At 39.9% G+C, this 57,671-nt stretch carries 49 protein-coding genes and 2 pseudogenes (2 of these 51 cut by a window edge); 48 read left to right on the forward strand and 3 right to left on the reverse strand.

Going from position 1 to position 57,671, the window contains the following annotated elements:
* From QM917_RS01905 to QM917_RS01945, 9 genes are all read left to right on the forward strand, one after another.
* A protein-coding gene (locus tag QM917_RS01905) for a DUF1149 family protein (protein WP_153224934.1) crosses the window boundary here: on the forward strand, window positions 1–121 show its end. The gene continues 254 nt to the left of window position 1, outside the view; only the last 121 of its 375 coding nucleotides appear in the window; its start codon lies off the left edge, out of view; the stop codon is at window positions 119–121.
* 3 nt (window positions 122–124) lie between these two features.
* Entirely contained in the window at window positions 125–973 is an 849-nt protein-coding gene (locus QM917_RS01910; RefSeq protein ID WP_414284548.1) for a DegV family protein, read from the forward strand.
* Window positions 974–1,254: 281 nt separating this feature from the next.
* The gene (dapB, locus tag QM917_RS01915) at window positions 1,255–2,022 is read left to right on the forward strand and encodes a 4-hydroxy-tetrahydrodipicolinate reductase (protein ID WP_414284550.1); all 768 of its coding nucleotides are present in this window, start codon (window positions 1,255–1,257) and stop codon (window positions 2,020–2,022) included.
* On the forward strand, window positions 2,019–3,218 hold the full coding sequence (locus QM917_RS01920) for a CCA tRNA nucleotidyltransferase (protein ID WP_414284552.1): 1,200 nt from the start codon (window positions 2,019–2,021) through the stop codon (window positions 3,216–3,218). Before dapB ends, QM917_RS01920 begins: the two co-directional genes overlap by 4 nt.
* The gene (locus tag QM917_RS01925; RefSeq protein ID WP_414284553.1) at window positions 3,215–5,083 is read left to right on the forward strand and encodes an ABC-F family ATP-binding cassette domain-containing protein; all 1,869 of its coding nucleotides are present in this window, start codon (window positions 3,215–3,217) and stop codon (window positions 5,081–5,083) included. The genes QM917_RS01920 and QM917_RS01925 overlap by 4 nt, the downstream gene beginning before the upstream one ends.
* Window positions 5,083–5,676, forward strand: coding sequence for a hypothetical protein (locus QM917_RS01930; protein ID WP_414284555.1), 594 nt, complete (start codon window positions 5,083–5,085; stop codon window positions 5,674–5,676). The genes QM917_RS01925 and QM917_RS01930 overlap by 1 nt, the downstream gene beginning before the upstream one ends.
* A gap of 141 nt (window positions 5,677–5,817) precedes the next feature.
* A complete protein-coding gene (locus QM917_RS01935; RefSeq protein WP_004252220.1) occupies window positions 5,818–6,330 on the forward strand; it encodes an adenine phosphoribosyltransferase in 513 nt (170 codons plus the stop codon).
* A gap of 194 nt (window positions 6,331–6,524) precedes the next feature.
* Window positions 6,525–7,469 carry a homoserine O-acetyltransferase MetA gene (gene metA / locus QM917_RS01940; RefSeq protein WP_004252222.1) on the forward strand — a complete coding sequence of 315 codons (945 nt, stop codon included), beginning with the start codon at window positions 6,525–6,527 and terminating at the stop codon, window positions 7,467–7,469.
* 8 nt (window positions 7,470–7,477) lie between these two features.
* Complete coding sequence (locus QM917_RS01945) at window positions 7,478–8,152, forward strand: DnaD domain-containing protein (protein ID WP_414284557.1); 675 nt, start codon at window positions 7,478–7,480, stop codon at window positions 8,150–8,152.
* 195 nt (window positions 8,153–8,347) lie between these two features.
* On the opposite strand, the gene QM917_RS01950 is transcribed toward QM917_RS01945, so the two are convergent.
* A complete protein-coding gene (locus QM917_RS01950; RefSeq protein WP_414284559.1) occupies window positions 8,348–9,799 on the reverse strand; it encodes an alpha-amylase in 1,452 nt (483 codons plus the stop codon).
* A gap of 258 nt (window positions 9,800–10,057) precedes the next feature.
* Here QM917_RS01950 and QM917_RS01955 point away from each other — a divergent pair, with 258 nt between their 5' ends.
* The 20 genes from QM917_RS01955 (at window position 10,058) to QM917_RS02050 (ending at window position 32,604) form a co-directional block, all read left to right on the forward strand.
* On the forward strand, window positions 10,058–11,221 hold the full coding sequence (locus tag QM917_RS01955; protein ID WP_414284561.1) for a class I SAM-dependent rRNA methyltransferase: 1,164 nt from the start codon (window positions 10,058–10,060) through the stop codon (window positions 11,219–11,221).
* Entirely contained in the window at window positions 11,218–11,895 is a 678-nt protein-coding gene (aroD, locus tag QM917_RS01960) for a type I 3-dehydroquinate dehydratase (RefSeq protein WP_414284563.1), read from the forward strand. Before QM917_RS01955 ends, aroD begins: the two co-directional genes overlap by 4 nt.
* Complete coding sequence (locus QM917_RS01965; RefSeq protein ID WP_414284564.1) at window positions 11,885–12,739, forward strand: shikimate dehydrogenase; 855 nt, start codon at window positions 11,885–11,887, stop codon at window positions 12,737–12,739. Before aroD ends, QM917_RS01965 begins: the two co-directional genes overlap by 11 nt.
* A gap of 18 nt (window positions 12,740–12,757) precedes the next feature.
* Window positions 12,758–13,825, forward strand: a complete 1,068-nt coding sequence (aroB, locus tag QM917_RS01970; protein WP_414284566.1) for a 3-dehydroquinate synthase — start codon at window positions 12,758–12,760, stop codon at window positions 13,823–13,825.
* Between the two features lie 9 nt (window positions 13,826–13,834).
* On the forward strand, window positions 13,835–15,001 hold the full coding sequence (aroC, locus tag QM917_RS01975) for a chorismate synthase (RefSeq protein ID WP_414284568.1): 1,167 nt from the start codon (window positions 13,835–13,837) through the stop codon (window positions 14,999–15,001).
* Window positions 15,002–15,010: 9 nt separating this feature from the next.
* Complete coding sequence (locus tag QM917_RS01980; RefSeq protein WP_414284570.1) at window positions 15,011–16,114, forward strand: prephenate dehydrogenase; 1,104 nt, start codon at window positions 15,011–15,013, stop codon at window positions 16,112–16,114.
* 11 nt (window positions 16,115–16,125) lie between these two features.
* Window positions 16,126–16,464 (forward strand): YlbF/YmcA family competence regulator, encoded by a 339-nt coding sequence (locus tag QM917_RS01985; RefSeq protein WP_414284572.1) that lies wholly within the window; start codon window positions 16,126–16,128, stop codon window positions 16,462–16,464.
* Window positions 16,465–16,553: 89 nt separating this feature from the next.
* Window positions 16,554–17,837: a 3-phosphoshikimate 1-carboxyvinyltransferase gene (gene aroA, locus QM917_RS01990; protein WP_414284573.1), complete on the forward strand. Its 1,284-nt coding sequence runs from the start codon at window positions 16,554–16,556 to the stop codon at window positions 17,835–17,837.
* A complete protein-coding gene (locus QM917_RS01995) occupies window positions 17,830–18,306 on the forward strand; it encodes a shikimate kinase (protein ID WP_414284574.1) in 477 nt (158 codons plus the stop codon). Before aroA ends, QM917_RS01995 begins: the two co-directional genes overlap by 8 nt.
* On the forward strand, window positions 18,303–19,151 hold the full coding sequence (gene pheA, locus QM917_RS02000; RefSeq protein WP_414284576.1) for a prephenate dehydratase: 849 nt from the start codon (window positions 18,303–18,305) through the stop codon (window positions 19,149–19,151). The genes QM917_RS01995 and pheA overlap by 4 nt, the downstream gene beginning before the upstream one ends.
* Window positions 19,148–20,467 carry an LCP family protein gene (locus tag QM917_RS02005; RefSeq protein WP_414284578.1) on the forward strand — a complete coding sequence of 440 codons (1,320 nt, stop codon included), beginning with the start codon at window positions 19,148–19,150 and terminating at the stop codon, window positions 20,465–20,467. Before pheA ends, QM917_RS02005 begins: the two co-directional genes overlap by 4 nt.
* A 143-nt stretch (window positions 20,468–20,610) precedes the next feature.
* A complete protein-coding gene (locus tag QM917_RS02010; RefSeq protein ID WP_414284580.1) occupies window positions 20,611–21,447 on the forward strand; it encodes a LicD family protein in 837 nt (278 codons plus the stop codon).
* A complete protein-coding gene (locus QM917_RS02015) occupies window positions 21,444–22,415 on the forward strand; it encodes a glycosyltransferase family 2 protein (protein ID WP_414284581.1) in 972 nt (323 codons plus the stop codon). Before QM917_RS02010 ends, QM917_RS02015 begins: the two co-directional genes overlap by 4 nt.
* A gap of 21 nt (window positions 22,416–22,436) precedes the next feature.
* Entirely contained in the window at window positions 22,437–24,593 is a 2,157-nt protein-coding gene (locus QM917_RS02020; RefSeq protein ID WP_281334669.1) for a LicD family protein, read from the forward strand.
* 43 nt (window positions 24,594–24,636) lie between these two features.
* The gene (locus tag QM917_RS02025; RefSeq protein WP_414284584.1) at window positions 24,637–25,449 is read left to right on the forward strand and encodes a LicD family protein; all 813 of its coding nucleotides are present in this window, start codon (window positions 24,637–24,639) and stop codon (window positions 25,447–25,449) included.
* A gap of 39 nt (window positions 25,450–25,488) precedes the next feature.
* On the forward strand, window positions 25,489–28,203 hold the full coding sequence (locus QM917_RS02030) for an MBL fold metallo-hydrolase (protein ID WP_414284586.1): 2,715 nt from the start codon (window positions 25,489–25,491) through the stop codon (window positions 28,201–28,203).
* A gap of 284 nt (window positions 28,204–28,487) precedes the next feature.
* Window positions 28,488–29,583, forward strand: a protein-coding gene (prfB, locus tag QM917_RS02035) for a peptide chain release factor 2 (protein WP_148131633.1) whose coding sequence is annotated in 2 segments (ribosomal slippage) — window positions 28,488–28,559 and window positions 28,561–29,583 — 1,095 coding nt in all. Because the reading frame shifts where the segments join, the coding sequence is not laid out codon by codon here.
* A gap of 15 nt (window positions 29,584–29,598) precedes the next feature.
* Window positions 29,599–30,291 carry a cell division ATP-binding protein FtsE gene (ftsE, locus tag QM917_RS02040; protein WP_049548597.1) on the forward strand — a complete coding sequence of 231 codons (693 nt, stop codon included), beginning with the start codon at window positions 29,599–29,601 and terminating at the stop codon, window positions 30,289–30,291.
* Window positions 30,284–31,210: a permease-like cell division protein FtsX gene (gene ftsX, locus QM917_RS02045; protein WP_049504537.1), complete on the forward strand. Its 927-nt coding sequence runs from the start codon at window positions 30,284–30,286 to the stop codon at window positions 31,208–31,210. The genes ftsE and ftsX overlap by 8 nt, the downstream gene beginning before the upstream one ends.
* A gap of 239 nt (window positions 31,211–31,449) precedes the next feature.
* A complete protein-coding gene (locus QM917_RS02050) occupies window positions 31,450–32,604 on the forward strand; it encodes an MFS transporter (RefSeq protein WP_075232085.1) in 1,155 nt (384 codons plus the stop codon).
* Between the two features lie 286 nt (window positions 32,605–32,890).
* Here QM917_RS02050 and QM917_RS02055 read toward each other — a convergent pair whose 3' ends face one another.
* The gene (locus QM917_RS02055) at window positions 32,891–33,511 is read right to left on the reverse strand and encodes a TVP38/TMEM64 family protein (protein WP_281334666.1); all 621 of its coding nucleotides are present in this window, start codon (window positions 33,509–33,511) and stop codon (window positions 32,891–32,893) included.
* Between the two features lie 212 nt (window positions 33,512–33,723).
* On the opposite strand from QM917_RS02055, the gene QM917_RS02060 reads away from it, so the two are divergent.
* The 19 genes and pseudogenes from QM917_RS02060 (at window position 33,724) to QM917_RS02150 (ending at window position 56,238) form a co-directional block, all read left to right on the forward strand.
* Entirely contained in the window at window positions 33,724–36,786 is a 3,063-nt protein-coding gene (locus tag QM917_RS02060; RefSeq protein ID WP_414284589.1) for a type I restriction endonuclease subunit R, read from the forward strand.
* Window positions 36,786–38,390 (forward strand): HsdM family class I SAM-dependent methyltransferase, encoded by a 1,605-nt coding sequence (locus QM917_RS02065; RefSeq protein WP_414284591.1) that lies wholly within the window; start codon window positions 36,786–36,788, stop codon window positions 38,388–38,390. Before QM917_RS02060 ends, QM917_RS02065 begins: the two co-directional genes overlap by 1 nt.
* Window positions 38,383–39,624 carry a restriction endonuclease subunit S gene (locus QM917_RS02070; RefSeq protein WP_414284593.1) on the forward strand — a complete coding sequence of 414 codons (1,242 nt, stop codon included), beginning with the start codon at window positions 38,383–38,385 and terminating at the stop codon, window positions 39,622–39,624. Before QM917_RS02065 ends, QM917_RS02070 begins: the two co-directional genes overlap by 8 nt.
* Entirely contained in the window at window positions 39,579–40,346 is a 768-nt protein-coding gene (locus QM917_RS02075; RefSeq protein ID WP_414284594.1) for a hypothetical protein, read from the forward strand. The genes QM917_RS02070 and QM917_RS02075 overlap by 46 nt, the downstream gene beginning before the upstream one ends.
* Window positions 40,346–42,631 (forward strand): DEAD/DEAH box helicase, encoded by a 2,286-nt coding sequence (locus QM917_RS02080; protein WP_414284596.1) that lies wholly within the window; start codon window positions 40,346–40,348, stop codon window positions 42,629–42,631. The genes QM917_RS02075 and QM917_RS02080 overlap by 1 nt, the downstream gene beginning before the upstream one ends.
* A 58-nt stretch (window positions 42,632–42,689) precedes the next feature.
* A pseudogene (locus tag QM917_RS02085) lies at window positions 42,690–42,872 on the forward strand (addiction module toxin RelE); the annotation flags it as partial.
* Window positions 42,865–43,134 (forward strand): annotated as a pseudogene (locus tag QM917_RS02090) (HigA family addiction module antitoxin); the annotation flags it as partial. The pseudogenes QM917_RS02085 and QM917_RS02090, both read left to right, overlap by 8 nt.
* A gap of 22 nt (window positions 43,135–43,156) precedes the next feature.
* Window positions 43,157–43,561, forward strand: coding sequence for a YbgA family protein (locus tag QM917_RS02095; protein WP_414284646.1), 405 nt, complete (start codon window positions 43,157–43,159; stop codon window positions 43,559–43,561).
* Entirely contained in the window at window positions 43,545–43,910 is a 366-nt protein-coding gene (locus QM917_RS02100) for a TIGR02328 family protein (protein ID WP_414284598.1), read from the forward strand. The genes QM917_RS02095 and QM917_RS02100 overlap by 17 nt, the downstream gene beginning before the upstream one ends.
* 185 nt (window positions 43,911–44,095) lie before the next feature.
* Complete coding sequence (locus tag QM917_RS02105) at window positions 44,096–44,389, forward strand: helix-turn-helix domain-containing protein (RefSeq protein WP_185776784.1); 294 nt, start codon at window positions 44,096–44,098, stop codon at window positions 44,387–44,389.
* 351 nt (window positions 44,390–44,740) lie between these two features.
* A complete protein-coding gene (gene metE, locus QM917_RS02110) occupies window positions 44,741–46,990 on the forward strand; it encodes a 5-methyltetrahydropteroyltriglutamate--homocysteine S-methyltransferase (protein ID WP_414284600.1) in 2,250 nt (749 codons plus the stop codon).
* Window positions 46,991–47,054: 64 nt separating this feature from the next.
* A complete protein-coding gene (metF, locus tag QM917_RS02115) occupies window positions 47,055–47,921 on the forward strand; it encodes a methylenetetrahydrofolate reductase [NAD(P)H] (RefSeq protein WP_414284602.1) in 867 nt (288 codons plus the stop codon).
* A gap of 556 nt (window positions 47,922–48,477) precedes the next feature.
* Entirely contained in the window at window positions 48,478–50,700 is a 2,223-nt protein-coding gene (gene pnp, locus QM917_RS02120; RefSeq protein WP_414284606.1) for a polyribonucleotide nucleotidyltransferase, read from the forward strand.
* A 15-nt stretch (window positions 50,701–50,715) separates the two neighbouring features.
* The gene (gene cysE / locus QM917_RS02125) at window positions 50,716–51,333 is read left to right on the forward strand and encodes a serine O-acetyltransferase (RefSeq protein ID WP_414284608.1); all 618 of its coding nucleotides are present in this window, start codon (window positions 50,716–50,718) and stop codon (window positions 51,331–51,333) included.
* A 79-nt stretch (window positions 51,334–51,412) separates the two neighbouring features.
* The gene (locus QM917_RS02130; RefSeq protein ID WP_414284609.1) at window positions 51,413–52,174 is read left to right on the forward strand and encodes a nucleoside phosphorylase; all 762 of its coding nucleotides are present in this window, start codon (window positions 51,413–51,415) and stop codon (window positions 52,172–52,174) included.
* A gap of 225 nt (window positions 52,175–52,399) precedes the next feature.
* The gene (gene cysS / locus QM917_RS02135) at window positions 52,400–53,743 is read left to right on the forward strand and encodes a cysteine--tRNA ligase (RefSeq protein ID WP_281334703.1); all 1,344 of its coding nucleotides are present in this window, start codon (window positions 52,400–52,402) and stop codon (window positions 53,741–53,743) included.
* Window positions 53,736–54,122, forward strand: a complete 387-nt coding sequence (locus QM917_RS02140; protein ID WP_045763483.1) for a Mini-ribonuclease 3 — start codon at window positions 53,736–53,738, stop codon at window positions 54,120–54,122. The genes cysS and QM917_RS02140 overlap by 8 nt, the downstream gene beginning before the upstream one ends.
* Window positions 54,123–54,124: 2 nt before the next feature.
* Complete coding sequence (locus QM917_RS02145; protein ID WP_414284611.1) at window positions 54,125–54,994, forward strand: helix-turn-helix domain-containing protein; 870 nt, start codon at window positions 54,125–54,127, stop codon at window positions 54,992–54,994.
* Between the two features lie 113 nt (window positions 54,995–55,107).
* The gene (locus tag QM917_RS02150; RefSeq protein ID WP_248035955.1) at window positions 55,108–56,238 is read left to right on the forward strand and encodes an ABC transporter ATP-binding protein; all 1,131 of its coding nucleotides are present in this window, start codon (window positions 55,108–55,110) and stop codon (window positions 56,236–56,238) included.
* 100 nt (window positions 56,239–56,338) lie between these two features.
* Here the strand turns inward: QM917_RS02150 and QM917_RS02155 are convergent, their stop codons facing one another.
* A protein-coding gene (locus QM917_RS02155) for a bifunctional 2',3'-cyclic-nucleotide 2'-phosphodiesterase/3'-nucleotidase (protein ID WP_153225440.1) crosses the window boundary here: on the reverse strand, window positions 56,339–57,671 show its 3' portion. 1,049 nt of this gene lie beyond the right edge of the window; the window shows 1,333 of its 2,382 coding nt (coding positions 1,050–2,382); its start codon lies off the right edge, out of view; its stop codon occupies window positions 56,339–56,341.

Genomic DNA, 57,671 nt, shown 5'->3' on the forward strand with positions numbered 1-57,671 from the left:
TGATTTCAGCCAAGAAGAGGTTGAGACACTAGCTCGTCCATGTTTGGATATGCTTAATCGTTTGACTTATGAAGTAACAGAAATTGCCCTTGATATACCGGGAATTAATTTGGAGTTTTAAGAAATGAAATTAGCGGTCATAACAGACTCATCTGCTTTTCTACAAGCGGAAACCTTGCGGAAAGAAGATTTATTTGTGCTAGACATTCCTGTGAATATCGATGGACAGGAGTATGTTGAAGGTGTAAATCTAACCGCTCAAGAATTTTATGAAAAAATGGCTTCAGCAAGCGAATTGCCAAAAACGAGCCAACCAAGTATTGCCAAGTTGGATGAAATTTTATCATCTTTAAAAGATAAAGGCTACACACATGCCTTGGGCCTTTTCTTATCTTCTGGAATTTCAGGATTTTACCAAAATATCCAGTATATGAAGGATGAATATGAAGGGTTAACCATTGCCTTTCCTGATACCCGTATTACAAGCGCTCCTCTAGGCTATATGGTTGAGAGTGTCTTTAGATGGGCAGAGCAAGGCGAAGAGTTTACTACCATTTTAGAGCAGTTGGAAAATCAAATCCAGAAAACTTCAGCCTTTATCATGGTGGATGATCTTGACCATTTAGTTAAGGGGGGACGACTCTCTAATGGTGCAGCCATTTTGGGGAATCTCCTTAGTATCAAGCCAATCCTATATTTCAATGACCAAGGTGTGATAGAAGTATATGAAAAGGTTCGTACAGAGAAAAAGGCTACAAAACGCTTAGTTGAAATTGTTAAAGAAGCAACAGCTAATGGGAATTACCAGATTACTGTCATTCACGGGAATGCTCCTCAAAAAGCAGCAGATTTGCGCCAGCTTTTGGTCGATGGTGGAGTGGCTACAGATGTTTCAATTGCAACCTTCGGTAGTGTTATTGGGACTCACCTGGGAGAAGGAAGTATTGCTCTGGGCTATACACCCATAATCTAGACTATTTTTCATGGACAGCTAAGGTCCTTTGTATCTTAGAATTGAACACGCCTGGAACCCTGTGTGAAAAAGATAGTTCTTCCAAGGAGTAGATACTCCTTGATCAGAACTCCTATTTTCACTTTGTGTTCTTACAGGCTTTGTATCTTAAAAATTGAACACGGACTACCTGCCTCTTGAAAAAAGATGCCTGTCTTGCCTTTCGTGGAAAGTCAGTGCCATTCCTTATTTTTCATGGGCAACTAAGGTCCTTTGTATCTTAAACAGGAGTAGAGATTGAGATGAGTATTCGAGTAATTATTGCTGGTTTTAAGGGGAGAATGGGACAATCTGCTTGTCAGATGGTTTTGTCTGATCCTGAACTTGAACTGGTAGCAGTTTTAGATCCTTTTGAGTCTGCATCTGACTGGCAGGGAATTCCAGTATTCAATGATAAGAATGACTTGGCAGGTTTTGAGGCAGATGTTTGGGTGGACTTTACAACACCATCAGTTGCCTATGAGAATACCCGTTTTGCGCTTGAAAATGGCTTTGCTCCAGTTGTTGGAACAACAGGTTTCACTAGTCAAGAGATTGAAGAACTAAAAGAATTTTCTCGTTCTAAAAACTTGGGTGGCTTAATTGCTCCTAACTTTGCCTTGGGTGCTGTCTTGCTCATGCAATTTGCGGCACAAGCTGCAAAATACTTCCCAAATGTAGAGATTATTGAGCTTCACCATGACAAGAAAAAAGATGCTCCTAGCGGAACAGCTATCAAAACAGCGGAATTGATGGCAGAAGTTCGTGAGTCTATCCAACAAGGTGCTAGCGATGAGGAAGAACTCATTGCAGGTGCACGTGGAGCTAATTTTGATGGCATGCGAATCCATTCGGTTCGTTTGCCAGGTTTGGTAGCTCATCAGGAAGTCATCTTTGGCAATCAAGGAGAAGGATTGACCCTACGTCATGACTCCTATGATCGCAGCTCCTTCATGACAGGGGTGAATTTGGGAATCAAAGAAGTTGTCAAGCGTCATGAGCTTGTCTATGGATTAGAACACTTATTATGAGATTAACACAAATGCCTTCTGAATTTCAGAAGGCTTTACCAGTATTAGAAAAAATTAAAGAGGCAGGCTTTGAAGCCTATTTTGTTGGAGGCTCTGTTCGAGATGCCCTCCTCAATCGTCCCATCCATGATGTGGATATTGCGACGTCATCTTATCCAGAGGAGACCAAGCAGATTTTTCCACGGACAGCTGACATTGGCATTGAGCACGGAACAGTTTTGGTTTTAGACGGAGATGAAGAGTACGAAGTGACCACTTTTAGAACTGAAGATGTCTATGTAGACTACCGTAGACCAAGTTCAGTTTCTTTTGTTCGTTCGTTAGAAGAGGACCTCAAACGCCGAGATTTCACAGTCAATGCCTTTGCCTTGGATGAGATGGGAAAAATCATTGATTTGTTCGATGGTTTGAGAGATCTAGATAATCAAGTTTTACGAGCAGTTGGTGTAGCTAGTGAGCGTTTCAACGAAGATGCTTTGCGGATTATGCGTGGTTTCCGTTTTCAGGCCAGTCTTGGCTTTGAGCTTGAGCAAGAAACCTTTGAAGCTATGAAAGATCTGACACCACTCTTAGAGAAGATTTCTGTGGAACGTACTTTTGTTGAATTTGATAAACTTCTACTAGCTCCTCATTGGCGAGCAGGTCTGTCTTCTATGATTGCAAGTAAAGCTTATGATTATCTTCCGGATATGGCTGGTAGTCAGGAGAACCTCCAATCTTTATTTGACTTAGATGCTGATTTTACCTTTGAATCTTCTGAACAAGCCTGGGCTGCACTTTTATGGGTTTTAGAAGTGGAGGATGCTCAACAATTTTTGAAGGCTTGGAAAACTTCGCGTCAATTCGCTAAGCAAGTTCAAGATTTACTTACGATCTTAGAACTTCGTGAAGAAGGGAAACTAAGCAAGCGCGATTGTTACCGTTTTGATCTAGATTTGCTTTTACAGGCTGAAAATCTTCGTCAGGCTCAAGGAAAAGAAGTCAATCCACAGGCTATCGAAGAGACTTATCACAGCTTAACCATCCATGATAAAAAAGAAATTCAAATCAATGGTGGGATTCTCATCAAGGAATACGGCTATCAGCCAGGACCAGAAATGGGAGAAATTTTAGCAGAGATTGAGTATGCCATTGTCGATGGTGACTTGGAGAATGACCGTCAAGCCATCCATGCCTACTTGAGGGAGAAAAAATGAGTGATTTTATTGTTGAAAAACTAAGTAAATCCGTTGGAGACAAGACTGTCTTTAAGGATATTTCCTTTATCATCCATGACTTGGATAGAATCGGTCTGATCGGTGTCAACGGAACTGGGAAAACAACCCTTTTAGATGTGCTTTCAGGAGTTTCTGGTTTTGATGGTGACGTAAGCCCTTTTTCGGCAAAAAATGATTACAAAATTGGTTATCTGACCCAGGACCCAGATTTTGATGATAGCAAGACTGTCTTGGATACTGTTCTATCGAGCGATTTGAAAGAAATACAGTTGATCCGTGAGTATGAATTGCTCATGCTCAACTACAGTGAAGATAAGCAAGCCAGTTTGGAGCGGGTTATGGCGGAGATGGATTCTCTCCAGGCTTGGGAAATCGAAAGTCAGGTCAAGACTGTTCTCAGTAAACTGGGGATTCAAGACCTATCAACTCCTGTTGGAGCTTTGTCGGGTGGTCTCCGTAGACGGGTTCAATTGGCGCAAGTGCTTTTAGGAAACCATGATCTCTTGTTACTAGATGAGCCGACCAACCATCTGGACATTGCGACCATTGAGTGGCTGACCCTCTTTTTGAAAAATTCCAAGAAAACGGTTTTCTTTATCACCCACGATCGTTATTTCCTAGATGCGCTTTCGACGAGAATTTTCGAGTTGGACCGTGCTGGTTTGACCGAATATCAAGGAAATTACCAAGACTATGTTCGCCTCAAGGCTGAACAGGATGAGCGCGATGCAGCTCTTCTCCACAAAAAAGAGCAACTTTATAAGCAGGAATTGGCCTGGATGCGCAGACAACCACAGGCTCGTGCAACCAAGCAACAAGCACGTATCAATCGTTTCCATGATCTGAAAAAAGAAGTCTCAGGAACTACAGCTGAGACAGACTTGAGCATGAATTTTGAAACCAGCCGTATCGGTAAAAAGGTGATCGAGTTTAAGGATGTTTCCTTTGCCTATGATGACAAACCGATTTTGCAACATTTTAACCTTTTGGTTCAAGCCAAAGACCGTATCGGAATCGTTGGGGACAACGGTGTTGGGAAGTCAACCCTTCTTAACCTCATTGCAGGAAGTCTTGAACCAACTGATGGACAAGTTATCATCGGCGAAACTGTTCGCATCGCCTATTTCTCTCAACAAATTGAGGGTTTGGATGAAAGCAAGCGTGTTATCAATTACTTGCAGGAAGTGGCAGAAGAGGTCAAGACCAGCGGTGGTTCTACGACTTCGATTGCAGAGCTGCTGGAGCAGTTTCTTTTCCCACGTTCGACGCATGGAACCTTGATTGAGAAATTGTCTGGGGGAGAGAAAAAACGACTTTACCTCCTTAAACTACTCCTCGAAAAACCAAATGTTCTCCTCTTGGATGAGCCAACCAATGACCTAGATATTGCGACCTTGACAGTTTTGGAGAATTTCTTGCAAGGCTTTGCTGGTCCAGTTTTGACAGTTAGCCATGACCGCTATTTTTTGGATAAGGTAGCGACCAAGATTCTCGCTTTTGAAGATGGTAAGATTCGTCCTTTCTTTGGGCATTATACCGACTACCTAGATGAAAAAGCCTTCGAAGCAGAAGCAACAAGCCAAGTTCAAAAGGCTGAGAAGGAAAAAGTTGTCAAAGTCCGTGAAGAAAAGAAACGCATGACCTACCAAGAAAAGCAGGAGTGGGCAAGTATTGAAAGTGATATCGAAGCCTTGGAAAATCGTATCTCTGTTATTGAAGAAGAAATGCAGGCCAATGGCTCTGACTTTGGCAAACTAGCTACCCTTCAAAAAGAGTTAGATGAGAAGAATGAAGCCTTGCTTGAAAAATATGAACGCTATGAATATTTAAGTGAGTTAGCTTAATGGAAGAAAAAATCATAAAATGGAGCAGTAAGACAATCATCTGGACTACTCTTCTCTGCTTGATTGAGTTAGCTTTTCTGATTTGGATACTCTCTTTTATGATGACCTATCCCAAGGAGGCACCTGTGGGATTGGTGGTATTAATACTCTTTGTTGGTTTCTTAATCATCATTGTTGGATGGATTTTGTATGAACGTTTGCAAATTCTTCTGTCAGATAAAGAGTATTTGAAATGTACGGCTCAAGGATTTTCCTATAAACCATATCCAAAGAAAGACTGGCAGTTTTATTCCTGGGGACAGGTAGAAAAGTTTGCTCTCACGAGAATTAAGGGTAGTAGAAATGCAAGGGATTTTTATATGATTGAGGTTCAGTTTTATGACAAGGAACTTTTAAAATCCAACTTTTTCTGGTATCGTCTTCGAAGTAGATTTACAAGTTCAAAACATTCTAACGTTTTGAAAATCCCAATCTATTTGCTGGATGTTGGCTTACCAAAGAGAGTATTTGAAACCATGTCTTACTTTGAGCGAGAGTGGCGCATCCAACAGAATCGTCAACGGAATCAAACTTCTAAAAGCAAAAAGAAGTAAAGATTTCATTGAGCGAGAGAATCTCCGAATTTTATGAAGGGCTGAGGGGCTTTGGAACGATATTCCAAGGCTTCTTTCTATTTTGCTTTTCTAGGAATTATGGTATAATAAGGAGTAAAAACTTTAAAAGAAAGAAACGCTATGAACTTAAAAGATTACATTGCAAGTATTGAAAATTATCCACAAGAAGGAATTACTTTCCGTGATATCAGCCCATTGATGGCAGATGGAAATGCCTACAGTTATGCTGTTCGTGAAATTGTTCAATATGCTACTGACAAAAAGATTGATATGATCGTAGGGCCAGAAGCGCGTGGATTTATCGTTGGATGTCCAGTTGCTTTTGAGTTGGGAATTGGTTTTGCACCTGTACGTAAACCAGGGAAATTACCACGAGAAGTGATTTCAGCTGACTACGAAAAAGAATATGGTGTTGATACTTTGACCATGCACGCAGATGCTATCAAACCAGGTCAACGTGTTCTTATTGTAGATGACCTCTTGGCAACAGGTGGTACTGTTAAAGCGACAATCGAAATGATTGAGGAATTAGGTGGTGTCGTAGCTGGTTGTGCCTTCTTGATTGAGCTTGACGAGCTAAAAGGTCGTGAGGCAATCGGAGATTACGATTATAAAGTTTTGATGCATTATTAATGAAAAACAGTCCCTAGGGCTGTTTTCTCTTAATGATGATATAAAAAAAGGCTATATCTAGTTAGAGAAAAACTATAATTGAAAACTATATCTTCTTACAGTATAATAAAGGGAAGAAGTGTCATCAGCTGGATTTTTCCATTTGATGACAGTCAGGTTACTTGAGTCCAGTATGATACAGTTAGGAGATTTCCATGCCGATTCGAATTGATAAAAAATTACCAGCAGTTGAGATTTTACAAACAGAAAATATTTTCGTCATGGATGATCAACGGGCGGCTCATCAGGATATCCGACCCTTGAAAATTCTTATTTTAAATCTAATGCCGCAAAAGATTGTAACAGAAACTCAACTCTTAAGACATTTGGCCAATACTCCTCTGCAATTAGATATTGATTTCTTATATATGGAAAGTCACCAATCAAAAACAACTCGCTCAGAGCATATGGAGACTTTTTATAAGACCTTCTCGGAAGTCAAAGACGAGTATTTTGATGGCTTGATTATTACAGGAGCTCCAGTTGAGCACCTTCCATTTGAGGAGGTTGACTATTGGCAAGAGTTTACCCAAGTTATCGATTGGTCCAAGACCCATGTCTTTTCAACCCTGCATATCTGTTGGGGAGCACAGGCAGGTCTATACTATCGCTATGGTGTAGATAAATACCAGATGGAGCAGAAACTTTCTGGGATTTATCCTCAAGATGTTTTGAAAGAAGGTCATCTCCTATTGAGAGGCTTTGATGATTTATATGTATCCCCTCATTCTCGCCATACAGAAGTTCACAAAGAAGATATCCTGAATAAAACAAATCTAGAGATTTTAGCATCAGGAAAAGAGGTGGGAATCTCTATCCTTGCGAGTCGAGATTTGAGAGAAGTATATAGCTTTGGGCATTTAGAGTATGATCGCGATACGCTTGCAAAGGAATATTTCAGAGATCTAGATGCTGGTTTAGATCCACATATACCAGAAAATTATTTCAAAAATGATGACATTCATGAACTCCCATGTATGAGGTGGAGTTCATCTGCAGCTCTCTTTTTCAGTAACTGGGTAAATTATGCAGTTTACCAAGAAACACCGTTTGAGTGGAAGAGTGCGGAAGATGATGTGTCTCATTTTGGATATTTATAAGAGGAATTATGACATATTTAGATGCTTTCAAATCAGGAAACTTAGTGTTACCGAGTGACCTGCTCTTACATTACAATCAACTGTTCTCGTCAAGCGATGATTTCTTGGTTTGGCAGTTCTTTTACCTACAGAATACAACGGCTTTAGGTGAATTGTCTCCAAGTCAGATTGCTGAAAAAATCGGCAAAAATGTCACTGAAGTCAATCAAGCTATTTCACGATTGACTGAGAAAGGGTTGCTTCAATACCGAACCATTGAACTGAATGGCGAAATAGAAGTAATCTTCGATGCAACTCTTGCCTTGGAGCGCTTAGATCAACTGTTTGAAAAACAAGAACCAAGCCAAGCTGTACCTGCTAAAAATGATTTGAAAGACTTGGTGGAAACCTTCCAACAAGAACTAGGGCGTCTCTTGAGTCCTTTTGAAATCGAAGATTTAGAAAAGAGTTTGAAAGAAGACGGAACTAGTGCGGACCTGATCAAAGAGGCCCTACGTGAGGCCGTTTTGAATGGAAAACCAAATTGGAAGTATATCCAAGCTATCTTGCGAAACTGGCGTCATGAAGGCATTAAGAGTGTAGTCCAGGTAGAGGCGAAGCGTCAGGAGAGAGAAGCGACTAATCCTCAAAATGTTCAAGTTTCATCTGATTTTAAAAATGCCATGGATCTTTGGAAAGACTAATTTTAAGTATTGATAATAAAAAATGCCTACAGGCTAGAAAGAAAATCTAGCTTGTGGGCATTTTTTGTGTGTTTTATACTCAATGAAAACCAAAGAGCAAACTAGGAAACGACCCGCAGGTTGCTCAAAACAATGTTTTGAGGTTGCAGATGGAAGCTGACGTGGTTTGAAGAGATTTCGAAGAGTATTAATTGATTAGTTAGCCAGTCCCCATACACTAAGAGAGCGTTCTGTAACTGGGAAATCTCCATAACCTTCAGCATTGATGGTTACTTGGTCAGGATGGTTACCAAGTAAATCAACAAAAGTATGTTCAGCCCATTCTTGACCGATGAACATAGTTTTGGAGTTTGCTTGGCCATTAGAAATTACGATGGCAAGTGGTGATTGATTTTTAGCTCCTGAACGAACCCAACCGATACAATTAGGGTCGTCAAAGTAGTCAGTCTGCTCTCCATAAGCCAACTCTTTTCGAATAGCTAGCAAACGGTCAAGAACATCCTTGAAGTCTTCCTGAGCATACTGTCCTGAAATCCCATAGTAGTCTCCGTAAAAGACACATGGTAGACCCTGCTCACGCAAAAGAATGAGAGCATAGGCTGCTGGTTTAAACCATTCTTCAACAGTAGACTCCAGAGCTTGACCTCGTTGGGTGTCATGGTTTTCGACAAAGGTTACAGCCTTATCTGGCTTGATTTGAACGAGACTATCATTAAAGATGGTACGCAAATCATAGTCTGCACCAGCTTGGCTTGCTTCAAAGAGATTCATATGGAGGCGAACATCGACAAGATCAAAGCGTTCTTCAATCTTTTCAAGGTAGTCCAGATTTGCTTCCTTGTCTGGATTCCAGAATTCTCCAAAGACATAGAAATCTTGGCCATATTTTTCTTTGATATCGCGAATGAAATTGCGCATAAAGAAAGAGTCAATGTGTTTGACTGCATCCAAACGGAAACCAGTTACACCAGTTGTTTCCATAAACCAATCTGCCCAATCGTAGATATTTTTTATCACTTCAGGATGTTTGAAATCTAGATCGGCATACATGAGATAGTCGTAATTGCCATTCTCATTGTCGACTAATTCCTCATGAGCCCAGCCTTTGTTGTCTCCCTGTATCAGATAGATTCCAGATTTACGGCGTTTGGCATCATAGTCAGTTCCAGTAAAGTGGTACCAGTGCCAGTGGAAGTCATTGTAGGTGTTTTGTCGTCCATCAAAAGTAAAACCAGTCCAGCCATTGATGGTAAAAGGTTCTCCTAGTTCCACAGTTCGATCTTCTGGGTCCACTTCGATAACTTGAAAAGATTCTAAATGGTCAGCGGCTGCCTTATGATTTAAGACGATATCAGCCATTGGTTGAATCCCGTGAGATTTTAAGGTTTGGATGGTTTGGAGATAGTCTTCTTTGAAACCGTATTTGGTACGAACAGTGCCTTTTTGGTTAAATTCTCCAAGGTCAAATAAATCATAGACGCCATAACCGACATCCTTTTCATTGGTTGCCTTGAAAGCAGGTGGCATCCAAATATGACTGATTCCCAAATCTGCTAGGTGTTCAGCGTCATCAGCAAGGCGTTTCCAATGTTTTCCGTCATGTGGTAGATACCATTCAAAATATTGCATTAGGGTTTGATTTTTCATAGATAGTCCTCTTACTTAACAGTGATGAGAATTATTGTAGCATAAAGTCAGTTTCTACGCAAACGTTTGCGCTAAAATTAAACTCTTTGAATGTTCTGTCTATTTTTGAAGAATGGGCAGAGACCTGCAAAAATTGAAATATTATAAAAGAATTATAGAAAGATGTACATCCTGCTCTTGTCATGAAGAGTGATGGGATAAAAGCTGTAAATGGTTTCTATTTTGTGAATTGTCACAAAATTTGTTATAATAGTATTTATGAAAAAAGTATTCGTCAGCCGACGTGTTGAAAAAAAGCTAAATAAGGGTCAGATAGTTTTGGAGGAAATTGATTTTCCTGACCTATCTGAAACTGACCAGGAAGTCGAGCTATTTAGTCAAGATAAACAGTTTTTGGGTAAGGCTTATCTATCTCGTCAAAATAAAGGGATTGGTTGGTTCGTAACTAATCAGAAAGTTTCTTTTGACCAAGTTTTCTTTGAAAATCTATTTACTAAAGCCAAACTAAAACGTTCTACCTACTACCAAGATGATTTAACAACGGCCTTTCGCTTGTTTAATCAAGAAGGCGACGGTTTTGGTGGAATGACTCTGGACCTCTATGGGGATTATGTTGTTTTCTCTTGGTATAACTCCTATATTTATCAACTTCGTCAACAGATTCTAGCCGCCTTTGTTCAGGTCTTTCCTGAAGTCTTGAGTGCCTATGAAAAGATACGTTTTAAAGGTCTAGACTTTGAGTCTGCTCATATCTATGGTCAAGAAGCGCCAGAAAATTTTACGGTTCTTGAAAATGGAGTTCTTTATCAAGTCTTCATGAATGATGGCCTTATGACAGGCATCTTCTTGGATCAACACGAAGTCCGTGGTAGTTTGGTAGATGGTCTAGCCATGGGCAAGTCCCTGCTCAATATGTTTTCCTACACGGCTGCCTTTTCAGTAGCTGCTGCCATGGGAGGTGCCAGTGAAACTACCTCTGTTGATTTAGCCAAGCGATCTAGAGAACTGTCAGAAGCTCATTTTCATGCCAACGGACTGACACTCGATCATCATCGTTTCATTGTCATGGATGTGTTTGAATACTTTAAATATGCAAAACGTAAGGGGCTATCTTACGATGTCATCGTTCTTGATCCGCCTAGCTTTGCCCGAAATAAAAAACAAACCTTCTCTGTAGCTAAGGATTATCACAAGTTGATTTCCCAAAGTTTAGAGATTTTAAATCCGGGAGGTATGATCATTGCTAGCACCAATGCTGCCAATGTTTCCCGTCAAAAGTTCACCGAACAAATCGACAAAGGTTTTGCAGGAAGAAGTTACCAGATTTTAAATAAATATGGACTTCCAGCAGATTTTGTCTATAACAAAAAAGATGAAAGCAGTAATTACCTCAAGGTGATTAGCATGAAGGTAACTAAATGAAATTAGTCGTTTCAGTAATGCCAAAGAATTTAGAAGAAGCACAAGGGCTTGATGCCATGCGTTATATAGATGCAGATATCATTGAGTGGCGTGCTGATTTTCTACCAAAAGAAGCTATTTTACAGGTAGCGCCTGCCATTTTTGAAAAGTTTGCAGGTCGCGAACTTCTCTTTACCTTGCGCACACGTGCTGAAGGAGGAGAGATTGACCTGTCATCGGAAGACTATGTTCAGATCATCAAGGATGTGGCTCAACTCTATCAACCTGAATACCTTGATTTTGAGTATTTTGCTCACAAGGATGTTTTTGAGCAGATGCTAGATTTTCCAAATTTGGTTTTGAGTTACCATAATTTCCAGGAAACTCCAGACAATATGATGGAAATTTTGTCAGAACTAACTAGCCTAACTCCGAAAGTAGTTAAGGTATCTGTAATGGCACATACAGCACAAGATGTATTAGACCTCATGAATTTCACACGAGGATTTAAAACCCTCAACCCTGAACAAGAATATGTAACTATTTCTATGGGCAAAGTGGGTAAGGTATCTCGTATCACTTCAGATGTAACGGGTTCAAGTTGGTCATTTGCAAGTTTAGATGCAGCAAGTGCCCCAGGACAAATCTCACTCTCCAATATGGTAAAAATTCGGGAGATTTTGAATGAAGATTAATGGCTACACACGTCTTGCAGCTGTAGTCGCAAATCCTATCAAACATTCCATTTCTCCTTTCATTCATAATAGTGCTTTTGAGGTAACAGAGACAAACGGTGTCTATCTAGCCTGGGAGGTTGAAGCGACTGACTTGGCAGAGACGGTTGCGAATATTCGTCGCTATCAGATGTATGGAATCAATCTTTCCATGCCTTACAAGGAACAAGTAATTCCTTATCTGGACCAGTTGAGCGAAGAGGCTTGTTTAATTGGTGCAGTTAATACAGTTGTGAATCGAGAAGGAACATTAATTGGATATAACACAGATGGCAAGGGATTCTTTAAGAGCTTGCCTTCTTTTAAAATATCAAGGAAAAGACTGGTTTTGTTAGGAGCAGGCGGTGCAGCCAAGGCAATTTTGGCACAGGCAATCTTGGATGGAGTGAGTCAGATTTCTGTCTTTGTTCGTTCTTCATCCATGGAAAAAACAAGACCATACCTAGAAAAACTACAGAATGCGACTGGATTTAGAGTAGATTTATTTGCCTTAGAGGATGTTCAAGATCTTCAAGACAGCATCACTCAAGCCGACCTCTTAGTCAATGCGACTAGTGTTGGTATGGATGGAGTATCTCTGCCAATCCCAGCAAGTGTCGTTTTACCAGAGAAGCTTTTGGTAGCTGATGTGATTTATCAACCCTTTGAAACGCCATTTCTAAAGTGGGCTAAAGGGAAGGGAAATCAAACTATCAATGGGTTGGGTATGCTGCTTTACCAAGCTGCTGAAGCTTTTGAGTTATGGACAGGCAAGGAAATGCCAACAGATCAAATCTGGGAATCACTAAAACAAAAGTACCAATAAAGAAAAAGGAGACCTGCTATGAAAATTAGAATAGACCTTCCACATCATCCTTACGATATTCAGATTGAAAAAGGATGCTTGTCTCAAGCAGGAAAATGGTTGCGCGAACTTTGGCAACCACAAAAAATTGTTATCATAACGGATAACCGTGTGGCTTCACTCTATGCAGAAAAGGTTAAATTGAGTTTGGAGGATGCTGGCTTTCAAGTGGCAGTTTTTGACTTTTTAGAGGGCGAAGAACGAAAAAATCTGACTACAGTTCAAAAAGTCTATGAATTTTTAGTCAAACAGGATATGACTCGTAGTGACGGCATCGTAGCCCTCGGCGGTGGTGTAGTTGGCGATTTGGCTGGTTTTGTGGCTTCAACCTACATGCGAGGAGTTCATTTCGTTCAAATTCCGACTAGTTTGACAGCTCAAGTCGACTCTTCAATCGGGGGTAAGACAGGAGTGAATACTCCTTTTGCCAAGAATATGGTGGGGACTTTTGCTCAGTCGGATGGTGTTTTGATTGACCCAACTGTTCTTGAGACCTTGGGTAAGAGAGAGTTGATTGAAGGAATGGGTGAAGTCATCAAGTATGGCCTCATCGAAGATCCAGAGCTTTGGGACCTATTATCTGATATGGATGGTTCTGTAGAGAGTATTTTGGAGCATTCAGAAAGTTTGATTGAGCATTCTTGCCAGGTCAAGCGCAAGATGGTAGTTGAAGATGAGTTGGATAATGGCATTCGTTTATATCTCAACTTTGGTCATACAATTGGCCATGCCATTGAAGCAACTGCTGGTTACGGAAAAGTCATGCACGGTGAGGCAGTAGCTATGGGAATGGTTCAGGTCTCTAAGGTAGCAGAAGAAAAAGGACTCATGCCAGCTGGAATAACCCAGTCTATCCGAGAAATGTGTCTGAAGTATGGTCTTCCTGTTGAATATGAAAACTGGGATGTCGATAAGCTCTATCAAGCATTGACTCATGATAAAAAAGCGCGTGGGAATACCATGAAGTTAGTTTTGGTACCTAAGCTTGGTTCAGCGATGATTCACCCAGTTTCTCTGGAAGAAATGAAAGATTACTTAGTAAAATAAGGAGAATGTATGAGATATTTAACAGCAGGAGAATCACATGGTCCTCGTCTGACAGCAATAATTGAAGGAATCCCAGCAGGTCTTCCTTTAACTGCAGAAGATATTAATGAGGATCTCAAACGTCGCCAGGGTGGATACGGACGTGGTGGTCGTATGAAGATTGAAAGTGACCAAGTTGTCTTTACTTCTGGTGTTCGCCACGGGAAGACGACAGGGGCTCCCATTACCATGGATGTCATTAACAAAGACCATCAAAAATGGCTAGATATCATGTCTGCCGAGGATATTGAGGATAAACTTAAAAGTAAACGAAAAATCACACATCCTCGCCCAGGTCACGCTGACTTGGTAGGAGGTATCAAATACCGCTTTGATGATTTGCGAAATTCCCTGGAACGTTCATCTGCCCGTGAAACGACTATGCGAGTGGCAGTTGGAGCTGTTGCCAAGTGTTTATTGACTAAGCTTGATATCGAAATTGCCAACCATGTTGTTGTTTTTGGTGGCAAGGAAATCGATGTTCCAGAAAACTTAACAGTCGCAGAGATTAAAAAACTAGCTGCCCAGTCAGAAGTTTCTATCGTCAACCAAGAACGTGAGCAGGAGATCAAGGATTATATTGACCAAATCAAACGTGATGGAGATACTATTGGTGGTGTTGTCGAAACAGTTGTCGGTGGTGTTCCGGTTGGTCTGGGTTCTTATGTTCAATGGGATCGCAAACTAGATGCGAGACTAGCTCAAGCAGTTGTTTCAATCAATGCCTTTAAGGGTGTGGAGTTTGGACTTGGTTTTAAAGTAGGTTATCTCAAGGGCAGCCAAGTCATGGATGAAATCCTCTGGTCACCAGAAGATGGCTATACTCGTCGGACTAATAATCTCGGAGGTTTCGAAGGTGGTATGACCAATGGCCAACCGATTATTGTCCGTGGGGTTATGAAACCAATTCCGACTCTCTATAAGCCATTAATGAGTGTCGATATTGAAACCCATGAGCCTTATAAGGCAACGGTAGAGAGAAGTGATCCAACCGCTCTTCCAGCAGCAGGTGTTGTTATGGAAGCAGTCGTAGCAACGGTTTTGGCTCAAGAAATCCTTGAGAAATTCTCCTCTGATAATCTGGAAGAATTAAAAGAAGCTGTTGCGAAACATCGGGAGTATACAAAGAATTATTAAGGAGTTCTTATGGCAAAAACCATTTATATCGCAGGACTAGGTTTGATTGGTGCTTCCATGGCACTCGGAATCAAGCGGGATCATCCTGATTATGAAATTTTAGGATACAATCGTAGTCAAGCGTCTAGAGATATTGCCTTGGAGAGAGGAATGATTGACCGAGCGACGGATGATTTTGCCAGTTTTGCTCCACTTGCAGACGTCATCATTCTTACCCTGCCAATCAAGCAAACTATTGCCTTTATTAAGGAATTGGCCAACTTGGACTTGAAAGAAGGTGTCATTATTTCCGATGCTGGATCGACCAAGTCAGCTATCGTGGCTACAGCTGAGAAGTGTTTTGCTGATAAGTCCGTTCGCTTTGTCGGGGCCCATCCCATGGCAGGAAGTCACAAGACAGGAGCGGCTTCTGCCGATGTTAATCTCTTTGAAAATGCCTACTATATCTTTACGCCTTCGAGTCTGACAACTCCAGATACGCTTGAAGAAATGAGAGACTTGCTGTCAGGTCTTCATGCTCGTTTCATTGAAATCGATGCTGAAGAGCATGACCGAGTGACTTCTCAGATTAGCCATTTTCCGCATATCTTAGCATCAGGCCTGATGGAACAAACTGCAAGTTATGCTGAAGAGCATGAAATGGCGCGACGCTTTGCGGCCGGTGGTTTTCGTGATATGACTCGGATTGCCGAAAGTGAGCCGGGTATGTGGACTTCTATCCTCTTATCCAATCGGGATACCATTATTGAACGCATCGAAGACTTCAAGGGCCGTTTGGACGAGATTGGACAAGCTATCAGTAAGGGTGATGAAAACCAAATTTGGAATTTTTTCAATCAAGCGCGTGAGCAACGTCAAGCTATGGAAATCCATAAACGCGGTGGAGTAGATAGCTCATTTGACCTTTATGTAGATGTTCCCGATGAAGAAGATGTGATTTTACGCATCTTGGAATTGCTACGTGGAACTTCTTTGGTCAATATCCATATCAATGAGGAAAACCGTGAGGATGTTCACGGGATTCTGCAAATTTCCTTTAAGAATGCTCAGGATTTAAAACGTGCTGAGCAAGTCATTACAGAAAATACTGACTACACAGTCGTTATTAAATAAGGAGGACAATTATGTCAAATATTTATGATAGTGCAAATGCACTTAGTCGTGGACTGCGCGAATTGCCTGAATACAAGGCGGTTAAAGAAGCTAGAGATGCCATCCAAGCAGATGCAGAAGCTAGCAAAATTTTTGCAGATTATATTGCTTTTCAACATGAAATCCAAGTCATGGCCCAAACTGGTCAAATGCCAGACGCTTCTTTCCAAGAAAAAATGGAAAACTTTGGTAAGTTGATTCAAGGCAATGCTCTCTTGTCAGAATTCTTTGCCAAACAGCAACAACTTTCGATCTACCTTTCTGATATTGAAAAAATTGTCTTTGAACCAATTTCAGAACTGTTAAAATAAGAATTTACCTCATAAAGTCAGGAATTTTTAAGAAATTTCTGACTTTTTATGATAAAATAAGAAAAAGTATTGTCAGTATGAGGTCTAGTATGAAGTTAAAAACAAACGTTAACCATTTGAATGGTAGTATTCGCGTACCTGGGGATAAGTCCATCAGTCATCGCTCTATCATTTTTGGAAGCTTGGCTGAGGGTGAAACGAAGGTTTATGATATCTTGCGTGGTGAAGATGTCTTGTCAACCATACAGGTATTTCGTGATCTCGGCGTAGAGATTGAGGACAAGGATGGTTTCGTTACCATTCAAGGTGTTGGGATGGGTGGATTAAAAGCCCCTCAGAATGCCCTAGATATGGGAAATTCTGGGACCTCTATTCGTTTAATTTCAGGTGTCCTTGCTGGTGCAGACTTTGAAGTAGAGATGTTTGGGGATGACAGTCTTTCTAAACGCCCCATGGATCGTGTGACCCTTCCCTTGAAAAAGATGGGAGTTAGCATTTCAGGTCAAACAGAGCGAGACTTGCCACCGTTGCACTTAAAAGGAACAAAAAGCTTAAAACCTATTCAATATGAATTGCCAATTGCCTCTGCTCAAGTTAAGTCAGCCTTGATTTTTGCGGCTTTGCAGGCTCAAGGTCAGTCTGTCATCATTGAGAAGGAGTGCACTCGTAACCACACAGAAGATATGCTCCAACAATTTGGTGGTCATTTAAGTGTGGACGGTAAGAAAATCACAGTCCAAGGGCCTCAAAAACTGACTGGACAAAAGGTGGTCGTACCAGGAGATATTTCCAGTGCAGCCTTTTGGCTAGTCGCAGGTTTGATTGTTCCAAATTCTCGTGTAGTGCTTAAGAATGTCGGTATTAACGAAACTCGTACAGGGATTATCGATGTTATCCGCTCTATGGGTGGGAAATTAGAACTTACTGATGTTGACCCGATTGCTAAGTCTGCAACTTTGACTGTTGAGACATCAGACCTAAAAGGAACTGAGATTGGCGGAGCTTTGATTCCACGTTTGATTGATGAATTGCCAATTATCGCCCTTCTTGCTACCCAAGCTCAAGGTCAAACAGTCATCAAAGATGCAGAAGAGCTCAAGGTTAAAGAAACTGACCGTATTCAAGTTGTCGCAGATGCCTTAAATAGCATGGGAGCAGCTATTACTCCTACAGCAGACGGCATGATTATCAAAGGGAAATCTGCTCTTCATGGAGCCAGAGTAAATACCTTTGGTGACCACCGTATCGGCATGATGACAGCCATTGCAGCTCTTTTAGTGGCAGATGGAGAAGTTGAATTGGATCGAGCTGAAGCTATTAATACTAGCTACCCAAGCTTCTTTGATGATTTGGAGACTTTGATTCATGGCTAAGGTTTTACTAGGTTTTATGGGTGCAGGAAAATCTACTATTGCTAGAGGATTAGATCCTGACTTTGTAGACATGGATTCCTTGCTCGAAGACCGACTGGGGATGCCGATTGCTCGTTTCTTTGAAGAAAAAGGAGAAGCAGCCTTCCGTCAGGTAGAATCAGAAATTTTAGCTGATTTATTAAAAACAGACCAAGTCGTGTCAACTGGGGGAGGAGTAGTCATTTCTCCGCGTAATCGTGCCTTGCTAAAGCAAAATCCAGACAACATCTACCTTAAAGCAGATTTTGAGACCCTGTACCAGCGAATTTCAGATGATAAGGACAATCAACGCCCGCTATTTCTAAAAAATAGTAAGGAAGATTTGGCAGGGATTTTTAATGAAAGACAGGCTTGGTATGAGGAAGTGGCTAGTAAAGTTATCGATGTGTCCAAGCTAAGCCCAGAGGAAATTATAGAGGAATTGAGATGAAAATTGCCTATCTAGGTCCCAAAGGATCTTTTTCGCACCATGTTGTGCAGACGGCTTTTCCTCATGAGGAACTAGAGCCTTTTTCAAATATTACGGACGTTATAAAGGCCTATGAACAGGGAATGGTAGACTATTCAGTAGTTCCAGTTGAAAATTCCATTGAAGGTAGTGTTCATGAAACCTTGGACTATCTTTTCCATCAGGCTCGCATTCAAGCTGTGGCAGAGATTGTTCAGCCAATCCATCAACAGCTGATGGCAGTGCCAGGGCAATCTAAAATTGAGAAAATCTTTTCTCACCCACAGGCCTTGGCACAGGGGAAGAAATTTATTGACGAGCATTATCCAGATGCGCAACTAGAAGTCACTGCCAGTACAGCCTACGCTGCGCGCTATGTTTCTGAGCATCCTGATCAACCATTTGCGGCGATTGCTCCAAGAAGTTCTGCAGAGGAATATGGTTTAGAACTCATCGCTCAAGATATTCAAGAAATGGAAGCCAATTTTACTCGTTTTTGGGTTTTGGGACCTAACTTACCACAAATTCCCTTGAGTCCAGGTTCTGAAAAGATGAGTCTAGCTTTGACTTTGCCAGATAATCTTCCAGGTGCATTATATAAGGCACTTTCTACCTTTGCTTGGCGTGGGATTGACTTGACTAAAATTGAGAGTCGTCCCCTAAAAACAGCCTTGGGCGAATACTTTTTTATCATTGATGTGGACTATGCTGATAAAGAACTGGTCCATTTTGCTCAAAAAGAACTAGAAACGATTGGAATCCAGTATAAAGTACTAGGTGCTTATCCTATCTATACCATACAGGATAAAGGAAAGGAGAAGGAATGACTAGAGAGAATCCTTTGACACACCATGAAAAACTGAGATATGACTATCTTTTGAAAAATATTCATTATTTGAATGAAAAAGAAAAGAGAGAATTTGACTTATTACATGCTAAGTTAGAAGGTCAAAAAAGTTCAGCGGAAGTTTTCAATCCAGAAACTAAAGAACAACTTCTTTCAGACTCTGGTATCGACCTGCCAACCTATGCTAATCGTAGCCGTTCTAGTCGCCGTAGTGGTGGTGCTCAACTGGAAACAAAGGTTCCAAAAGATAAGAAGCAAAAGAAAAAAAGAAGTTTTCGTTTTAAACGCTTATTTGCTTGGTTAGGGATGTTATTCCTTTGTGTAGCAGTTGGAATGATCGTCATGTTCTTAAAGGGATTCCAATCGGCGAATCCTAATAGCTCAAATGGGCCCAAAGATGCCAAAGCTGCTCAGGTTGAGGTTTTTAATGGACAGGATACCCGAGATGGTGTTAATATTCTTATTTTGGGAACAGATGGACGTATCGGACAGAATAGTGCAGAAACACGGACAGATTCCATTATGGTTCTGAATGTAAGTGGCAAAGATAAAAAATTGAAGCTCGTTAGCTTTATGCGTGATAACTTAGTCTATATTGATGGGTATAGCCAAGTTATCAATGGTCAAAAACAGACCGACCATAAATTAAACTTAGCCTACGAATTAGGGGAACAAGAAGGTAAACAAGGGGCTGAAATGGTCCGCAAGGTTCTCAAGGATAATTTTGATCTAGACATCAAATATTATGCCCTTGTCGATTTCCAAGCCTTTGCGACAGCCATTGATACGCTTTTCCCTGATGGTGTGACCATTGATGCTCAGTTTTCAACTCTAAACGGGGTCCCAGTGACAGAAGCGACTGTAGGAGATGATTTGCATGCAACGGAAACTGAATCACCGACTCAAACCATTCGAGCTGGGAAACAACAGATGAATGGTTCGACTCTTCTCAACTATGCACGTTTCCGTGATGATGATGAAGGGGATTATGGTCGTACTCGTCGACAACAGCAGGTCATGACAGCTGTTTTACAGCAAATTAAAGATCCGACAAAACTTTTCACAGGCTCAGAAGCACTAGGAAAAGTATTTGCCATGACCTCTACAAATCTTCCATATACTTTCTTATTGACTAACGGATTATCAGTCCTTGAAGGAGGTCAGAATGGTATTGAAAGATTGACAGTTCCAGAACTTGGAGACTGGGTAGACGACTTTGACGTATACGGTGGTCAATCACTTCGAGTAGATCAAAAAGCTTACCAAAATAAAATGGCCCAGATGGGATTTAGGTAAACTGAAAAAAACGAATCAGAGCTTGGAATACCTATGGCAACAGGTGTCTCGGGCTTTGATTTTTCACATGGTTAGATGGATTTATAAACTGTTTTTATGGTATAATAGAATGATGTATTCTATCAGGAGAGGAAGAGAATAAGATGAGTGATTTAAAGGCAATTCAAACTCGTAGCTTAGAGATGGCTGAATATTTTGTCGCCTTTTGTAAAGAATACGATTTACTCTGTTATTTGTGTGGTGGAGGAGCTATTGGTGCTCTACGAAATAAAGGTTTTATCCCTTGGGATGATGATTTAGACTTCTTTATGCCCCGCAAAGATTATGAAAAACTAGCAGAGCTATGGCCTCGTTATGCGGACGAGCGTTACTTCCTATCAAAAAGTGATAGAGACTTTGTTGACCGCAACCTCTTTATCACTATTCGAGACAAGGAAACAACTTGCATCAAGCCTTACCAACAAGATTTGGACCTCCCACACGGCTTGGCTCTGGATGTTCTTCCCTTGGACTACTACCCTAAAAATCCAGCTGAACGTAAGAAACAAGTACGTTGGGCTTTGATTTATTCCCTCTTCTGTGCACAAACCATTCCAGAAAAACATGGAGCCCTCATGAAATGCGGCAGCACGATTTTATTAGGATTAACTCCTAAATCCCTTCGTTATCGTATCTGGAAAAAAGCTGAGAAAGAAATGACCAAGTATGGTCTAGCAGAAAGTGATGGCATCACGGAATTATGTTCAGGTCCAGGCTACATGAAAAAGAAATATCCAATTCAAGCCTTTGAAGATAATATTTTCCTACCATTCGAAGGAACAGAAATGCCTATTCCAGTTGGTTATGATGCCTATCTCAGCACAGCTTTTGGTGACTACATGACACCACCACCGGCAGACAAGCAAGTGCCTCACCACGATGCCCTTATAGCAGATATGGATAAGAGTTACACTGAATATAAGGGAGAATATGGAGCATGATGAAAGAAAAAATTAGCGTTATTGTTCCAGTCTATAATGTAGAAGCTTATTTGGAACGATGTGTTGAGTCAATCTTAAAGCAGACTTATACCAATTTTGAATTGCTTCTTATTGATGATGGTTCGACAGATCAGAGTGGTGCCTTGTGCGATCAGTTGGCATCTAAAAATGAAAATATCAAAGTTTTTCATATTAAGAATGCAGGAGTCTCGAATGCTAGAAATATAGGTATTCAACATTCAAGAGGAGAATGGATTACTTTTATTGATAGTGATGATTTTATTACACCAGATTACTTGGAAACTTTAATAAGTGTAGTTGACAGTGACGAGTCTATAGGGGTTAGTATAGCACGTCTCCATCATATAAAAAATGGTCAAATTACAGAATTACCGAATTTTTCAGGAAAAGAAGAGAAATGGTCGACAGAGCAGACGATGAGAGAATTATTGACGACAACTAGAACTTCTTTTTTCCCTGTTGCAAAATTATTTAAAAGAGAGATTGTTTCAAGTTTTACATTCAATACAGACTATCATTTGGCTGAAGATGCTTTATTTTTAACAGAAGTCTTACTAAAAACCAGATGTACTAGTGTATTTGTTGATAAACCAATCTATTATTATGATCATCGTCAGGGAAGTGCAACAACTTCTGTCAACGATCATGTATTTGATACCATAGAGGTCTATAAAATTATTATTTTTGAAGTTTTTCAAATATTTCCAAAACTAAAAACTGAATTAGTGAATAGAGAATGTTGGTCATATATCACAGTGTACGATAAAATAATCTTTACAGATTTAAGTCAATATCCAACAGAAAAAATTAAGTTGAGAAAGTGGATTATTAAACATTTATCTGAGATATTAAAAGATCCTTATTTTACTAATTTTCGAAAAATAGCCGTTTTGTCCCTCCTTGTTTCTCCATGGATCTATAGACAAATCGTCGGCTTAAATCAATAATGTCATTTAAAGGAGTTGAAGATGAATTTTTCAAAAACGAATGAATGCTTTGAAAAATCAAAATTTTGGATTTCATATCTGTTTGTTTTTATTTCGATTTTAAGCATGAGTTCACTAGTGTATAAAGTAACAAGTCCTATTTATAAAGGATTGTCAGCAATTGTTGTTCTTTGTATTTGTTTAACCTTATTTTTAAATTGGAAACGAATAGAAATTGATAAGAAATATCTAGGTTTATTTGGACTCTTAGCAGGTAGTCATCTAGTAGCAACAGTGGTTAATCGTTCGGGTCACTTGCTTGGGAATATGATTGAAATCTTCTTTATGATAGCCTACATTTTGCTATTTACTATGGTGAATTCAGAATATCTTAAGAAGTTAATTCGCTTGATTGCTGGAACGGTTCAATTTGTTTCTTTTTTCTCTGCTATATTTGCCTTTGTTCTTTTAATATTTAGAATTTTAATATTATTTAAAATTGGAGAACACTCCTATTATTATGGTGTTATGAATGGTCGTTTATGGGGAGTTGTTAACCCAAATGCAAGTGCTATTTTTTCTTATATTAGTATTGTTTTTGCTTTGTATCTCATCCACAAAGGAAGTAAGTACTCGATTTATCTGAAGATAAATAATGTAATTCAATTTCTAAATTTTGCGGCTATGCAAAGTAGAGGTGCCTTATTATCAGCCGTTTTAATGCTGGGATTTTATTCGCTTTTTATTGCCAGAGGAAATCTACTGAAAAAATGTCTCACATTTCTGGTTGCTGGTACCTTAATTGTAGCTAGCAATATTGGTATTAGTTATGTAACTTCAGTATATATTTTAGCTGCTAAGGCAACAGTCATTGACTTAAATAAAGGTGAGTCTTATTCTGAGACAGATTCGGACGTAGCTAAGAAAAATGGTGAACTTCACCTAATCGAAACAACTCCAAGCGGACGTACTTATATTTGGGAAAATGCTATTAAAATGGGAAGTGCAAAACCATTATTTGGATATGGTGTTCGAAACGTCACTGATTATTATACAGAGTACTTTAGCAAATTTGAAATTCAAAATTCACTAATTGGTGGTAATTTCCATAATATATTGATTACAATTTTTGTAAGTTCTGGATTATTAGGACTCATTTCTTTCATACTCATAATCGCTTATGTAAGTTTACGTTTTATAACTTATTTAGTTGTGACTAAGAAAAATGATGAAAAATTAATTATAATTCTATTTTTTGGGATTTTATTTGGTCAATTATTTGAAAGTCAGATCATCTACTCCACAAATTTTATCAACATAATTTTCTGGTTAGTAATTGGTTATGGTTTAACGATTTGTTTGAAAGAAAAAAATATCCGCTATGAGGAAGTAACAGATATTTCCGAAATTCAAAAAATGGAATTAGGAATTATGGAGTACATTCATGAAGTTTGTCAGAAAATTGGTGCCAAATATTTCTTAGCTTATGGTAGTCTAATTGGGGCAGTTCGTCATAAAGGTTTTATTCCTTGGGACGACGATATGGATATTTGTATGCTTCGAGATGATTATGAAAAATTACAAGATTATCTGATTGCACATCCAGATGAACGATATGAACTCATGTCTTATAAAAATAATATCAATTATGTTTATCCTTTCATGAAGATCAAAGATAATCAGACCTATCTAGTCGAGGAGGATGTGCGAATTGATTCGAATATGGGTATCTATGTAGATATTTTCCCTGTAGATGGTTATGAAGATGATCAGGCGTTTAAGGATAAAATGACCAAAATTATTAAAAAACGTCAATTAAGTTGTTATACTTTCAAAGGAATTACGAATACTAAAAGTGTAGTCAATTCAATGATTCGCTATATTTCTGTTATGATCTTTTATTTCACAAACACAAATAAGTATGTTTCTCAAATCGATGAATTAGCAAAATCTAGAAAAGTAGAGGATTATGAACAAGTAGACTACCTTATTTATAAAGATATGAATAAACCTGTTTGGAAACGCGAATGGTTAGAAAATGTTGAAACTGGTAATTTTGAAGGTAAGGAATTCATGATACCAAACCACTACCATGAAATTCTCACTTCAGATTATGGGGACTACATGCAGTTGCCACCAGTAGAGCAACAAGTTTCTCACCATGATTTCAAACTATGGAAAATTATAGAGAATGGATAATTTTTTTCGTCTTAGAAAAGAGCAAAAATTAGGAGTGACAAAGATGTCTGAGAGAATTTTAAGCTTAGAAGAAATCAAGCAAGTAGAACTTGATATTCTAGAGTATTTACATAAAATCTGTGAAAAACACGATATTAAGTATTTCATCGATTTTGGAACCTTGCTAGGAGCTGTACGTCACCAAGGTTTTATTCCTTGGGATGATGATACAGATATTTCCTTAGCTCGGGATGAATTTGAAAAACTTTATAAGGTTTTAAAAAACGAAAATCATCCATACTATAAAATGATTTCCTTTAGAGAAACAAAGGGCTATCCATACAGTTATATGAGAGTCTATGATATAAGAACACGTAGAGATGCCAATCTTAGAGATTCTACGGTTGTGTTAGGAACCTGTGTTGATGTATTTCCGTATGATGGTGTTGCAACGGAGAAAAGTGACCGTAAAAAAATGAAACTCTACCAATATCTTATTCGCCTCTCTTCTTTAAATTTTAAGGGGATTAAGTCTGAGAATGGGGGACTTAAAAATCTACCTCGCTACATTGGGTCAGCTATTTTTCAACTAAGTTCTCCACAAACTTGGAATCAAAAACTAGAGAATATGGCTTTGAAATATAGTTTAGATCAAGCTAAGTATCTTGCTTGTACGATATTTGATCCTAGCCTTCCAGAGGGAATCAAAAAAGAATGGCTCTATGATCTGATTGATCTACCATACGAAAACATTGTAGTGAAGGCTCCTAGAAAATACCATGAAATACTTGTTTATGAATTTGGAGAAAACTATATGACTCCACCACCTATTGAGCAACAAGTTCCAGGAGGAGATAAGAATTATTGGATTGATTAACGAAAAAGTCTAGAAGAAATAGAGAAAGTTTGATGTATTATGAAATCTATTAAAAAATCAATATTATTTAGTGCCTTGTTCTTAGCGGCATCAATCATTCAAGCACCGACAGTCAATGCAGATACTATCTCAGCAGGTGCAGGGAATCGAATCCATTTTATCAATACAAAAGCTAAATCTGGAAGTGATGCTATCCTACTAGAAAGTAATGGTCATTATGCCTTGATTGATATGGGAGAAGATTATGATTTCCCGGATGGTTCGGATCCACGCTATCCAATTCGCTGGGGGATATCCATTCGAAATTATCAGGTCATGGAAGATCGTTTGATTCGCCACCTTGATCAGTTAGGTGTAAAGAAATTGGATTTTATACTAGGAACTCATGTTCATAGTGACCATATAGGTGGAGCAGATGAAATTCTTAATCGCTATCAGGTTGATAAATTTTATTTGAAAAAATATTCGGATAAACGAATTACAAGTACTTGGGGATTGTGGGATAATCTTTTCAATTACGATAATGCTCTCCGCGCTGCACAGAACAAGGGAGTTAAACTTATTCAAGACATAAAGGATGAAGATAGCCATTTTAAATTTGGGGATATGGATATTCAACTTTATAATTATAAAAATGAATATGATGCTGATGGAAACCTAAAAAGAGTTCTTGATGATAATTCCAATTCAATTGTTGCAGTAGTGACTGTAGCAGGAAAAAGAATTTATCTTGGTGGTGATTTGGATAATGCTGAGGGAGCTGAAGATAAATTAGGACCTGTTATTGGAAAAGTGGATATGATGAAATGGAATCATCACTACGATGCCAAGATTTCCAATACAATTGGATTTATAGACCATCTCTCTCCTAGTATGGTCATCCAAACAACTGGAGGAGATATTAACCTCGCTTCAACGAGAGACTATCTTCAAAAGAAAAATATCCAAGTGATTCACGCATCTAGTCAAACTCAGGATGCGACTGTGTTTGATATTAGTGATAAAGGATTTACAAACGTTTCAGGGGATTTTCCAAATATTCCTACTGTTGATGAGAAATGGTATCAAGAAGATGGCCATTGGAAATATCGTTTGAAAGATGGTCAGATGGCTATCGGTTGGAAAGAAATTTCTGGAGCAACATATTTCTTTAATGGAAAAGGTCAAATGCAGTCTGGTAGATGGGTGCATGTAAATGACGGCTGGGATCCACATAGTGACGGCGACTGGTATTATCTTAATACAGATGGTAAAATGCATATTGGTGGTTGGTTCTATCATGATAATACTTGGTACTATATTCAGTCGAATGGTGCAAGACGATACAATGAATTAGCTGAAATTGGTGGGCAAAAGTATCTGTTTGATAAAGATGGTAAAATGCTTACTGGTTTACAAGTCTTCAAAGGTAAGAAGATGCTCTTTGCAAGTAGCGGTGCTTTGCAAACAGAAGGGACAGCTTCAAGCTGGCAAAAGCTAGGTTCAAACTGGTATTATTATGATGAAGATGGTCTTCGAACAGTGGGCTTGAAGAAAATCAATGGACTAACCTACTATTTTGATAACAATGGGATCATGCAAACTGGTTGGGCCATGATTGAAGGTCATTGGAATTATTTTGCAAGTTCTGGAGCGATGAAAACAGGCTGGATTAAGGATGGTGACACTTGGTATTATCTAGATAAAGATGGTGTCATGCTAACGGGTCTTCAAGAGATTGATGGCACTCGTTATTACCTCAATGCAAGTGGTGCTATGCAAACTGGTTGGGCCATGATTGAAGGTCATTGGAACTATTTTGCAAGTTCTGGAGCTATGAAAACAGGTTGGATCAAGGATAAGGATACTTGGTACTATCTAGATAAAGATGGTATCATGCTAACCGGTCTTCAAGAGATTGATGGCACTCGTTATTATCTCAATGCAAGTGGAGCAATGCAGATAGGCTGGAAATGGTTTGACAATCATTATAGTTATTTCACAAGCAGTGGAGCTATGAAAACAGGTTGGCTCAAAGATAAGGACCTTTGGTACTATCTAGATAAAGATGGTATCATGCTAACCGGTCTTCAAGAAATTGATGGCACTCGTTATTACCTTAATGCAAGTGGAGCCATGCAGACAGGCTGGAAATGGTTTGACAATCATTATAGTTATTTCACAAGTAGTGGAGCTATGAAAACAGGTTGGCTCAAAGATAAGGACCGTTGGTACTATCTCAAACCTGATGATGGTGTCATGGCAACAGGTCTTCAAGAAATTGATGGCACTCGTTATTACCTCAATGCAAGCGGCGCTATGGAGACTGGTTGGAAATTGCTAGATAACCAATATTACTACTTTACAGAAAGTGGGGCCATGAAGACAGGTTGGTTCAAAGATAAAGGGCTTTGGTACTATCTCAAACCTGATGATGGTGTCATGGCAACAGGTTTTCTAGATGTCGATGGCACTCGTTATTATCTCAATGCAAGTGGAGCTATGCAGACTGGTTGGAAACAACTGAATGGCAACTGGTATTATTTCCAAGCAGATGGTTCCTTATTGAGAAATGGCACAACACCTGATGGCTACAAGGTCAATCAAGATGGCATTTGGAGCTTGAATCCTGATAAAGTAGAAGTTCAGGGAAGTCAAGAAGATCCTAAGAAGGATTCTGATAAGCCAGTAGAGAAGGGAGAAAAATCAGCAGAAGCGACTGAAAAAGATGAAGCTGCTGAAACAAAACCGACTTTGAAGGCAGATAAAGAATAATCTTAGTTGCTTTGCTAGAAAGTTGATTAGGTGCTGTGTTCAGACCTGTCAGATACTTTTCTTTTAAAATAGTATTTATATACATCTCAGAGAATCAATCAATGTTTTTTGGACAAGAAACTTGATCAGCTCTGAGATGTTTTTCGATTTCTCACACACTAAATGATTGAGAATACCTCTCTCGTCTTCAAATAGAAATATTTTGATAAGAAATTTTAAAAAACACCGATTAGATAAATAAGAAAAATTATGGTATAATAAAACGATACAAAAAAGGAGTATATATGGACATTTCAGAAATTCGTCAAAAAATTGACGCCAATCGTGAAAAATTAGCTTCTTTTAGGGGGTCTCTTTGACCTCGAAGGGTTAGAAGAAGAAATTGCCATTTTGGAAAACAAAATGACAGAACCTGATTTTTGGAACGATAATATTGCAGCCCAAAAAACGTCGCAAGAATTAAATGAACTAAAAAATACCTACAATACTTTCCACAAGATGGAGGAGTTGCAGGATGAAGCTGAAATCTTACTAGACTTTTTAGCAGAGGATGAGTCTGTTAAGGATGAGTTGGTGGAGAAGTTAGCTGAGCTAGATCAGATGATGACTAGCTACGAGATGACTCTGCTCTTGTCAGAGCCTTATGATCATAATAATGCTATTTTAGAGATTCACCCAGGTTCTGGTGGAACAGAAGCCCAAGACTGGGGCGATATGCTTCTTCGTATGTATACTCGTTATGGTAATGCCAAAGGTTTCAAGGTTGAAGTCTTGGATTATCAAGCTGGTGATGAAGCAGGTATTAAGTCAGTGACCTTGTCTTTTGAAGGGCCAAATGCTTATGGACTTCTCAAGTCAGAGATGGGAGTTCACCGTCTGGTACGTATCTCGCCATTTGACTCAGCTAAGCGTCGTCACACCTCGTTTACTTCTGTAGAAGTTATGCCAGAGTTGGATGATACTATTGAAGTTGATATTCGAGAAGATGATATCAAGATGGATACTTTCCGCTCAGGTGGAGCAGGTGGACAGAACGTCAACAAGGTTTCAACAGGTGTCCGTTTGACCCACATTCCGACAGGGATTGTCGTTGCATCAACCGTTGACCGTACTCAGTACGGAAACCGTGACCGTGCGATGAAGATGCTCCAGGCAAAACTCTATCAGATGGAGCAGGAAAAGAAAGCTGCTGAGGTAGATGCCCTTAAGGGGGACAAGAAAGAAATCACATGGGGAAGCCAGATTCGCTCCTATGTATTCACCCCTTATACCATGGTGAAAGACCACCGTACCAGTTTTGAAGTTGCGCAGGTAGATAAGGTCATGGATGGGGACTTAGATGGTTTCATCGATGCTTATCTAAAATGGCGTATTAGTTAAAAGAAAGGAAGTCACATGTCGATCATTGAAATGAGAGATGTTGTCAAAAAGTATGACAACGGGACAACAGCCCTACGTGGCGTCTCTGTGAAAATTGAACCAGGAGAATTTGCCTATATCGTAGGTCCTTCGGGTGCAGGTAAGTCAACTTTTATCCGTGCCTTGTACCGTGAAGTTAAAGTTGAAAAAGGAAGTTTGCAGGTTGCAGGTTTTAATCTTGTTAAGATTAAAAAGAAAGATATTCCGCTTCTTCGTCGAAGTGTTGGAGTTGTCTTTCAGGATTACAAACTATTGCCAAAGAAAACCGTTTATGAGAACATCGCTTATGCAATGGAGGTTGTCGGTGAAAGCCGTCGCAATATCAAAAAACGTGTTATGGAAGTTTTGGATCTTGTCGGCTTGAAGCATAAGGTTCGTTCATTCCCTAATGAATTGTCAGGTGGTGAGCAGCAACGTATCGCCATTGCTCGTGCTATCGTAAACAATCCTAAGGTATTGATTGCCGACGAACCGACAGGTAACTTGGATCCAGATAACTCATGGGAAATCATGAACCTCTTGGAGCGCATCAATCTCCAAGGTACGACTGTTTTGATGGCCACCCACAACAGCCAAATCGTAAATACCTTGCGCCACCGTGTCATTGCCATCGAGAATGGTCGCGTGGTTCGTGACGAAGCGAAAGGAGAGTACGGATACGATGATTAGTAGATTTTTCCGCCACCTATTCGAAGCTTTAAAGAGTTTAAAGCGTAATGGGTGGATGACCATTGCTGCTGTCAGTTCAGTAATGATTACTTTGACCTTGGTTGCTATTTTTGCCTCAGTTATCTTTAATACTGCAAAATTGGCAACGGATATCGAAAACAACGTCCGCGTCATGGTTTATGTCCGTAAAGACGTTGAAGACAATAGTGAAACCATTGTCAAAGAGGGTCAAACAGTTACAAACAATGATTACCACAAGGTTTATGATGCCCTCAAGGCTATGCCAGCTGTTAAAAGTGTAACCTTCTCAAGTAAAGAAGAGCAGTACCAAAAGCTGACTGAAACCATGGGTGACGAGTGGAAGGTTTTTGAAGGAGATGCCAATCCTCTTCATGATGCCTACATTGTAGATACCAATTCACCAAGTGATGTGAAACCAGTCGCTGAAGAAGCTAAGAAAATCGAAGGAGTTTCTGAGGTTCAAGACGGTGGTGCCAATACGGAACGCCTCTTCAAGTTGGCTTCCTTCATCCGTGTTTGGGGATTGTTCATTGCAGGACTCTTGATTTTCATCGCGGTCTTCTTGATCTCAAATACCATTCGTATTACTATCATTTCACGTAGTCGTGAAATCCAAATCATGCGTTTGGTTGGTGCTAAAAACAGCTACATCCGTGGCCCATTCTTGCTAGAAGGTGCCTTTATTGGTTTGTTGGGAGCAGCTCTTCCATCAGTTCTGGTTTACTTTATCTATAACCGAGTATTCCAATCTGTCAACCCATCCTTGGTTGGACAAAACCTATCCTTGATTACCCCAGATACCTTTATTCCATTGATGATCGGTCTTTTGTTCCTCATCGGAATCTGTATCGGTTCACTTGGTTCAGGAATCTCAATGCGTCGATTCTTGAAAATCTAAGTAAGATAGTTTACTAAAATCTATAAAAGTAGGATACCATCAAGGCTTCGCCGAGTCAGATGGTCCTACTTTTTATGTTGAACTTATAAAGCAGTTGCTTGCCAATTTTTGGGAAACAGTGTATGATAGGAAAGGACCTTTTTGCTAAAAGAGTGATAGGGACTAGATGAAAGAAATCTTTGATCTCTACAGTAATATCTAGCTCTTTTGACTTAACATAAATAATGAATGAGGATAAAATGAAACAATTTTTGGAAAAAGTGAGTATACTTTCTCTATCGTTAGTATTGATCACATCATTTTCAATATCAAGTGCCCTACCATCCATGTTTGACTATTATCAGGGCTATTCGACTGGTCAGGTTGAACTTCTAGTCAGTCTCCCATCCTTTGGGATTATGGCTATGCTCCTTTTAAATGGAGTTTTAGAACGGATTTTTCCTGAACGACTTCAGTTGACCTTGGGACTCTTGATCTTGTCAATCAGTGGAACAGCTCCCTTCTGGTATCAGGATTACTACTTTGTCTTTGCTACTCGTCTTCTTTTTGGGATTGGTGTGGGGATGCTAAACGCCAAGGCTATCTCTATCATCAGTGAACGGTACCATGGCAAGACTCGTATCCAGATGCTTGGTTTTCGTGGTTCAGCTGAGGTAGTGGGAGCCTCTATCTTGACCTTGACAGTCGGTCAGCTTTTGGCCTTTGGCTGGACTGCAACCTTCCTAGCCTACGCTGCAGGTCTAGTGGTTCTTGTACTCTTCCTTCTCTTTGTCCCTTATAACAAAGAAGAAGTTCATGAGTCCAAGCAAAAGACAGAAGAAGCAGCGAAACTAACTCGCTCCATGCTACAGCTGATTTTCTTCCTAGCTGTCGGAGCTGCAGTCATTGTATGTACCAATACAGCTATTACCTTCCGTATTCCTAGTCTCATGATTGAGGCAGGCTTTGGAGATGCTCAGTTGTCTAGTCTGGTACTCAGTGCCATGCAGTTGATTGGGATTCTGGCGGGAATTAGCTTTTCTTTCCTCATCTCCGCCTTTAAGGAAAAATTGTTATTGGTTGCGGGTGTAACCTTTGGTATTGGGCAAATCATCATCGCTCTTTCACCTTCTCTTTGGGTTGTCGTTGCAGGTTCTGTCTTAGGAGGATTTGCCTATAGCATTGCTCTGACGACAGTCTTTCAGTTAATTTCTGAGAGAATCCCTGCAAAGCTCCTCAACAAAGCGACTTCCTATGCGGTTTTGGGATGTAGTTTTGGTGCCTCCTTAACACCTTTTGTTCTTTCAGGAATTGGCTTAGTAACAACGAATGGTCGAATGACATTTATTATTCTAGGAGCATGGATGATTGCGACATCAGTCCTTGTTTCTCTCTTATTGAAAAAAGAAGCTTAACAAAAAGAGGTTGAGAAAAAATCTTTACAATCAGAAAAACGCATAATATCAGGTGTTGAAAAACCTTGATCCTATGCGTTTTATTTTTTTTATTTTCTGATAATACTCTTCGAAAATCAAATTCAAACTGCGTCAACGTCGCCTTGCCGTATATATGTTACTGACTTCGTCAGTTCTATCCACAACCTCAAAGCAGTGCTTTGAGCAACCTGCGGCTAGTTCCCTAGTTTGCTCTTTGATTTTCATTGAGTATAAAATTGAGTTTTTGATCAACTTTTTTTAGTGATCAGGCGAACATTTGCCAAAAGTAATCAATGATGTAGGTCAAGCCGTATGTGTAAACGACTAGGGTAAAGGGCTTGGTCAGGACGATAATGGTCATGTAACGCTTGAAGCTCATCTTGGTTAGAGCTGCCAGCATACAGAGAAAGTCCGCTGGACTAACTGGCCAAATCATCATAAAGATAAAGAAGCGATCAAAGCGATTACCCTTGTCTAACCAACCGATGTACTTATCATAGGTACGCTTGCTGACGACAGACTGAACAAAGGGTGCTCCGTAGAGGCGAACCAGGTAAAAGATAATGGCGCAACCAATAACGATTCCAATATAGTTATAAATAGTTCCAATAATGTGACCGTAGATAAAGACACCTGCCACAGAGGTTAGAGCACCAGGAATGATAGGAACCACCGTCTGTAAAATCTGTAAAAAGATAAAGAGTGGAGGTCCCCAGATACCGGCCTGTTGGATAAAGGCAGATAGGGTTTCCTTGGAATGCAAGACTCCAGCCTGATAGGCCCAGATACAGAAAATCAAAGTACCAACTCCACCGATGATGGAAGAAATATTAATTGCTTGCTGTAGAAGGGGAGAAACAGCTTTCATTTGTTTATCGTGTGACATGTAAACTCCTCTTGTCTAGTATGATTCTACTATACCATATTTTGAGGAGAAAGACTATTTGTATTACGAAAGTGAAGTTAGTGAAATCAGAAGTTTTTCTGATAGGACTATGATATAATAATAGATAATTAACTATGTGATAAAGTGGAGAGATAGTCTGAAAGATATTGTTAGTACAAATAGACAGTTCAGACTAGCAAAAGGAAGTTTTTATGGTAAAAAGAAAAGATTTTTCTGAATTAACCAGGGTCCAAATCCCAGCAGCTCTGCATCTCATGCGTATGGGCTATACATATCTTCCTCGCAATGGGAAGGAGATTGCAGAAAGAGATCCAGATACCAATATCCTCGTATCTGTTTTTAAGGAGCAATTTTTAAAATTTAACAACTACTTGACTGAGGATGACTTTGAGAGAGAACTTGCTAACATCAAACTAGAGTTGGACCAAAATGATTTGGGACGGGCTTTTTACAAACAAATCAGTGGAGAAACAAGCACGACCTATATTGATTGGGAGAATCCTGAAGCCAATACCTTCCATCTGGCTCTTGAAGTTACTTGCCAAAATGGTCAGGATGAATTTCGTCCGGATATCGTTATTTTTGTCAATGGTCTGCCTCTTTCTTATATCGAAGTGAAACAGCCCAATGCAATTCGTGATGGCAAGACTGGAATTCAGTCAGAGCAGGACAGAACCAGATACCGTTTTGAAAACCGTAAGTTCCGTCGTTTTAACAATATCACCCAGTTGATATCCTTATCTGATAACTTAGCGTATATCAGTGGACAAGGTCAGCAAAAACAGGGTTCTTATTACGGTTCAAACGCCTATTCAAAAACCAAATTTAATGCTTTCAAGGAAGAAAGAGAAGAAGATTTTCTTCATTCCCTTGCCACGCTAACCGAGGACCAAATCGACTTTGTCCTAGAAGACATGAAGCGCTTTGCCCTCAAATCTCAGCCAGAATTTACAACAAACCTAAATCCTGATACACCTTGCAATGCCTTCTTGTCTTCTTTGTATCAGAAGGAACGCTTGCTCTTTATGCTTCGTTTTGGTCTGGTCTATGTCGAAGAAGAAAGCAAGGACGGTCAGATGCAGTTGCAGAAGCACGTCATGCGCTATCCTCAGTATTTTGCGACACGTGCTATCGAAGAAACAATTGCAAAAGGTGTCAAGAAAGGGGTTATCTGGCATACCCAAGGTTCAGGTAAGACTGCCTTGGCTTTCTTTAATATCCGCTATCTAACCAACTATTTCTCAAAAGAGGGAATCGTTCCTCAGTTTTACTTTGTCGTCGATCGTTTGGACTTGGCAGACCAGGCCTTTAAGGAATTCACCAAACGAGGCCTCAAGGTTAAGCGCATCAATAACCCACAAGAACTCAATCAAAAACAAGACGGCTATGATGTCGCTGTGGTTAATATCCAGAAGTTTAAGGATGATTCAGATCTGACAGACCGCTCTGGTTATGACCTCAATCGTCAAAATGTCTACTTTATCGATGAAGCCCACCGTTCTTACAATGAACGAGGTTCCTACCTGCCAAATCTCTATCAGGCAGATACCAAGGCAATTAAGATTGCCTTGACAGGAACGCCCCTCATCACCTATAAGAAAGATGGCAAGACCAAGGAAAGTCATGCGACCACGCGTGATATCTTTGGGGACTATATCCATAAATATTACTACAACCAGTCTATCGATGATGGCTTTACCCTACGCCTGATGCGAGAGGATATCGAGACCTCCTATAGGGACAATCTCAGATCCATCAACGAAGAGATCCAACGAGGTGACCTGTCCAAGGAAGATATCTTTGCCCATCCTCACTATGTGGAGCCTATGCTAGACTTTATCATCGAGGACTTCAATCGTGCTCGTGATTTGGTATTTGATGACCAGACTATTGGTGGCATGATTGTCTGTGATTCGTCCAAGCAGGCGCGTGAGCTTGAAAAGCAATTGGAAGAACGTCGTCAAGCCGGCTCAACCAAGTTGACTTCGGCTCTTATCCTCCATGACGAGGGAGACAAGGAAGAGAAGAAGGACAAGGTAGACGCCTACAAGGAAGGCAAGATTGACCTTATCATTGTCTACTCCATGCTCCTGACAGGTTTTGATGCGCCTCGTCTCAAACGACTCTATCTAGGGCGCAAGATCAAGGCTCACAATCTTTTGCAAACACTAACCCGTGTTAATCGTCCTTACAAGGACTACCTCTTTGGCTATGTCATTGACTTTGCAGATATTTCCAAGGAGTTTGACAAGACCAATCGTGCCTATCTGGAAGAGCTCAACCAAGAGTATGATTCGACCCTGACTGGGGAAAATGGTGAGGATGTTTTTGGCTCGCTCTTTGTGTCAGCAGATGAGATTTCTCAAGAGTTGAGCAAGACCGAGCATATCCTCATCGACTATCCAACGGACAATCTAGAATACTTCTCCCAAGCTATCAATGATATCAAGGATAAGAAGCAGTTAATCGATCTTCGTAAGGCCTTGGAGTCTATCAAGCAGTACTACAATATCGCCCGTCTCCTTGGCTACCAACACCTGTTCCAGCAGATTGACATTGCCCAGATTGCAACCCTGCTCAATGTCCTCTCTAGAAGGATGCTGACACTGTCTCTGATCGATAAACCAGACGATTTCTCCAGTAGGACTCTCTTAAATCTTGCCATGTCTGAGACTAGCTTTAGCTTTGTCAAGATTGCAGAGGAAGAACTCCGTCTAGCAGCCAATGACTTGGAAGATTTGAAACGTCGAGTTGCAAGTGGCATTAAAAAACAACGTGATGAAAAGGATCCTGAGTGGGTCTCTCTCTACGAAGAATTCCAGCGCATCATGAAAAAACACCTGATCCATGGCCAAGAAGGCTTCACCATGGAGAATATCAAAGAAACCCAAAAAGACTATGAAGAACTCTTTAAGTCCGTGGAGGACTATCATACTCGTATGAGACGCTTAACCATGAACTTTAACGGAGATGAGATGGCAGCTCGTTCCTACAAGCACGTGACCAACTCAACCACGGTCAGTGAGTTTCCTGCTATCTACCATGTTATCAAGGGTTCTAAAGTTAGACTAGACCGTAAAATCGGTCAAAATCAAGGAGTGCTCGATAACGAGGACTTTCTCAAGAAGATGATTCGAGAAGAAGCTCGGATTGAAATGAAAACCAACCAATCTGCAAGTAGTTTGACAAGAGAGGATTTTAATTATATCGTCGAGTCACTATTTGAAGGATATGAAGAGGAATACCAACACTAATGAATGAAACATACAAAGTCCAAGTCCAAGGCTTGGTAGATGATTTGAAAGCTGTCTTTACCCACGCGGGACTAGGAGGAGAAGCGGGTGAGTACAAACTCCTTACCCAGTCCTTCCTCTACAAATTTTTAAATGACAAGTTTTTGTATCAAGCCAAGGTCCTAGATGAGTCCAGCACCTATGAAAATTTGTTGGCTATGAGTGAGGAAGACTACGACTGGCTCTTGGAGGATATCGGTACCAGCACAGCTTGGCTCAAGCCAGACCAGTTGATCGAAACCCTACACCGTCAGCAAAATGAAGCGACTTTCTACGAGAGTTTTGAAAAGACTCTTAATCAGATAGCTATTGACAATAACGATATCTTCTCTGTGCATACGGACGGAGATACGGCCATTCGTCTCTTTGACGAGCGTTTGATTACAGATACCATCTCAGATAGCAGTAAGCGTAACGAGGTGGCAAAAGCTATCATCAATCTCCTTGCACGCGTCAAGTTTGATGAGACCATTTTTTCACAAGGCTTCGACTTTTTCTCTACTCTCTTTGAGTATATGATCAAGGACTACAACAAAGACGGTGGTGGTAAGTACGCTGAGTACTACACACCTCACTCTGTGGCTAAGATTATCGCTGATATCTTGGTAGGAAATGACCAGCCATCAAACGTGCGTATCTATGACCCATCTGCTGGTTCGGGAACCTTGCTGATGAACTTGGCTAGTCGTATCGGTGTGGATAAGACCACTGTCTATAGTCAGGATATCTCGCAAAAATCGTCTAATCTCCTCCGTCTCAATCTCATCTTGAACGGACTGCAACACTCCATTCATAATATCGTACAGGGAAATACTATCATCGCTAACCGTCATCCTGAAAAGATGGACTATATCGTGTCTAACCCTCCTTTCAAGCTGGACTTTTCAGAGTGGCGTGACCAAGTGGAGATCTTGCCAGAAGCCAGTGATCGTTTCTTTGCAGGAGTGCCAAAGGTTCCAGCTAAGTCTAAGGACAAGATGGCGATTTACGAGCTCTTTGTTCAGCATATCATCTACTCCTTGAAGCCAGATGGTCAGGCAGCCGTTGTCTTACCGACAGGATTTATCACAGCCCAGTCAGGGATTGACAAGACCATCCGTCAACACTTGGTGGATAATCAAATGCTGGCAGGTGTTGTCTCTATGCCGTCCAATATATTTGCAACGACAGGTACCAACGTCTCCATCCTCTTTATCGATAAGAAAAACAAGGGTGATGTCGTCCTCATCGATGCCTCAAACCTAGGAACCAAGGTCAAGGAAGGCAAGAACCAAAAGACCGTGCTGTCTCCTGAGGAAGAGCAGAAGATCGTCGAGACCTTTATCAAGAAGGAAGCCGTCGAGGACTTTTCTGTCACCGTCTCTTATGAGGATATCAAGGAAAAAAACTATTCTCTCAGCGCAGGCCAATACTTTGACATCAAGATCGACTATGTAGATATCACAGTAGAAGAATTTGAAGCAAAGATGACCGCCTTTCAAGATAAACTTTCAAACCTCTTCCAGCAATCGCATGCATTGGAGAAGGAGATTGAAGAGCAAATGAAGGGGTTGAAGTATGAGTGAGTGGAGAAAAAAACAACTACAAGAAATTGCTTTTTTAAAACCAACGGAAACTCTAAAAAAAGGGGATATTGCTCCCAACATACCGATGGCAAACATTAAAGAATTTCAGAGAGATGTTGTAAAAATTGATTATGGTGAATTTAGGGGTGGAACTAAGTTTAGAAATGGTGATACCCTTTTAGCAAAAATTACCCCATGTTTAGAAAATGGGAAAACAGCATTCGTCAATTGTCTTCAAGAGGATGAAATAGGCTTTGGGTCCACGGAATTTATTGTTTTAAGAGCTAAAGAAAATATTGATGAGCGGTTTTTGTACTATCTATCAATTAGCCCAGAGTTCAGAAAACAAGCGATTAGTCTGATGGAAGGAACTTCAGGTCGAAAAAGAGTAAATGAAAATGCTTTGAAAATCTCAGATTTTTTGATTCCAGATTTAGAAGAACAAAGAAAAATTGCAAATATTCTCTCAGCAATTGATGATAAAATCCAAACCAACAACCAAATCAACCAAGAGTTGGAAGCTATGGCCAATTCTCTCTATGACTACTGGTTTATTCAGTTTGATTTCCCAGACCAGAATGGCAAACCCTACAAATCATCAGGCGGAAAGATGGTCTATCACCCAGAACTCAAACGCGAAATCCCAGAGGGGTGGGGAGTGGAGAATCTTAGAGACTTTGAATCGAAAATTATTACTGGAAAAACACCTTCTAGGGCAAATAGTGATAATTTTGGAGGTGAAATTCCTTTTATAACAATTGGAGATATACGAGGAAATACTTTTATTTATAGCACTTCAGAATCATTGACTGATTTAGGAGCAAGCGTACAACAGAATAAGTATTTACCTGAAGGTAGCTTATGTGTTTCTTGTATTGCGACAGTGGGTGAAATTGGATTTACGACTGAATGGTCTCATACAAATCAACAAATAAATTCAATTGTTTTTGAGGATGAAACCAATCGATATTATCTTTATTTTGCGTTGAAAAATTATTTTGAAAATGCTAATGCGAGTGCAAAGACTGGAAATACTTTTGCTAATATGAATAAAGAAGATTTTTCGGGAATTAGAATTATTCTACCAAATAAAGAAATCAAAAATAATTTTCAAGAAATTTCAGAGCCTTATTTTGCACAAATCAAGTGTTTACAAGGACAAAACCAAGAACTCACCCAACTTAGAGATTGGCTCTTGCCAATGCTGATGAATGGGCAGGTGAAGGTGGAGTAGAGTCACAGTATAGAGAGGATTTTTTTATGGGGGATGTAATTGAATGCTTTAAGATATCAGACAAAGGATATTCCCTTCCAAACGTGATTTTTATTAGAATAGAACCCAGTGATTTAAAGGTTACAATTAATGATATTATTTGTTCACTAAACAATCTTTCTTGGATTGAGACTTTTGACAAAGAATATATAAAAAAATCTTTTAAAATTAGGGCTAGTAAAACTGCTGAGCACTTATCAAATAATTTAAATAATTTTGCACAAGATAAAGTTACTACTGATATAGGAGAAACAGTAGTATCAGAATTATCTAGACTAGCAATTGTTAAAGAATTAGAATATCGTGATATACCTTTAGCTGAATTGTTTAAACAGAAGATTTCAGGTAATCATGGATTTGATTTTTTTTCTGAAACGTTATCTCAATTTATTGTATTTGGTGAGGCCAAATATGTTTCGAATAGTAATGGATATGGCAGAGCATTGGAGCAAATAGAACGATTTATTATGGAAGAAAGAGATACTTCTGATTTAAATGACATAGATAAATTTGTTTCTGATTTATCCTTGAATAATCATACTCAAAATAATAAAGCTTTTGCATGTGCTTTTTCTGCTACAAGTATTAAGTCAGAAACTTTAATTGATAATATTTTAAATAACGATCATTTTAATAAAATAAAGCATCATAGGGAAATAATTTTAATCGCGGTGAACGTTTAATGGAAAATATAATAAAAAAAATTATATCGAACGAAAATGTCGAAGAGATTTTGAAGTTAACGATTGAATCGATATATAAAAACGGCCCCACTTCTACTACAGATTTAGAAATTTTATGTTATATAAAAATATTTAATCCAGAACTATTCAAACTGTATGAACATCAAATTTTAAAATTTATGGGCCTGCACTTTAAAAATTTAAGTACGGAATCACTCTTAGAAGTTGTTTTTGGTATGTATCAAAGGCATATTGAAGAGGAATACAACATAAAATATACTCCTGTTCAATCAAAAATTGTCGATGAAACTCATAGTAATAAATATTTCAGTTTTTCTGCACCTACAAGTACTGGAAAATCATTCGTTTTTAGAAAATTAATTGAGGAAAGTGATAAAGATGTGGTAATAGTAGTGCCATCAAGAGCATTGATTAATGAATACTTTGAATTATTAAACGAGCAGTTTACTTCCTCTGATATAAATCTTTTAACCTTCGTTGATAAAATAAATACTAAACATGCAACAAGAAATATTTTTATTTTAACTCCTGAAAGATGTAAAGATTTATTTAAATTCAAAAATGATTTTGATGTGGACTTTTTTTTGTTTGATGAAGCTCAATTAGGTGATGAAAAAAGTGCTCGTGGTTTATATTTTGATAGTATTATTAGACGAGCAAAACGTAGTTTTCCAGGAACAAAGTTTATATTTGCTCATCCATTTATTGAAAATCCTAATGCACAGTTTGAAAAGAATAATTTTGAACAAGAACAATCAAATGCAAGAAATTTTAACATAAAAAATGTTGGACAAATATTTTATTCTCTAGATAAAGATAATAGCTTTTATCACTTTGGGATTGATAAGAATATTATGGGTAAAAGTAGAGTGAAATGTGATTATGACCCAATTGAAATTGTTCTAAGTGAGAATGGAAGTGTACTAGTATTTTGTACGAAAACTAGTATACTTAGTCGTAAAATTTTTAAAGAATTTGAAAAGTATCTTCGTTTTTGTGAAGTATTATCTGATCCAGAGGCGTTGAAAATTATAGCTGAAATAGCTGATATCATTGGTGGTAGTGATGATATAAATGAAGATAGATATTCTGAAGTAATTAAATTTCTTAAAATAGGAGTTGTGACTCATCACGGTTCTATGCCTTTAAGAGTTAGAAGTTTAATTGAAAAGTTTACTAAATCAGGTTTTTGTAAAATTTGTTTTGCTACATCTACTTTAGAACAAGGGATAAATATGCCTTTTGATTTAGTTTATTTGAATCATTTTACGGAATCAAAGCCGTTAGCTATAAAAAATATTATTGGACGAGCAGGTCGAAGTACATTAGATAAGAAGTTTGATTATGGAACGGTAATTATCAGACATTCTAATATATCAGCTTTTCGAAAAATAATGCATAGTCCGAGTAAATTAAGAAGTAAATCATTATTGGATGATACTCTTTCAGGCAACTTGAGCGATTTGGAAGAATTTAGAAAATCAATTAATGACGGCAGTTTTTCAGATGAGTATAATTTAACGCCAAAACAGATTGAGGTATTGTCTACAGATGATAGTTTAAGTCTAGCTCATAATATTATTGAATGTTTATTTATAGGTAACGATTTTACAGAATTAAAGCAAATCGATAATAGAAAATTATCTAATGAATTTGAGAAAGTTTATGAGTTACATATCGGAAGAATATTATCCAATGGCGAAAAATCTGTAATTGATACTAGCGTTCAAATAATGATCTGGAGGATATTTGGGAAATCCTTCAAAGATATTTGTTTCTATAGGTATGCATATGTGAGTCGAAAAACAGAAAGAGAAAATCCATCAGTTGATAATAGTGAATTAGATTCTCAATTTGTGATGCCTTGTAGTGATATTCCAAATAAGAGTTTGTCTGCATTTCCTCTTTTTCCTCAAGGAACCAAAGCGAGTGATGTTAACTATGATTTAATTGTTTTTGATACTTATGACTATTTAGATAAAATTCTAAATTTTAGATTAGAAGATATATTTGTAGCTCTTTTCCATAAATACTTTGAAAAAACGGGAGATCTAAGAGCCGAAAAATTAGTTAAATTAATTAAATATGGTACCGATTCGGATAAAAAGATATGGCTTCTGAGATATGGTTTTGATTTTGATGATGTCGAATGGATAGAACCATATGTTCAAAGCATAGATTCCACAGGTATAGAATTTGACAAAGAAATTTTACAGGAGTCTGAAAAACGACTAAAACTAATTTATAGGTACTACAATGAGTAAAAGATATGAATTGTAAGAAGAACTAGTTGTAATTTTATAAATTGTAATTTTTTCTTCTCAATATCACTCCTACCAACTTAAGGGAAAGAGACAAGGACAGTTTGCTTTAGATATAGATGGCCGAAAGAGTTCCTATCGGTTGATTGTAGAATTTCGGGAGGAGGATCTTAAAAAGGTGTTTCCAAGTCCCGTTGAAATCGAAATACTAAAAATAGAGGAGGTCAGCAATCACTATGAGTAGTACAATTGTTGAATACAAAGACCTGATTGCTTTTCATCCAGGTCAATATATTGGAGAGTTAATTGAAGATTATAACATGACCCAGAAAGAATTTGCGGAGAAATTGGGGGCATCATCAAAGACAATTAGCCAATTAGTGAAAGGTGAGGAATCGATTAGCAATGAGATCGCTCAGAAGTTAGAGAAGTTTACAAATATTTCGATGAAAACTTGGCTCAATCTTCAAAACGCTTACGATGTAAAAATGGCGAAGTTCTTAGAGTAAACATGGTATAATGTCAATTATGAATAACAACAACCAACGTGCCCTTTGTCAGCAACTCTGGGCGGAAAATAAATACCTTGTTTTGAGTCATTCTAGCAATATTTACAAGGATATTCGCCAGTATCTCAAGCAAGAAGTGGTGGAGCTGAGTCAGGTTCAAGAGATGATTGACCGTGCCTGCCAGATTCCAGAACACAGGGGTCAGGTTTGCAATGCTTTTCAGCATATTTGGGGCTATTTTAAAAAGCAAGCCAGCCTTGACGAGCGTAAAGACTATATGCTCTTGCTGGATCGCTATCGTTTTGGTCAAGCTTCTAAGCAAGACTTGATTGCTAGGACTAGAGATTTGCTTGAGCGTTACCCAAATACTTATCTGCAACATTCGACCTTGCTGAAAGGAGACTCCCATGAGACTTTGGCATGAAGCTTTGATACCACAACTTCCCCGCCCTCAGCTCTTGGGACAACATCGAGAGTGCTGCGCCCTGCGTGGCAATGGCTGGGGCAGAAAGCATGCGACGGTGGACTATGTCTTTACCCATTCTCCCTATCGTCTCTATGCCTATCATTTCTTGATCATGGAGGAGATGGCTAGCCGTGGCTACAATGTCAGTCCAGAGTGGCTGGACAAGAACTACCGTGGCAAGACCTGCCCTCCTTATCAAGACTTAGCAGAGGAAAAGCTGAAAAGTCCAATCTATAGCGAACATGATGCTAGCTACTATGAGGAGTGTCTGGCAAATCTCCGTGACAAGGGGATAGAGCTGGAGTAAGAGTCAGGATTAACTCTAATTTAGAACTCTTTTCGTAATTTTTTCGAATAATAAAAATGAGACCTTTAGAATGATTCTAAGGTCTTCTTTTTGTAAGTATTTGGATTTACTTTTAATAACTTTTAAGTTATAATTTTAAAAAGCCAAGCGTGAACTGAAGGAATTAAAAGAAAGAGGGTTAAGTGATGAAAAATAGTGCCATTGGGAGTAACTGGAAGGATGTTCGTTCAGAGCTTTTTACCAAGGAAGAAATTCTTGAAAGTGATATGCGAGTAGCTATCATGAGTGAGTTGATCGAAGCTAGACATGAGCAAGGTATCAGTCAGAAAAAGCTAGAGGAACTCAGTGGAGTAAGCCAACCTGTCATAGCTAGGATGGAAACAGGAAAGACCAGCCCTCAGTTGGATACGGTCTTAAAAGTTCTTGCCAGTTTAGGCAAGACACTAGCAGTCGTCCCACTTGAACAGAAAAAAGGTTGATAGGGAAGAAATGACTTGGTTTGCTAAAATCGCCCACTGGATAATTTTACTTCCCGTCCGCACTTTATCAGGGAAATATCAGAATTACAAAAGAAAACCAACCTATAGTCTTTTCTAATAACAAGTCATAGTCACTTATAAGAATTACTAATAACGCGTTTGAGTATTTCAACTAAAATACAGCCAAAAACAAGCTATACAAAGGATTTGAGGCATGTGTCTCAAGTCTTTTTCTTTTGTCTAAAACAGAGATATAGTTTCAAACTATATCAAATCCTAATTTTTTACAATTATACAGACGCTTTCTTTTCTGTTAAGATAGTTTCAACAACAATTTTTGGAGGACAAAACATGTCAACTACAATTATCGGTTTCCCTCGTTTGGGTGAATTCCGCGAATTAAAATTTACAACTGAAAAATACTTTAGAAAAGAAATCTCAGAAGAAGAACTCTTGGCTGCGGCTAAAGAATTGCGTGCAAAACACTGGAACATCGTCAAAGAAAAAGGCATCACTGAAATCCCATCGAATGACTTTTCTCACTATGACAACTTCTTAGATGCTGCTTTCCTTTTCAACGTAGTTCCTGCTTCAGTACAAAACTTGGACTTGTCTGATCTTGAACGTTACTTTGCTTTGGGACGTGGTTACCAAGGAGAAAAAGGGGATGTTCGTGCCCTTCCGATGAAGAAATGGTTCAACACTAACTACCACTACATCGTTCCAAAATTTGAAAAAGACACTCAAGTAAAATTGGCTGGACACAAAATCTTTGATGAGTTCCAAGAAGCTAAAGAACTTGGTCTTAACACTCGTCCTGTCCTTGTAGGACCATTCACTTTCCTTCAATTGTCAGACTTTGAAGAAGGTGTGAAAGCAGAAGACTTCGTAGATAGCTTAGTAGCTGCTTACCAAGATGTTTTTGCGAAATTGGCTGAACTTGGTGCAACTCGTATCCAACTCGACGAAGCTGCTCTTGTCAAAGACTTGACAGAAGAAGAAAAAGCCCTCTTCTTGAACCTCTACAACAAACTCTTGGCTGACAAAAAAGGTCTTGAAGTCTTGCTTCAAACATACTTCGGTGACGTTCGTGACGTTTACGCTGACCTTGTGAAATTGCCAGTAGATGCGATCGGTCTTGACTTCGTTGAAGGTAAGAAAACTCTTGAACTAGTTAAAGGTGGATTCCCAGCTGACAAGACTCTTTATGCAGGTATTGTCAATGGTAAGAACATCTGGCGTAACAACTACGAAAAGAGCTTGGCTGTTCTTGAGCAAATCCCAGCTGAAAACATCGTTTTGACAAGCTCATGCTCACTTCTTCATGTGCCATTTACAACTGCTAATGAAGACTTTGAACCAGCTATCTTGAACCACTTTGCTTTTGCAGTTGAAAAATTGGATGAAATCCGTGACTTGGATGCTATCCGCAGCGATCAAGGAGCAGAAGCTCTTGCAGCTAACAAAGAACTCTTTGCGACTGAACGTGTTGGTGAAAATGCTGAACTTCGTGCGCGTATCGCTGGATTGACTGACGCAGACTACACTCGTTTGCCAGCCTTTGCAGAACGTGAAGCAATCCAAGAAGAAGCATTCAAACTTCCAGCTCTTCCAACAACAACGATCGGTTCATTCCCTCAAACTAAGGAAGTTCGTGCTAAACGTTTGGCCTTCCGTAAGGGTGAATTGTCACAAGAAGAATACGATGCCTTCCTTGCTGAAACGATCGACGAATGGATCAAATGGCAAGAAGAAGTTGGATTTGACGTGCTTGTACACGGTGAATTCGAGCGTAACGACATGGTTGAGTACTTCGGTCAAAACTTGTCAGGTTACCTCTTCTCTAAAAACGGTTGGGTACAATCATACGGTATGCGTGGGGTTAAACCACCAATCATCTGGGGTGATGTGACTCGTCTCAACCCTATCACTGTGAAATGGTCTAGCTATGCACAAAGCCGTACTGACAAACCTGTTAAAGGTATGTTGACTGGACCTGTTACCATCCTTAACTGGTCATTCCCACGTGAAGACATCTCTATCAAGGATTCTACTCTTCAAATCGCTCTTGCTATCAAGGATGAAGTTCTTGACCTTGAAGCTGCAGGCGTGAAAATCATCCAAATCGACGAGGCTGCTCTTCGTGAGAAATTGCCACTTCGTCGTAGCGACTGGTACGAAGACTACCTTGACTGGGCTATTCCAGCCTTCCGTTTGGTACACTCAACAGTAGCACCAGACACACAAATCCACACTCACATGTGTTACTCAGAATTTACAGATATCATCCCAGCTATCGACAACTTGGATGCAGACGTTATCTCATTTGAAGCTAGCCGTTCAAACCTTGAAATCTTGGACGAACTCAAAGCGAAAAACTTCCAAACAGAAGTTGGACCTGGGGTTTATGATATCCACTCACCTCGTGTGCCTAACGAAGGCGAAATCGACCACACAATCGAAGCAATCCTTGCTAAAGTTCCAAGCAGAAAAGTTTGGATCAACCCTGACTGTGGTTTGAAAACACGTGGTATTCCAGAAACGAAAGAAAGCTTGATCCGCCTTGTAGAAGCTGCCAAAGCTGCGCGTGAGAAATTGTAAGAAAAGACATTTCTCCATACATGGTTGATCAGTAAGAAATCAACTAGAAAAAGGTTTATATATTATGTCACGTCAAACACCGTCCCTCTCATTTGAAGTTTTCCCTCCAAACCCAGCAGTAGGCAATGACAAAATTATTGCGGCCCTGAAAGATATGCAGGACTTGGCCCCACACTTTATCAGTGTGACTGCCAGCAATAATAAATTTAATATCAAAGAGACGACGGTTCGTTTGGCAGACTATATCCAAAATGACTTGGAGATTCCAACCATTGCTCACTTGCCAGCTATCTATCTAACTAAGGATAAGGTGGCTGAGACTATTGCAGATTTGGATAAGGTTGGGGTTCAGAAAATATTGGCTCTTCGTGGAGATATTATTCCGGATGTGGAGCCACAAAAAGATTTTCGTTATGCCACTGACTTGATTGAGTTCATCAAGGACCAAGCCCCACATTTTGAAATTATAGGAGCTTGTTATCCTGAGGGGCATCCTGATTCGCCAAACCAAATCTCAGATATCCAAAATCTTAAGAAAAAAGTGGATGCAGGATGCTCTAGTCTAGTAACGCAACTCTTCTTTGACAATGAGCGCTTCTATGATTTCCAAGACAAGTGTACCTTGGCTGGAATTGATGTGCCTATTCATGCGGGTATCATGCCAATCCTCAACCGTAACCAAGCTCTTCGTCTTTTGAAGACTTGTGAGAATATCCATCTCCCACGTAAGTTTAAAGCCATCTTAGACAAGTATGAGAATGACCCTGAGTCACTCAGAGCAGCAGGACTTGCCTATGCCGTGGACCAAATCGTGGACTTGGTAACTCAGGACGTTGCAGGTGTTCATCTCTACACTATGAACAATGCAGAAACTGCCCAATACATCCATCAAGCAACTCATGCCTTGTTCAATCATCAGTCTTTAGGATAATAAAAAGCAAACCATTCTTCTTTTCATGGAGGAATGGTTCCTTTTTAATAGAAAAGCCAGCACTTTTTAAGAAAAATATGATAAAATAGACTCTGTACGTACTTGATACAAAGATGAGGGTATAAACGATATTTAAGCAGTCTTAATCTTATGTCAAAGAGATGTAAGTTAAAGAATCAAATCTAAAGTATTTTCGGAGTTGAACACGGGCTAAATCCCTAGTGAAAAAGATAGATTTCCTTTTGAGTTGCTTAACGGCTTAGTATCTTGAGTAATTGAATTTTGGCCTCATTTCTTAGGAAAAAAGATAAGCTTCCTTGCACTCATCGAGTGGAGCGTCACCTTCCTATTTTTCTACAGAAATGTTCGGCAAGCTGAACCGTCCAAAATATCTTGAGTAATTGAACCCGGCCGAAAAGCTGTGTAAAAAAGATAAGCTGTCTTGTCTTCATCGAAGACTTCACCAGTTTCCTATTTTTACTTTGCTTTTGACGTCCTTAGTATCTTGATCTTTGTAGGCAAGGCGTATAATATTATCAATCCAAAGGGGATTAAAATGACAAAACATGTGTTTCAAACGACTTTTGCGGGTCGTGAGTTGATCGTAGAGACTGGTCAAGTTGCTAAGCAAGCAAATGGCTCTGTTGTCGTGCGTTACGGTGAGTCAACTGTCTTGACTGCTGCCGTTATGTCTAAGAAGATGGCGACTGGGGATTTCTTCCCACTTCAAGTCAACTATGAAGAAAAAATGTATGCGGCTGGGAAATTTCCTGGTGGCTTTATGAAACGTGAAGGACGTCCTTCAACAGATGCGACCTTGACAGCGCGTTTGATTGACCGTCCAATCCGTCCAATGTTTGCGGAAGGTTTCCGTAATGAAGTACAAGTTATCAACACAGTCCTTTCTTACGATGAAAATGCATCTGCACCAATGGCAGCGATGTTCGGTTCATCATTGGCTTTGTCTATCTCAGACATTCCATTTGACGGACCAATTGCTGGGGTACAAGTGGGTTATATCGATGGCCAAATCATCATCAACCCAACGCAAGAACAAGCAGAGCGCTCTCTTCTTGAATTGACAGTAGCTGGTACCAAGCACGCTATCAACATGGTAGAGTCTGGTGCCAAAGAATTGTCAGAAGAAATCATGTTGGAAGCTCTTCTCAAAGGGCACGAAGCTGTTAAAGAATTGATTGCCTTCCAAGAAGAAATCGTTGCGGCAGTCGGTAAAGAAAAAGCAGAAGTAGAATTGCTTCATGTGGATGCTGACTTGCAAGCTGAAATCATCGCAGCCTACAACAGCGACCTTCAAAAAGCTGTTCAAGTAGAAGAAAAATTGGCTCGTGAAGCTGCGACTCAAGCAGTGAAAGACCAAGTCACAGCAGTTTATGAAGAAAAATATGCAGACCACGAAGAATTTGACCGTATCATGCGTGATGTGGCTGAAATCTTGGAACAAATGGAACATGCAGAAGTGCGCCGTTTGATCACAGAAGACAAGGTTCGTCCTGACGGCCGTAAGGTCGATGAAATCCGTCCTTTGGATGCTGTTGTTGATTTCCTTCCTCGTGTGCACGGTTCAGGTCTCTTTACTCGTGGACAAACGCAAGCTCTTTCTGTCTTGACCTTGGCGCCAATGGGTGAAACTCAAATCATCGATGGTTTGGATCCAGAGTACAAGAAACGCTTTATGCACCACTATAACTTCCCACAATACTCTGTTGGGGAAACTGGTCGTTACGGTGCGCCTGGTCGTCGTGAAATTGGTCACGGTGCTCTCGGCGAGCGTGCTCTTGCTCAAGTATTGCCAAGCTTAGAAGAATTCCCATATGCGATTCGTTTGGTAGCAGAAGTCTTGGAATCAAATGGTTCTTCATCTCAAGCATCTATCTGTGCGGGAACACTTGCCCTTATGGCTGGTGGTGTGCCAATCAAGGCTCCAGTAGCAGGTATTGCCATGGGCCTCATCTCAGATGGAAACAACTACACAGTATTGACAGATATCCAAGGTTTGGAAGACCACTTTGGAGACATGGACTTCAAGGTTGCGGGTACTCGTGACGGGATTACAGCCCTTCAGATGGATATCAAGATCCAAGGGATTACTGCAGAAATCTTGACTGAAGCTCTTGCCCAAGCCAAGAAAGCTCGTTTTGAAATCCTTGACGTGATTGAAGCAACCATTCCAGAAGTTCGTCCAGAATTGGCTCCAACTGCTCCGAAAATTGATACCATCAAGATTGATGTGGACAAGATTAAGATTGTTATCGGTAAGGGTGGAGAAACGATTGATAAGATCATCGCTGAAACAGGCGTTAAGATTGATATCGACGAAGAGGGTAACGTATCTATCTACTCTAGTGACCAAGCTGCCATTAACCGCGCTAAAGAAATCATTGCTGGTTTGGTTCGTGAAGCGAAAGTGGATGAAGTCTACCATGCCAAAGTTGTGCGTATCGAAAAATTTGGTGCCTTTGTCAACCTCTTTGACAAGACTGATGCCCTCGTTCATATCTCTGAAATGGCTTGGACTCGCACTAACCGTGTCGAAGACTTGGTAGCCATTGGCGATGAAGTGGATGTTAAGATTATCAAGATTGATGAAAAAGGTCGTGTAGATGCTTCTATGAAGGCACTCTTGCCACGTCCACCGAAACCTGAACATTCAGAAGAAAAAGGTGAAAAGGGTCATCGTCATGGCGATCGTCCTCGTCACCACCACAAGGACCACAAACCTAAGAAAGAAACTACAGAAACACCAAAAGACTCAGAATAAGAAAAGGAGAATTGTATGGGATGGTGGCGTGAAACCATTGATATCGTAAAAGAAAATGATCCAGCGGCTCGCACTACCTTGGAAGTCTTGCTGACCTATCCTGGTGTCAAGGCCTTGGCTGCCCACCGTCTCTCCCATTTTCTCTGGAAGCACGGTTTCAAGCTTTTAGCTCGCATGCACAGCCAGTTTTGGCGTTTTTGGACTCAGATTGAGATTCACCCCGGAGCTCAGATAGAATCTGGTGTCTTTATTGACCATGGGGCAGGACTTGTGATTGGGGAGACAGCTATCGTTGAAAAAGGAGTTCTTCTCTACCATGGGGTTACTCTTGGTGGGACTGGGAAGGATTGTGGCAAACGCCATCCGACCGTGCGTAAGGGAGCTCTCATATCTGCACATGCCCAAGTTATCGGGCCTGTAGAAATCGGTGAAAATGCCAAAGTCGGTGCCGCTGCGGTCGTTGTGGCAGATGTTCCTAGCGATGTAACGGTTGTCGGTATTCCTGCTAAGATTGTCCGAGTGCATGGTCAAAAGGATGAACCAACCATTCACGAAGTCGAAGAAAAACGAGAGTATTACGTCAATAAACTCGAGCAAGCGAGAGATGCCAGTCATAGATCGTCTGAGCTTTAACATTTGATTTCGTCCGTTTGAAAAGATTGGCTTTGTCAAACAAACCCAAGTGGTTTATCTGAATGCGAAAGAGTAATAAATGCTATTAGAAGAATTTGAAAATGTACCTGCTGTTATCGAGCCAACTGATCGAAGCCTTCTTAGTGGTGGAGAAATCTGTGATACCATTATCTTGTCTTTTAATGGAGAAATCCTTGAACGTGTAAAGCAGATAGATGGTGTCTACGAAGGTGGCTATCTTACCAATCTAAATGGCAAACTGCCCTGGTATATCTATGAAAAAGATGGGAGTAAGGTAGCAGTTGCTATGGCTACGATTGGAGCTCCAATGGTTGTTGGACTCTTGGAAGAACTCAAAGCAAGAGGATTTAAGAACTTTATTGTTTTGGGATCTTGCGGAGTTCTGGACCAGTCTATTCAAGCAGATAAGATTATCCTACCAAGCTCGGCTTTACGTGATGAAGGTACTAGTTATCACTATGCTCCAGCAAGTGATGAAATAGCTTATGAGCGATCTCTACTCTTAACTATGGAAAAAGCCTTGGATAAAGCTGGTATTGAGCATATTCGAACAAAGTCTTGGACCACAGATGCCTTCTATCGTGAGACAGCTGCTAAGGTCAAACGAAGACTAGCAGCAGGAGCTAGAGTTGTAGATATGGAAGCTTCAGCTATCATGGCCTGGGCCCAATATCGACAAGCCAATGTCTATCAATTTTTCTACACAGCTGACTATGTCGACCATCACAATCACGAATGGGATGCTAGACGCGAGGATAGAAAAGCGGATTCTATAACTTTCTTTGAGATTGCCCTAGTCATTGCTCAAGAGTTAGTTTAGACTAGTCTTTACGATAAATTCGAAACAAGAAAGGGAGCCTAACGGAAAACATAGCAATAAAACTTCCGTAGTGACTCCCTTCATCTTTTTACTGTATTCTTCTTTTATGTTTAGAAAGGAGCAAGGAAATCCGATTTGTGACAGGTAATCGGACTAAAATTTAGTTGAACAGATTAGTTATGAAAATATCTGTTTATGAATTTTAGCTTTCCTGACTATTATTTTATGATTAAAATCTATGACACTATGTCTCGTAATTTGCGAGAATTTGTGCCCATTGAAGAGGGCAAGGTTCGCATGTATGTCTGTGGGCCGACAGTTTATAACTATATCCACGTGGGGAATGCCCGCTCAACAGTAGCCTTCGATACCATTCGTCGCTATTTTGAATATCGTGGCTATGAAGTAGCCTACATTTCCAACTTCACTGATGTGGATGATAAGATTATCAACCGTGCCAAGGAAGAAGGCATCACACCTCAGGAAGTAGCGGACAAGTACATTGCTGCCTTTCGTGAGGATGTGACGGCTTTGGGGGTGAAACCTGCAACTCGTCATCCTCGTGTAGTCGAGTTTATGGATGATATTATTCGTTTTGTAGAAGACTTGATTGAAAAGTGCTATGCCTATGAGAGTCAAGGGGATGTCTATTTCCGTGTAGAAAAATCCCACAACTATGCTAAGTTGGCCAATAAAACCTTGGAAGACTTGGAGCTCGGGGCTTCAGGTCGTACAGATGAAGAAACTGCTCGCAAGGAAAATCCTGTAGACTTTGCCCTCTGGAAATCTGCCAAACCAGGTGAGATTTCTTGGGACAGTCCTTGGGGACCTGGTCGTCCAGGCTGGCATATCGAGTGTTCGGTCATGTCAACGGAGATTTTGGGTGATACTATCGATATTCACGGTGGTGGAGCTGACCTTGAGTTTCCTCACCATACTAACGAAATTGCCCAGTCTGAAGCTAAAACAGGCAAGACCTTTGCCAACTACTGGATGCACAATGGCTTTGTCAATATCGACAATGTCAAGATGTCTAAGTCTTTGGGAAACTTCATTACGGTACACGATGCTCTCAAAACTATCAACGGTCAAGTATTGCGTTTCTTCTTTGCGACTCAGCACTACCGTAAGCCTATCAATTTTACGGAAAAAGCAGTGCGTGATGCGGAGACTAATCTCAAGTATTTGAAGAACACCTATGAACAACCATTTACTGGAACTGTAGATGCTCAGGAGTTACAGGCATTTAAAGATAAGTTTATAGCGGCTATGGATGAGGATTTCAATACAGCTAATGGAATCACAGTTGTCTTTGAAATGGCTAAATGGATCAACTCGGGAAACTATGATGCAGCTGTCAAGGAAACTCTTGCAGCTATGTTAGAAGTCTTTGGAGTGGTATTTGTCGAAGAAGTTTTGGATGAAGAGATTGAAGCCTTGATTCAAAAACGCCAAGAAGCACGTGCAAATAAAGACTTTGCGACAGCGGATCAAATCCGTGACCAACTAGCTGCACAAGGGATTAAGCTACTTGATACCAAGGATGGAGTGAGGTGGACACGTGATTGATGTCAATCTCATTAACGGGATTGCGCTAGCTTTTGAAGGAGATGCAGTTTATTCTATGTATATTCGTCGCCATCTCATTCTCAAAGGCATGACCAAGCCCAATAAACTTCACCAAGAGGCAACCAAGTATGTGTCGGCCAAGGCTCAGGCACACTTGATTTCCCTCATGCTGGAAGAAGAAGTCTTAACGGAAAAAGAAGAAGAAATCTATAAACGGGGTCGCAACACCAACAGCCATACCAAGGCTAAGAATGCAGATGTGGTAACCTATCGTATGTCTACTGGTTTTGAAGCGGTCATGGGCTATCTTCATATGACTGAAAATGTGGAACGCCTCGAAACCTTGATTTCTTGGTGCATCCAAAAAGTGGAGGGCTAGGAATGATTGCAAAAGAACTACTGGATTGGTTTCCTGATGGTAAAATCTTAGATCAGCCAATTGATAAGGAAGGTTTTCTTACGCTACCAGTTTCCTCGCAACAGTGGATTTTACTGGAGGAAGTTGGACTAAGTGAACGTGAGAAACAGTTGGTGGCCCTCTTAACTCAGCAGGAACAAACGATCTCACTCAATCCCTGGTATAGCTATCTGATCGAAGCTAAGGGACAGGCACCGCAAAACTTTAAAAAGTTGCAACTTGTTTATTGCCACCTATCCTATTTCCAACAAGAAAATCTATCTTCTTGGCTAGATATGATGCGAACCCTTTTTCCAAACTTCCTGACTATGATTCAGGTGGGATCCCAAGATTACATTTTTGTTCTTCAACAGGACAAGTACTCGTCAGTTCGTTCTATCCTATCAGATACTCTCGAAGCTGTAGAATATGACTTTGGCGTTCGTCTATCGATCATGCTGGGACAGGTCTGGGCTCAGAATGCCCAGCAAAATTTAGCGGACTTGATTAAGGCAGAGCGTGAGCTCTTTAAGACTTGGTGGTGTCAAGGTCATCAAGGAGTTCATACTTTTTCTCAACTTTATCTTTGGAGTTTGGGAGAAAGACAGGTTGATCTTAGACTTATCAAGGACTATCTCCGTCAGCAAATTCTAGATCAAGATCAGATTCAGGAAATCGTCCTTTCACTGTGGGAAAACAGTGCAGTCTTGACAAAAACAGCCCAGCAGTTGTATTTGCACCGTAATTCTCTCCAATACAAGATTGATAAATGGGCAGAACTAACAGGCTTAGAATTAAAAGATTTGACAGATTTGACCCTCTGTTATCAACTGATATTACCAGATATCTTATAAAGTTTTGTGCAAGTTGCACAGAACTTTTTTATTTTTTTGGTCATCTTGCCATAGAAAAGTAAAACGTTTTCATCTATAATAAAACTATCAAATGACAAAAGGAGTTCTCCACAATGGTAGAATTAAATCTTAAAAATATTTACAAAAAATATCCAAACAGCGAACACTATTCAGTTGAAGACTTCAACTTGAACATCAAAGACAAAGAGTTTATCGTTTTCGTAGGACCTTCAGGATGTGGTAAATCAACTACCCTTCGTATGATTGCTGGTCTTGAAGACATCACAGAAGGTACTGCATCTATCGATGGAGTGGTTGTCAACGACGTAGCTCCAAAAGATCGTGACATCGCCATGGTATTCCAAAACTACGCTCTTTACCCACACATGACTGTATACGATAACATGGCTTTCGGTTTGAAATTGCGTAAATACAGCAAGGAAGACATCGACAAACGTGTACAAGAAGCAGCTGAAATCCTTGGATTGAAAGAATTCTTGGAACGCAAACCTGCTGACCTTTCTGGTGGTCAACGTCAACGTGTTGCCATGGGTCGTGCGATCGTCCGTGACGCAAAAGTATTCTTGATGGACGAGCCTTTGTCAAACTTGGATGCAAAACTTCGTGTATCAATGCGTGCTGAAATTGCCAAAATCCACCGTCGTATCGGAGCTACAACTATCTACGTAACTCACGACCAAACTGAAGCTATGACACTTGCAGACCGTATCGTTATCATGTCAGCTACTAAGAACCCTGCTGGAACAGGTACTATCGGACGTGTTGAACAAATCGGTACTCCTCAAGAAGTTTACAAAAACCCAGTTAACAAATTCGTAGCAGGATTTATCGGAAGCCCAGCTATGAACTTCATCAACGTTAAATTGAACGGTGACCGCATTGTTGCTGACGGATTTACTTTGAAAGTTCCAGAAGGTGCTTTGAAAGTTCTTCGTGAAAAAGGTTACGAAGGTAAAGAATTGATCTTCGGTATCCGTCCAGAAGACGTAAATGCAGAACCTGCTTTCCTTGAAACATTCCCAGAATCAGTTGTGAAAGCAACGATCTCTGTATCAGAATTGCTTGGTTCAGAATCTCACCTATACTGCCAAGTTGGTAAAGATGAGTTCGTTGCAAAAGTTGACGCTCGTGACTACTTGCAAGCTGGTGCAACAGTTGAACTTGGATTTGACTTGAACAAAGCTCACTTCTTCGACGTAGAAACTGAAAGAACAGTTTACTAAGATATAGAAATAAAAATAGGCACTGTTGAATTTGCAGTGCCTTTCTTGTAACCATAATAAAAGAAGTAGGATGAACATCATCTTACTTCTTTTGACTTAATTAGCCTTGTTTTTTCTTGCTTTTAAGAGAAAGTCCGAATCCTGCTAGGACGATTCCTAGTAGTGTAAGGATGGATGTTTCTTCTCCGGTATTTGGCAAACTAGTAGTAGCTGCTTTAGTAGTTGTTGGTAGTGTGATAGTTTGACCACCATTTGAAAGAGTAATAGTCTCATTTCGTCCATTAAGGCTCTGATTGCCAGAATCTTGTTGGTCTGGTGTTGTAGGATCTACTTTTGGCTCTACATAGAGAAGTCGGTATTCACCAAAACCTTCTTGCTCTGAACTTGCGAGATATTGAACATCGCCATCTGTGCCTAGCAAATTTTTAGCCTTATCAGCTGTCAAGAAACGGATATCTAATCCTTTAATGCTATCAGTGAAGCGCCAATTTTTATCTGCACTTGGGTTGATATTTTTTTCTTCAAGGATATAGTTAATAATTGCTTGACGATTTTCAAGTCCAAGTAGACGGTTGAGGCTAGCATCACGAACACCAGGGAATTGACCATTTGCGCGATAGTTGTTGGTTACAACGATAAATTCTTGCTCTGGACGAACATCTTTGCCTTGGTATTTAAGATTGCGAACACGATTAGCATCTGGATGAAGTAACTTGCCTTCTCGGTCATATTTGTTCGGTTGTGTTACATCATACTCGTAAGTTACACCATCGATGACGTCAAAGTTATAGGTACGATAGCTAGAGTTGATGAGCTGCTGAGCTTCTTTTTTACTCGGATCAATAGTGTTGAACTGGCCTGCAGACATTTCCAACCATTCTTTTAATTGGGCTCCAGTAATTTTGAGAATAGCTGTAACATTGTCGTAGAGGTAGAGATCTGCTACGTTTTTGATCGCAATTGGACCTGCTGGGATGTCTGTGTAGGCAGTTGCATCACCACGGGTACCAGCTTTAAATGGAGCAGCAGCAGAAAGGATTGGGAGGCTACCTTCAGGAGTTCCTGCTAGTTCTCTCTTAGCATACCAAATTTGAGCGTTGTTGACGATTTGAACTGATGGATCATCTTTTACAAGGGCAAAGTAGCTAGTAATCGGGGCACTTGTTGTTCCGACTTGCTGGCGGACATATTTGACAGTTCCTTCATGAGATTCTTTAGCAATTTCTTTGATGCGTTCGTCGGCTTCCTTGGATTTTGTATAAATTTTACGGATAGATCCTTTGCTGTTGACAACTGACCATTTTCCATTTTTATATACAAGATTGAGGTCAATAATACCTAGATGATCACCGTATTTTCCAGCCATGGTGACAGGAGTGCCATTGATTTTACCGTTGATACCATCAACACCAGGATATTTTTCATAAAAACCT

Source organism: Streptococcus infantis, from assembly GCF_047460685.1.
Classification (GTDB): domain Bacteria; phylum Bacillota; class Bacilli; order Lactobacillales; family Streptococcaceae; genus Streptococcus; species Streptococcus infantis_AD.

Excerpts from the sequence above, each read along its gene's own strand:
- QM917_RS01910 (WP_414284548.1), top strand. The coding sequence starts at position 125 with ATGAAATTAGCGGTCATAACAGACTCATCTGCTTTTCTACAAGCGGAA.
- dapB (WP_414284550.1), top strand. The coding sequence starts at position 1,255 with ATGAGTATTCGAGTAATTATTGCTGGTTTTAAGGGGAGAATGGGACAA.
- QM917_RS01920 (WP_414284552.1), top strand. The coding sequence starts at position 2,019 with ATGAGATTAACACAAATGCCTTCTGAATTTCAGAAGGCTTTACCAGTA.
- QM917_RS01925 (WP_414284553.1), top strand. The coding sequence starts at position 3,215 with ATGAGTGATTTTATTGTTGAAAAACTAAGTAAATCCGTTGGAGACAAG.
- QM917_RS01930 (WP_414284555.1), top strand. The coding sequence starts at position 5,083 with ATGGAAGAAAAAATCATAAAATGGAGCAGTAAGACAATCATCTGGACT.
- QM917_RS01935 (WP_004252220.1), top strand. The coding sequence starts at position 5,818 with ATGAACTTAAAAGATTACATTGCAAGTATTGAAAATTATCCACAAGAA.
- metA (WP_004252222.1), top strand. The coding sequence starts at position 6,525 with ATGCCGATTCGAATTGATAAAAAATTACCAGCAGTTGAGATTTTACAA.
- QM917_RS01945 (WP_414284557.1), top strand. The coding sequence starts at position 7,478 with ATGACATATTTAGATGCTTTCAAATCAGGAAACTTAGTGTTACCGAGT.
- QM917_RS01950 (WP_414284559.1), bottom strand. The coding sequence starts at position 9,799 with ATGAAAAATCAAACCCTAATGCAATATTTTGAATGGTATCTACCACAT.
- QM917_RS01955 (WP_414284561.1), top strand. The coding sequence starts at position 10,058 with ATGAAAAAAGTATTCGTCAGCCGACGTGTTGAAAAAAAGCTAAATAAG.
- aroD (WP_414284563.1), top strand. The coding sequence starts at position 11,218 with ATGAAATTAGTCGTTTCAGTAATGCCAAAGAATTTAGAAGAAGCACAA.
- QM917_RS01965 (WP_414284564.1), top strand. The coding sequence starts at position 11,885 with ATGAAGATTAATGGCTACACACGTCTTGCAGCTGTAGTCGCAAATCCT.
- aroB (WP_414284566.1), top strand. The coding sequence starts at position 12,758 with ATGAAAATTAGAATAGACCTTCCACATCATCCTTACGATATTCAGATT.
- aroC (WP_414284568.1), top strand. The coding sequence starts at position 13,835 with ATGAGATATTTAACAGCAGGAGAATCACATGGTCCTCGTCTGACAGCA.
- QM917_RS01980 (WP_414284570.1), top strand. The coding sequence starts at position 15,011 with ATGGCAAAAACCATTTATATCGCAGGACTAGGTTTGATTGGTGCTTCC.
- QM917_RS01985 (WP_414284572.1), top strand. The coding sequence starts at position 16,126 with ATGTCAAATATTTATGATAGTGCAAATGCACTTAGTCGTGGACTGCGC.
- aroA (WP_414284573.1), top strand. The coding sequence starts at position 16,554 with ATGAAGTTAAAAACAAACGTTAACCATTTGAATGGTAGTATTCGCGTA.
- QM917_RS01995 (WP_414284574.1), top strand. The coding sequence starts at position 17,830 with ATGGCTAAGGTTTTACTAGGTTTTATGGGTGCAGGAAAATCTACTATT.
- pheA (WP_414284576.1), top strand. The coding sequence starts at position 18,303 with ATGAAAATTGCCTATCTAGGTCCCAAAGGATCTTTTTCGCACCATGTT.
- QM917_RS02005 (WP_414284578.1), top strand. The coding sequence starts at position 19,148 with ATGACTAGAGAGAATCCTTTGACACACCATGAAAAACTGAGATATGAC.
- QM917_RS02010 (WP_414284580.1), top strand. The coding sequence starts at position 20,611 with ATGAGTGATTTAAAGGCAATTCAAACTCGTAGCTTAGAGATGGCTGAA.
- QM917_RS02015 (WP_414284581.1), top strand. The coding sequence starts at position 21,444 with ATGATGAAAGAAAAAATTAGCGTTATTGTTCCAGTCTATAATGTAGAA.
- QM917_RS02020 (WP_281334669.1), top strand. The coding sequence starts at position 22,437 with ATGAATTTTTCAAAAACGAATGAATGCTTTGAAAAATCAAAATTTTGG.
- QM917_RS02025 (WP_414284584.1), top strand. The coding sequence starts at position 24,637 with ATGTCTGAGAGAATTTTAAGCTTAGAAGAAATCAAGCAAGTAGAACTT.
- QM917_RS02030 (WP_414284586.1), top strand. The coding sequence starts at position 25,489 with ATGAAATCTATTAAAAAATCAATATTATTTAGTGCCTTGTTCTTAGCG.
- ftsE (WP_049548597.1), top strand. The coding sequence starts at position 29,599 with ATGTCGATCATTGAAATGAGAGATGTTGTCAAAAAGTATGACAACGGG.
- ftsX (WP_049504537.1), top strand. The coding sequence starts at position 30,284 with ATGATTAGTAGATTTTTCCGCCACCTATTCGAAGCTTTAAAGAGTTTA.
- QM917_RS02050 (WP_075232085.1), top strand. The coding sequence starts at position 31,450 with ATGAAACAATTTTTGGAAAAAGTGAGTATACTTTCTCTATCGTTAGTA.
- QM917_RS02055 (WP_281334666.1), bottom strand. The coding sequence starts at position 33,511 with ATGTCACACGATAAACAAATGAAAGCTGTTTCTCCCCTTCTACAGCAA.
- QM917_RS02060 (WP_414284589.1), top strand. The coding sequence starts at position 33,724 with ATGGTAAAAAGAAAAGATTTTTCTGAATTAACCAGGGTCCAAATCCCA.
- QM917_RS02065 (WP_414284591.1), top strand. The coding sequence starts at position 36,786 with ATGAATGAAACATACAAAGTCCAAGTCCAAGGCTTGGTAGATGATTTG.
- QM917_RS02070 (WP_414284593.1), top strand. The coding sequence starts at position 38,383 with ATGAGTGAGTGGAGAAAAAAACAACTACAAGAAATTGCTTTTTTAAAA.
- QM917_RS02080 (WP_414284596.1), top strand. The coding sequence starts at position 40,346 with ATGGAAAATATAATAAAAAAAATTATATCGAACGAAAATGTCGAAGAG.
- QM917_RS02095 (WP_414284646.1), top strand. The coding sequence starts at position 43,157 with ATGAATAACAACAACCAACGTGCCCTTTGTCAGCAACTCTGGGCGGAA.
- QM917_RS02100 (WP_414284598.1), top strand. The coding sequence starts at position 43,545 with ATGAGACTTTGGCATGAAGCTTTGATACCACAACTTCCCCGCCCTCAG.
- QM917_RS02105 (WP_185776784.1), top strand. The coding sequence starts at position 44,096 with ATGAAAAATAGTGCCATTGGGAGTAACTGGAAGGATGTTCGTTCAGAG.
- metE (WP_414284600.1), top strand. The coding sequence starts at position 44,741 with ATGTCAACTACAATTATCGGTTTCCCTCGTTTGGGTGAATTCCGCGAA.
- metF (WP_414284602.1), top strand. The coding sequence starts at position 47,055 with ATGTCACGTCAAACACCGTCCCTCTCATTTGAAGTTTTCCCTCCAAAC.
- pnp (WP_414284606.1), top strand. The coding sequence starts at position 48,478 with ATGACAAAACATGTGTTTCAAACGACTTTTGCGGGTCGTGAGTTGATC.
- cysE (WP_414284608.1), top strand. The coding sequence starts at position 50,716 with ATGGGATGGTGGCGTGAAACCATTGATATCGTAAAAGAAAATGATCCA.
- QM917_RS02130 (WP_414284609.1), top strand. The coding sequence starts at position 51,413 with ATGCTATTAGAAGAATTTGAAAATGTACCTGCTGTTATCGAGCCAACT.
- cysS (WP_281334703.1), top strand. The coding sequence starts at position 52,400 with ATGATTAAAATCTATGACACTATGTCTCGTAATTTGCGAGAATTTGTG.
- QM917_RS02145 (WP_414284611.1), top strand. The coding sequence starts at position 54,125 with ATGATTGCAAAAGAACTACTGGATTGGTTTCCTGATGGTAAAATCTTA.
- QM917_RS02150 (WP_248035955.1), top strand. The coding sequence starts at position 55,108 with ATGGTAGAATTAAATCTTAAAAATATTTACAAAAAATATCCAAACAGC.